General features: G+C 59.9%; 48 protein-coding genes, 6 tRNA genes and 1 pseudogene (2 of these 55 cut by a window edge). 20 read left to right on the plus strand and 35 right to left on the minus strand.

The genetic code is table 11. From position 1 onward, the window contains the following. Both RMV17_RS21690 and RMV17_RS21695 read right to left on the minus strand, forming a co-directional pair. Window positions 1-397, minus strand: partial view of a MotA/TolQ/ExbB proton channel family protein gene (locus RMV17_RS21690; RefSeq protein WP_007908216.1) — the 5' portion only. It extends 239 nt beyond the left edge of the window; only the first 397 of its 636 coding nucleotides appear in the window; it begins with the start codon at window positions 395-397; the stop codon falls past the left edge of the window. A gap of 101 nt (window positions 398-498) precedes the next feature. After that, complete coding sequence (locus RMV17_RS21695; protein WP_311882466.1) at window positions 499-2,733, minus strand: DNA internalization-related competence protein ComEC/Rec2; 2,235 nt, start codon at window positions 2,731-2,733, stop codon at window positions 499-501. 136 nt (window positions 2,734-2,869) lie between these two features. On the opposite strand from RMV17_RS21695, the gene RMV17_RS21700 reads away from it, so the two are divergent. Beyond that, window positions 2,870-3,388, plus strand: coding sequence for a DUF2062 domain-containing protein (locus tag RMV17_RS21700; protein WP_034155370.1), 519 nt, complete (start codon window positions 2,870-2,872; stop codon window positions 3,386-3,388). A gap of 147 nt (window positions 3,389-3,535) precedes the next feature. On the opposite strand, the gene RMV17_RS21705 is transcribed toward RMV17_RS21700, so the two are convergent. The 4 genes from RMV17_RS21705 to RMV17_RS21720 form a co-directional block, all read right to left on the minus strand. After that, window positions 3,536-4,315, minus strand: coding sequence for an ABC transporter permease (locus RMV17_RS21705; protein ID WP_008087860.1), 780 nt, complete (start codon window positions 4,313-4,315; stop codon window positions 3,536-3,538). After that, window positions 4,312-5,244 carry an ABC transporter ATP-binding protein gene (locus tag RMV17_RS21710; RefSeq protein ID WP_102900039.1) on the minus strand — a complete coding sequence of 311 codons (933 nt, stop codon included), beginning with the start codon at window positions 5,242-5,244 and terminating at the stop codon, window positions 4,312-4,314. Before RMV17_RS21710 ends, RMV17_RS21705 begins: the two co-directional genes overlap by 4 nt. A 123-nt stretch (window positions 5,245-5,367) precedes the next feature. After that, window positions 5,368-5,991, minus strand: a complete 624-nt coding sequence (locus RMV17_RS21715; protein WP_311882471.1) for a glutathione S-transferase — start codon at window positions 5,989-5,991, stop codon at window positions 5,368-5,370. Window positions 5,992-6,034: 43 nt separating this feature from the next. Further along, a complete protein-coding gene (locus tag RMV17_RS21720) occupies window positions 6,035-6,694 on the minus strand; it encodes a transglutaminase family protein (protein WP_311882473.1) in 660 nt (219 codons plus the stop codon). 249 nt (window positions 6,695-6,943) lie between these two features. On the opposite strand from RMV17_RS21720, the gene RMV17_RS21725 reads away from it, so the two are divergent. After that, window positions 6,944-9,391 (plus strand): acyl-CoA dehydrogenase, encoded by a 2,448-nt coding sequence (locus tag RMV17_RS21725; RefSeq protein WP_311882475.1) that lies wholly within the window; start codon window positions 6,944-6,946, stop codon window positions 9,389-9,391. Between the two features lie 74 nt (window positions 9,392-9,465). Further along, on the plus strand, window positions 9,466-9,873 hold the full coding sequence (locus RMV17_RS21730) for a PA2817 family protein (RefSeq protein ID WP_007967565.1): 408 nt from the start codon (window positions 9,466-9,468) through the stop codon (window positions 9,871-9,873). Between the two features lie 110 nt (window positions 9,874-9,983). Here the strand turns inward: RMV17_RS21730 and RMV17_RS21735 are convergent, their stop codons facing one another. Continuing rightward, window positions 9,984-10,982, minus strand: a complete 999-nt coding sequence (locus RMV17_RS21735) for a LysR family transcriptional regulator (RefSeq protein ID WP_108226336.1) — start codon at window positions 10,980-10,982, stop codon at window positions 9,984-9,986. A 90-nt stretch (window positions 10,983-11,072) separates the two neighbouring features. Here RMV17_RS21735 and RMV17_RS21740 point away from each other — a divergent pair, with 90 nt between their 5' ends. The 3 genes from RMV17_RS21740 to RMV17_RS21750 all read left to right on the plus strand — a co-directional run bounded on the left by RMV17_RS21740 (window position 11,073) and on the right by RMV17_RS21750 (window position 13,199). Continuing rightward, the gene (locus RMV17_RS21740; protein ID WP_311882478.1) at window positions 11,073-11,699 is read left to right on the plus strand and encodes an alanyl-tRNA editing protein; all 627 of its coding nucleotides are present in this window, start codon (window positions 11,073-11,075) and stop codon (window positions 11,697-11,699) included. Window positions 11,700-11,788: 89 nt separating this feature from the next. Further along, the gene (locus RMV17_RS21745) at window positions 11,789-12,559 is read left to right on the plus strand and encodes a 2OG-Fe(II) oxygenase (protein WP_034155377.1); all 771 of its coding nucleotides are present in this window, start codon (window positions 11,789-11,791) and stop codon (window positions 12,557-12,559) included. A 1-nt stretch (window position 12,560) separates the two neighbouring features. Next, window positions 12,561-13,199, plus strand: a complete 639-nt coding sequence (locus tag RMV17_RS21750) for a LysE family translocator (RefSeq protein ID WP_034155378.1) — start codon at window positions 12,561-12,563, stop codon at window positions 13,197-13,199. A 127-nt stretch (window positions 13,200-13,326) separates the two neighbouring features. On the opposite strand, the gene RMV17_RS21755 is transcribed toward RMV17_RS21750, so the two are convergent. The 6 genes from RMV17_RS21755 to RMV17_RS21780 form a co-directional block, all read right to left on the minus strand. Next, window positions 13,327-13,402, minus strand: a tRNA-Gly gene (locus tag RMV17_RS21755). Window positions 13,403-13,404: 2 nt separating this feature from the next. Next, window positions 13,405-13,480, minus strand: a tRNA-Glu gene (locus RMV17_RS21760). Between the two features lie 57 nt (window positions 13,481-13,537). Next, window positions 13,538-13,613, minus strand: a tRNA-Gly gene (locus tag RMV17_RS21765). A gap of 3 nt (window positions 13,614-13,616) precedes the next feature. Then, window positions 13,617-13,692 (minus strand) — tRNA-Glu (locus RMV17_RS21770). Between the two features lie 104 nt (window positions 13,693-13,796). Continuing rightward, a tRNA-Gly gene (locus RMV17_RS21775) sits at window positions 13,797-13,872 on the minus strand. A 2-nt stretch (window positions 13,873-13,874) separates the two neighbouring features. Beyond that, window positions 13,875-13,950, minus strand: a tRNA-Glu gene (locus RMV17_RS21780). 383 nt (window positions 13,951-14,333) lie between these two features. Between RMV17_RS21780 and RMV17_RS21785 the strand changes: the two genes are divergently transcribed. Beyond that, window positions 14,334-15,092, plus strand: coding sequence for a hypothetical protein (locus RMV17_RS21785; RefSeq protein WP_034155379.1), 759 nt, complete (start codon window positions 14,334-14,336; stop codon window positions 15,090-15,092). Between the two features lie 676 nt (window positions 15,093-15,768). On the opposite strand, the gene RMV17_RS30170 is transcribed toward RMV17_RS21785, so the two are convergent. The 4 genes and pseudogenes from RMV17_RS30170 to RMV17_RS21800 all read right to left on the minus strand — a co-directional run bounded on the left by RMV17_RS30170 (window position 15,769) and on the right by RMV17_RS21800 (window position 20,198). Continuing rightward, complete coding sequence (locus tag RMV17_RS30170; RefSeq protein WP_409373138.1) at window positions 15,769-16,650, minus strand: methyl-accepting chemotaxis protein; 882 nt, start codon at window positions 16,648-16,650, stop codon at window positions 15,769-15,771. A gap of 27 nt (window positions 16,651-16,677) precedes the next feature. Further along, window positions 16,678-17,952, minus strand: a pseudogene (locus tag RMV17_RS30175) (methyl-accepting chemotaxis protein); the annotation flags it as partial. Next, window positions 17,846-19,246: a PLP-dependent aminotransferase family protein gene (locus RMV17_RS21795; RefSeq protein ID WP_311882487.1), complete on the minus strand. Its 1,401-nt coding sequence runs from the start codon at window positions 19,244-19,246 to the stop codon at window positions 17,846-17,848. The pseudogene RMV17_RS30175 and the gene RMV17_RS21795, both read right to left, overlap by 107 nt. Before the next feature lie 190 nt (window positions 19,247-19,436). After that, on the minus strand, window positions 19,437-20,198 hold the full coding sequence (locus tag RMV17_RS21800; protein WP_311882489.1) for an SDR family oxidoreductase: 762 nt from the start codon (window positions 20,196-20,198) through the stop codon (window positions 19,437-19,439). A 103-nt stretch (window positions 20,199-20,301) separates the two neighbouring features. On the opposite strand from RMV17_RS21800, the gene RMV17_RS21805 reads away from it, so the two are divergent. Beyond that, window positions 20,302-20,439, plus strand: coding sequence for a hypothetical protein (locus RMV17_RS21805; protein WP_155294716.1), 138 nt, complete (start codon window positions 20,302-20,304; stop codon window positions 20,437-20,439). After that, on the plus strand, window positions 20,436-21,440 hold the full coding sequence (locus RMV17_RS21810) for an NADP-dependent oxidoreductase (RefSeq protein ID WP_034155383.1): 1,005 nt from the start codon (window positions 20,436-20,438) through the stop codon (window positions 21,438-21,440). The genes RMV17_RS21805 and RMV17_RS21810 overlap by 4 nt, the downstream gene beginning before the upstream one ends. Before the next feature lie 127 nt (window positions 21,441-21,567). On the opposite strand, the gene pyrF is transcribed toward RMV17_RS21810, so the two are convergent. Further along, window positions 21,568-22,266 carry an orotidine-5'-phosphate decarboxylase gene (pyrF, locus tag RMV17_RS21815; RefSeq protein WP_196251162.1) on the minus strand — a complete coding sequence of 233 codons (699 nt, stop codon included), beginning with the start codon at window positions 22,264-22,266 and terminating at the stop codon, window positions 21,568-21,570. Between the two features lie 284 nt (window positions 22,267-22,550). Here pyrF and RMV17_RS21820 point away from each other — a divergent pair, with 284 nt between their 5' ends. The 3 genes from RMV17_RS21820 to xopAW all read left to right on the plus strand — a co-directional run bounded on the left by RMV17_RS21820 (window position 22,551) and on the right by xopAW (window position 25,442). Beyond that, window positions 22,551-23,312: a response regulator gene (locus tag RMV17_RS21820; protein ID WP_371260451.1), complete on the plus strand. Its 762-nt coding sequence runs from the start codon at window positions 22,551-22,553 to the stop codon at window positions 23,310-23,312. Then, on the plus strand, window positions 23,312-24,352 hold the full coding sequence (locus tag RMV17_RS21825; RefSeq protein ID WP_034155386.1) for a HAMP domain-containing sensor histidine kinase: 1,041 nt from the start codon (window positions 23,312-23,314) through the stop codon (window positions 24,350-24,352). The genes RMV17_RS21820 and RMV17_RS21825 overlap by 1 nt, the downstream gene beginning before the upstream one ends. 235 nt (window positions 24,353-24,587) lie before the next feature. Then, a complete protein-coding gene (gene xopAW, locus RMV17_RS21830; protein WP_311882496.1) occupies window positions 24,588-25,442 on the plus strand; it encodes a XopAW family type III secretion system calcium-binding effector in 855 nt (284 codons plus the stop codon). Window positions 25,443-25,972: 530 nt separating this feature from the next. On the opposite strand, the gene RMV17_RS21835 is transcribed toward xopAW, so the two are convergent. The 5 genes from RMV17_RS21835 to RMV17_RS21855 all read right to left on the minus strand — a co-directional run bounded on the left by RMV17_RS21835 (window position 25,973) and on the right by RMV17_RS21855 (window position 31,360). Next, window positions 25,973-27,501, minus strand: a protein-coding gene (locus tag RMV17_RS21835) for an IS3 family transposase (protein ID WP_311887015.1) whose coding sequence is annotated in 2 segments (ribosomal slippage) — window positions 25,973-27,060 and window positions 27,060-27,501 — 1,530 coding nt in all. Because the reading frame shifts where the segments join, the coding sequence is not laid out codon by codon here. Window positions 27,502-27,658: 157 nt separating this feature from the next. Next, complete coding sequence (locus tag RMV17_RS21840) at window positions 27,659-28,711, minus strand: AI-2E family transporter (protein ID WP_034155825.1); 1,053 nt, start codon at window positions 28,709-28,711, stop codon at window positions 27,659-27,661. Between the two features lie 69 nt (window positions 28,712-28,780). Continuing rightward, window positions 28,781-29,587 carry a DUF4892 domain-containing protein gene (locus RMV17_RS21845; protein WP_034155824.1) on the minus strand — a complete coding sequence of 269 codons (807 nt, stop codon included), beginning with the start codon at window positions 29,585-29,587 and terminating at the stop codon, window positions 28,781-28,783. Between the two features lie 115 nt (window positions 29,588-29,702). Beyond that, on the minus strand, window positions 29,703-30,557 hold the full coding sequence (locus tag RMV17_RS21850; RefSeq protein ID WP_311882500.1) for an alpha/beta hydrolase: 855 nt from the start codon (window positions 30,555-30,557) through the stop codon (window positions 29,703-29,705). Next, window positions 30,554-31,360, minus strand: a complete 807-nt coding sequence (locus RMV17_RS21855; protein ID WP_034155822.1) for an alpha/beta fold hydrolase — start codon at window positions 31,358-31,360, stop codon at window positions 30,554-30,556. The genes RMV17_RS21850 and RMV17_RS21855 overlap by 4 nt, the downstream gene beginning before the upstream one ends. Window positions 31,361-31,578: 218 nt before the next feature. Here RMV17_RS21855 and RMV17_RS21860 point away from each other — a divergent pair, with 218 nt between their 5' ends. After that, a complete protein-coding gene (locus RMV17_RS21860) occupies window positions 31,579-34,557 on the plus strand; it encodes an RHS repeat-associated core domain-containing protein (protein ID WP_311882504.1) in 2,979 nt (992 codons plus the stop codon). A 1-nt stretch (window position 34,558) separates the two neighbouring features. Here the strand turns inward: RMV17_RS21860 and RMV17_RS21865 are convergent, their stop codons facing one another. The 5 genes from RMV17_RS21865 to RMV17_RS21885 form a co-directional block, all read right to left on the minus strand. Then, window positions 34,559-35,002: a hotdog fold thioesterase gene (locus RMV17_RS21865; protein WP_311882506.1), complete on the minus strand. Its 444-nt coding sequence runs from the start codon at window positions 35,000-35,002 to the stop codon at window positions 34,559-34,561. Window positions 35,003-35,033: 31 nt separating this feature from the next. Further along, on the minus strand, window positions 35,034-36,689 hold the full coding sequence (locus tag RMV17_RS21870) for an AMP-binding protein (protein ID WP_311882508.1): 1,656 nt from the start codon (window positions 36,687-36,689) through the stop codon (window positions 35,034-35,036). Between the two features lie 203 nt (window positions 36,690-36,892). Beyond that, on the minus strand, window positions 36,893-37,345 hold the full coding sequence (gene sixA / locus RMV17_RS21875) for a phosphohistidine phosphatase SixA (RefSeq protein ID WP_007917466.1): 453 nt from the start codon (window positions 37,343-37,345) through the stop codon (window positions 36,893-36,895). Further along, the gene (locus RMV17_RS21880; protein WP_008087808.1) at window positions 37,342-37,689 is read right to left on the minus strand and encodes a DUF4389 domain-containing protein; all 348 of its coding nucleotides are present in this window, start codon (window positions 37,687-37,689) and stop codon (window positions 37,342-37,344) included. Before RMV17_RS21880 ends, sixA begins: the two co-directional genes overlap by 4 nt. A gap of 21 nt (window positions 37,690-37,710) precedes the next feature. Then, window positions 37,711-38,736, minus strand: a complete 1,026-nt coding sequence (locus RMV17_RS21885; protein ID WP_095114424.1) for an NAD(P)H-dependent glycerol-3-phosphate dehydrogenase — start codon at window positions 38,734-38,736, stop codon at window positions 37,711-37,713. Window positions 38,737-38,932: 196 nt separating this feature from the next. Here RMV17_RS21885 and RMV17_RS21890 point away from each other — a divergent pair, with 196 nt between their 5' ends. The 6 genes from RMV17_RS21890 to RMV17_RS21915 all read left to right on the plus strand — a co-directional run bounded on the left by RMV17_RS21890 (window position 38,933) and on the right by RMV17_RS21915 (window position 46,466). Continuing rightward, window positions 38,933-41,056 carry a TonB-dependent receptor domain-containing protein gene (locus RMV17_RS21890; RefSeq protein ID WP_311882514.1) on the plus strand — a complete coding sequence of 708 codons (2,124 nt, stop codon included), beginning with the start codon at window positions 38,933-38,935 and terminating at the stop codon, window positions 41,054-41,056. A 1-nt stretch (window position 41,057) separates the two neighbouring features. After that, a complete protein-coding gene (locus tag RMV17_RS21895; RefSeq protein ID WP_108226350.1) occupies window positions 41,058-41,990 on the plus strand; it encodes an ABC transporter substrate-binding protein in 933 nt (310 codons plus the stop codon). Beyond that, a complete protein-coding gene (locus RMV17_RS21900) occupies window positions 41,987-43,891 on the plus strand; it encodes an ATP-binding protein (RefSeq protein ID WP_034155816.1) in 1,905 nt (634 codons plus the stop codon). Before RMV17_RS21895 ends, RMV17_RS21900 begins: the two co-directional genes overlap by 4 nt. A 247-nt stretch (window positions 43,892-44,138) precedes the next feature. After that, on the plus strand, window positions 44,139-44,654 hold the full coding sequence (gene fabA / locus RMV17_RS21905; RefSeq protein ID WP_003227150.1) for a 3-hydroxyacyl-[acyl-carrier-protein] dehydratase FabA: 516 nt from the start codon (window positions 44,139-44,141) through the stop codon (window positions 44,652-44,654). Between the two features lie 11 nt (window positions 44,655-44,665). Beyond that, window positions 44,666-45,886, plus strand: a complete 1,221-nt coding sequence (fabB, locus tag RMV17_RS21910) for a beta-ketoacyl-ACP synthase I (RefSeq protein WP_034155815.1) — start codon at window positions 44,666-44,668, stop codon at window positions 45,884-45,886. 391 nt (window positions 45,887-46,277) lie between these two features. Next, window positions 46,278-46,466, plus strand: coding sequence for a hypothetical protein (locus tag RMV17_RS21915; protein WP_034155814.1), 189 nt, complete (start codon window positions 46,278-46,280; stop codon window positions 46,464-46,466). A 69-nt stretch (window positions 46,467-46,535) separates the two neighbouring features. On the opposite strand, the gene RMV17_RS21920 is transcribed toward RMV17_RS21915, so the two are convergent. From RMV17_RS21920 to RMV17_RS21950, 7 genes are all read right to left on the minus strand, one after another. After that, window positions 46,536-47,078, minus strand: a complete 543-nt coding sequence (locus RMV17_RS21920) for a DUF2058 domain-containing protein (protein WP_016987455.1) — start codon at window positions 47,076-47,078, stop codon at window positions 46,536-46,538. 25 nt (window positions 47,079-47,103) lie between these two features. Then, entirely contained in the window at window positions 47,104-47,937 is an 834-nt protein-coding gene (mazG, locus tag RMV17_RS21925; protein ID WP_311887077.1) for a nucleoside triphosphate pyrophosphohydrolase, read from the minus strand. Between the two features lie 130 nt (window positions 47,938-48,067). Then, window positions 48,068-50,311: a GTP diphosphokinase gene (relA, locus tag RMV17_RS21930; RefSeq protein WP_016987453.1), complete on the minus strand. Its 2,244-nt coding sequence runs from the start codon at window positions 50,309-50,311 to the stop codon at window positions 48,068-48,070. Window positions 50,312-50,412: 101 nt separating this feature from the next. Next, a complete protein-coding gene (gene rlmD / locus RMV17_RS21935; protein ID WP_311882521.1) occupies window positions 50,413-51,789 on the minus strand; it encodes a 23S rRNA (uracil(1939)-C(5))-methyltransferase RlmD in 1,377 nt (458 codons plus the stop codon). Next, window positions 51,789-52,691, minus strand: a complete 903-nt coding sequence (gene cysM / locus RMV17_RS21940; protein ID WP_178087417.1) for a cysteine synthase CysM — start codon at window positions 52,689-52,691, stop codon at window positions 51,789-51,791. The genes rlmD and cysM overlap by 1 nt, the downstream gene beginning before the upstream one ends. A 449-nt stretch (window positions 52,692-53,140) precedes the next feature. Next, a complete protein-coding gene (locus tag RMV17_RS21945; RefSeq protein WP_311882523.1) occupies window positions 53,141-54,565 on the minus strand; it encodes a sensor histidine kinase in 1,425 nt (474 codons plus the stop codon). Next, complete coding sequence (locus RMV17_RS21950) at window positions 54,552-55,274, minus strand: response regulator transcription factor (RefSeq protein ID WP_108226356.1); 723 nt, start codon at window positions 55,272-55,274, stop codon at window positions 54,552-54,554. The genes RMV17_RS21945 and RMV17_RS21950 overlap by 14 nt, the downstream gene beginning before the upstream one ends. Window positions 55,275-55,493: 219 nt before the next feature. On the opposite strand from RMV17_RS21950, the gene RMV17_RS21955 reads away from it, so the two are divergent. Continuing rightward, window positions 55,494-57,671: the 5' portion of a response regulator gene (locus RMV17_RS21955; protein WP_311887078.1), read on the plus strand. 576 nt of this gene lie beyond the right edge of the window; the window shows 2,178 of its 2,754 coding nt (coding positions 1-2,178); the start codon lies at window positions 55,494-55,496; its stop codon lies off the right edge, out of view.

Below are 57,671 nucleotides of genomic sequence, written 5' to 3' on the forward strand. Positions count from 1 at the left end.
AAATGTCGATCATGCCTAACACGGTGCCCAGCAGACCGAGCAACGGCGACATGGCGGCAATCGTGCCTAGCGCGTTAACGTAGCGCTCGAGTTCGTGAATGACCCGGGCGGCGGCCTCTTCGATGCACTCTTTCATGATCTCGCGACCATGCTTGGAGTTGGCCAGACCGGCGGCGAGGATTTCCCCCAGCGGCGAATTGGCGCGCAACTCCTTGAGTTTTTCTTTATTGAGCTGCTTGTCCTTGATCCAGACCCAGACCTGGCCCAGCAGATGCTCGGGGGTGACGCGACTGGCGCGCAGGGTCCACAGGCGTTCGGCGACAATCGCCATGGCCGCGATGGAGCTCAGAATGATCGGCAACATCATCCAGCCGCCGGATTTGACCAATTCCCACACAGTGACAGTCCCCTCGAAAAAGTGCGCCACTTTACCATACCGATTGATGATTAAGACCCGCCGCCCCGACGACCGTGACGCCCCATTGCCCCACGTCCCGATCAGCGGGCCAGTGCGGGCGGATCACGCCAGAAACGCCGCTGATGACGCATCGTCCACGGCGCTTGGAAGCGACCCAGTTGTAGCTGAATGGCGCCCTGCTCGGCGCTGTCATAGATGCGCAGGCCTTGTTTGCGATAACGCGCCAGCACGGTCGGGTGTGGATGGCCGAAGGAATTGCCGTGGCCTCGGGAGATCAGCACGGACTCAGGCTTTAGCGCCTTGAGCAGCGCCATGGATGACGAACTGCGGCTGCCATGATGGGGCGCTTGCAGCCATTGCGTCGGCACGGCCAAAGGACTGTCGAGCAGAACGCGCTCGGCATGGACATCGATATCGCCGGTCAGCAGCAGTCGCTCGCCATTGGCCTCGATCTGCAACACGCAGGAGCGCTGGTTACTGTCCTGGGCGTCCGCCCACATCCACAGTTGAAAACGCACGCCGTCCCATTGCCATTGCTGGCCGCTCTCGCAGGCTTCAGCATTCAATTCAGCAGGTAGCCCCGGCGGATCGCCGCTGAGTACCCGCGCGACCGGCATACCCCGCGCAATCGCCAGCGCACCGCCGGCATGATCGGCGTCGGCGTGACTGAGCAGCATCAGATCGAGATTGTCCACGCTGAGTTTGCGCAAGGCCGGTAGCACCACGCGTTCACCGAGATCGAAATCGCCAAAACGCGGGCCGGCGTCGTAGAGCAGCGTGTGATGCCGGGTTCGGATCAGGATTGCCAGGCCCTGCCCGACATCGATCTGCCAAACATCGGCCAATCCCTCGTCCAATCGCTCGCGCGGCGGTACCACTAGAATCAGCAGCAACGGCCAGCCCAGTGGGCGCAGCGGCACGCCGCGGGGCAATAGCAACAGCAAGGCACCGAGACTGCCGAGAATCCACACCCAGCTCGATATCGACGGCGCTGTCCATGCAGGCCATTGCCCGGCAATCAGCGCCAGTGTGCGAAACAGCCAATCGATCAAGCCGCCGGCCAGCCACAGCAGTCCTTCGCCGACATACGGCACTGGCAGCAATAAAGTCCCGAGGAGTGCCGGCGGCAGCGCCACCAGACTGATCCAAGGCACCGCGAGCAAATTTGCCAGTGGCCCGCTCAAACTGATCGGCAGGTTCAGCGCAATCAGTACCGGGCATAAACCGATGGCAATCAACCACTGCGCCCGCGTCCAGGTTTGCCACCAACGCCACGCGCCCAGTCGACCGCCAAATGTGAAGATCAACACTGCAACAGCCGTAAAGGACAACCAGAAACCGGGGCGCAGACTGGCCAGCGGATCGAGCAAGAGCACCGCATTGAACGCCAGCAACAACGGCCACCACGCACCGAGATGAAGAAAGCGCAGGCGCCACAACAGCACCAGACCGACCATCACGCAGGCGCGCTGTACCGGCACGTCGAATCCGGCGAGCAGGCCATAACCGAGCGCCGCCGCAAATGCCAGACCACAGGCCCACGGCAGCCAGGGCCAGCGCAGCGGCCACAGGCCAAAACGGGCCAATCCGGCGACCAGCATGTACATCACCGCCGCCAGCAACCCGATGTGCTGACCGGAAATCACCAGCAAGTGCACGGTGCCGGTGTCCTGCAGAATCTGCCAATCCTCACGACTGAGTCCCGAACCGTCGCCCAGCACCAGCGCCGCCAGTGCGCCGCTTCGCCCCTGCGCATCCACGCTCAGCAAACGCTGACGAATACTGTCGCGCCAGGCCCAGCGCGCTTCGCTCAGACGTTGGCCGTCCTTGATCGTGCCGGTGGCGCCGATGCGTTGCGCCAGCAGCCACGCCTCATAATCGAAAGCGTCCGGATTGCGTAAACCAGCCGCACGCTTGAGTTTGACCGCCAATCGCCAACGCTCGCCGCTGTTGACCGGTGGCCCGCCGTACCAGGCAAGCCGCACCAGCGATGGCAGTTCTTCGTGACGCGAGCGCGCATCAGCCAGTTCGAAACGCACCACGCCGTCGCTGTTCTGCGGCAAACCGACGACCCGTCCTTCGAGCCAGCGGGTTTCGCCATCCAGTTCAGTCGGCAAACAATCATTCAACGCCCATTGCGCACCGACGCTGGCCCAAGTGAAACCCAACAGCAAAAACGCCAACGGATAGCTGCGAAACGGCAGCAACATCAAAGCCGCCACCGGCAGCAACAGCATCAACCAGACCGGCGGTAATGCCGGCATAAAAACCGGGGCCAGCAGACCGACTGCCAGCGCCATCATCCCTGTGCGCATAAGCCCGTCCTTGAGAGTCCCGTACTTAGGCATAGCGGGTGTCGGGCACGGACGTCGTCAACAATTGTCACAAAGTCTGAATGGGCGCTTCGTAGAATCCAGACATACTTGCCGCCTTAACCGACCGAGAAGCCTTATGCCCCGGCGCTTATTCAAACGTTACATGCCCGACCCGACGAGCATCAGGGAACACAAATCCTTACGCTTTCTCGGCAAGTTGCTGCATGACCCGAACCTCTGGCATCTCAATCGTCACTCGGTCGCCCGGGCGATGGCGGTCGGCCTGTTCGCCGCGTTCCTGCCGATTCCGGCGCAGATGCTGGTGGCCGCCGCTCTCGCCGTCACGGTGCGGGGGAACATGCCGATTGCGGTCAGTCTGGTGTGGCTGACCAACCCGATCACCATGCCGGCGGTGTTCTTCTGCACGTATCAGGCCGGCGCGTTTTTGATGGATGTGCCTGCCCGGCATCTGCCGGACGAGTTGACCTGGGAGTGGATCAGCGGCGAGTTGTCGACGTTGTGGCAGCCGTTTCTGCTCGGCTCGGTGGTGGTGGGACTGGTACTCGGCGCCCTCGCCTACTGCATTGTGATGATGTATTGGCGCTGGTGGGTGGCGCGGCAATGGGCGCGGCGCAAGAAAAACCGCATGCGCTGAATGCAAAACGGCCTCCGCAATGGGAGGCCGTTTTGATTTGTGGCGTCTGCATTCGCGAGCAAGCTCGCTCCCACACTGGATCTTTGTTGTGCCGAAGATCCCCTGTGGGAGCGAGCTTGCTCGCGAAGCAGTCGACTCGGTCTGGAATCAGGTCCGCATCCCGCGCCCACTCACCAGCAACCGCGCGCAACCGAGGTAGAGCACAACGGTCGCCACCAGCATAAAGGTGATCGCGATGCCGATCTTGATATCCGACACACCCAGAATGCCGTAACGGAAGGCGTTGACCATGTGCAGCACCGGGTTGGCCAGCGACACGGTCTGCCAGAACGGCGGCAGCAAGGTGATCGAATAAAACACCCCACCCAGGTACGTCAGCGGCGTCAGCACAAAGGTCGGGATGATCGAAATATCATCGAAGTTGCGCGCAAACACCGCGTTGATGAAGCCCAGCAGCGAGAAAATCGTCGCCGTCAGCACCACCACCAGAATGGTCACCCCGAGGTGATGCACCTGCAAATGGGTGAAGAACAGCGACAGAATCGTCACGATCACGCCGACCATCAGCCCACGCAACACGCCGCCAATGGTGAAGCCGATCAGAATCGTGTGCGGCGACACCGGCGACACCATCAGCTCTTCGATGGAGCGCTGGAACTTGCTGCCGAAGAAACTCGAGACCACGTTGCCGTAGGAGTTGGTGATCACCGACATCATGATCAGCCCCGGCACGATGTACTCCATGTAAGTGAAGCCACCCATGTCGCCGATTTGCCGACCGATCAGGTTACCGAAGATCACGAAGTACAGAACCATGGTGATCGCAGGCGGCAGCAGCGTCTGCGGCCAGATCCGCGTGAAGCGTTTGACCTCGCGGTAAACAATGGTTTGCAGGGCGACGAGGTTGGGACGGAATTCGGAACTCATACCGCCACCTTCGACAGATTTTTCTCCACCAGGGACACGAACAGCTCCTCGAGGCGATTGGTTTTGTTACGCAGGCTCAGCACTTCGATGTTCTGCTGTGCCAACTGGGTGAACAACGCCGTGATGCCCATGGATTTGTCGACCTGGACTTCCAGGGTGTGACCGTCGATCAACCGGGCGGGGTAGCCGAGCAATTGCGGCGCGGCGTGCAAGTCGTTTTTCAGGTCCAGCAAGAAGGTTTCCACGTGCAACTGGCCCAGCAGTTGTTTCATGCTGGTGTTCTCGACGATGGTGCCGTGGTCGATGATGCCGATGTTGCGGCACAACTGCTCAGCCTCCTCCAGATAATGCGTGGTGAGGATGATGGTGATGCCTTTCTGGTTCAGCTCGGTGAGGAACGTCCACATCGAGCGACGCAGTTCGATGTCGACGCCTGCGGTCGGTTCATCGAGGATCAAAAGACGCGGTTCATGCACCAGCGCACGGGCAATCATCAGACGCCGCTTCATACCACCGGACAACGAACGCGACGGCACATCGCGCTTGTCCCACAGGCCCAGTTGAGTGAGGTACTGCTCGGCGCGTTCCTTGGCGATCTTCGCCGGAATGCCGTAGTAACCGGCCTGAGTGACGACGATGTCGAAGGTCTTTTCAAACTGGTTGAAGTTGAATTCCTGCGGCACCACGCCGATCGAGCGCTTGAGCTGCGCAGGATTCTTGTCCAGGTCATGACCGAAGATATTCACCGTGCCGCTAGTCTTGTTGACCAGGGTCGAGAGAATGCCGATGGTCGTGGATTTGCCGGCACCGTTCGGGCCGAGCAAGGCGAAAAAGTCACCTTCGGCGACGTCCAGATCGATACCACTCAAGGCCTGGAACCCGTTGCCGTAGGTTTTGGTTAGCTGCCGGATGGACAGAGCGGAACTCATATCTGATTTACGCACCATTGAAGGAAAAAAGGAGACGGCGGCGAAGGGTCGAACCGCAGCGCAAGTGCGCAATGGTGCTTGCCGCCGCCGTACAAGTACAGTCAAGTGTGTCGATAGTAGGTATTAAGTCAACGCGGTCATGACGGCTTTCTGGTAGGCCGGACGCTGCTTCAGGCGCTCGTACCAGGCTTGGAGATGAGGTTGCGGGGCGCGTTCGATGGGCATCTCGAACCAGGCATAAATGAAACTGCCGAGCGGAATATCGCCCATGCCGATGTCTTGTCCGGAGAGATATGGCTGACTGGCCAAGGCCTGGTCGGCCATGCTCAGCAACTCATTGCATTCCTTGATCGCGGCGTTGATCGCGGCCCAGTCCTGTTTGTCCGCCGGTGTGCGCAACACGCCCCAGAACACCGTCCGGAAGGGACCGGCAAAACTCGACGTGGTCCAGTCCATCCACTTGTCAGCGATGGCGCGTGCTTGCGGATCCGCCGAATACCAATGGCTGTCGAGGGCATGTCTGGCCAGCAGATAGCGAACGATGGCGTTGGATTCCCAGAGTACAAAACCGTCGTCCTCAATCACCGGCACCCGCCCGTTCGGGTTCATCGCCCGGTACTCGGGTGTGTCGACCACGCCGAATGCGCCACCGGCATCGATCGCCTCGTAGGCCAGGCCGAGCTCTTCAGCAGCCCACAACGGCTTCCTGACATTCGATGAGTTTTTCCGTCCCCAAATCTTCAGCATGACCGCCTCTTTTCAAATGAGTGGGCAGGCAGCATACGCCGGATCAGGTACGGCTCAAATCACTCTGCATATCGCCCAGCAGTTGCGGCTGCAGATCAGTGAACAGATGCGGATAGCACTTTTGCAGATGTTCGAAGAAGAAGGTTTCCGGCACATCGGCGAATTGGCCGTGGTCGACCAAATACTCCATCAGTTGCGCGCCGTCACGGTTGAACGGGTGAAAAACGCTGTCGTTGATGCCGTCGAACTCCAGCGGCGCGACGTTGAACAACTCGCAAAGCTTCTGATTGAACGCCGGCGTGGCTTTGACCCAGCGTCCATTGAGGAACAGCTCGGTGTAACCGTGCATGGCGAACATGTCGCTCTTCAGCAATTCAAGCAGGCGCGGGGTCGACAGGTGATTGCGCACATCGGCCAGACCGATACGCGCCGGGATCCCGCAATGCCGCGCGCAACCGGCGAGCAGCGTGGCTTTGGGCACGCAATAACTCTCCCCCGTCGCCAATGCATAACTGCCACACAAGGTCTGCGGGTCTCGGCTGAAGGTGTAGGGGTTGTAGCGCACCGCCTCACGCACCGCGTAATAAAGATGGATCGCCTGCTCGAGCGGATCGCGGCTGGCGCCCCGATGTTGTTCGGCGAACTCCACCACCGCCGGGTGGTCACTATCGATGAAGCGGCCGGACCTCAGATACTCGTGCATGACGACAATCTCCTTGGGTAAGCCCCGAGTCTAGCGACAGCGTCAGCACAGAGATAACGACGTTTCGGCCAAACTTGGACGCAAAGACGCGGGATCAGCGAACGATTTCCCACACGTGTTGCCCACCGAACCTACGAAAACCATCCGGGGTTTCCCACGATTTCAATCACCTTGGTCTGACCACCCGGTTTTACAGATGCCGTCTAAGCTCTGGAGGGTCGATTTGCCTTGGTTCACGGAGGACTGAATATGCTGTTGTTGTGGATACTGGTTTTGATCGTTGGTGTGGCGTATCTCGCCCACCGGCGTACTGCCCCGCTGCCCGCGTTGGGCATCGTGGCCGTCTACCTGCTGGCGATGGGTATTTTCAGTCACGCGCCGGGCTGGTTGTTGCTGGTGTTCTGGGTGCTGCTGGCGGTGGTCGCTGCACCGTTGCTGCTGCCCGACCTGCGCCGCAAACATTTCACGGCGCCGCTGTTCAGCTGGTTCCAGAAAACCCTGCCGCCGATGTCGCAGACCGAACGCGACGCGATCGATGCCGGTACCGTCTGGTGGGATGGCGAGCTGTTCAGCGGTCGTCCGGACTGGGACAAACTGCTGGCCTATCCCAAGGCGCAACTGAGCGAAGAAGAACAGGCGTTCATTGACGGCCCGACCGAGGAACTCTGTGCCATGGTCACCGACTGGCAGATCGGCCAGTCGATGGACCTGCCGGCCGAAGCCTGGGCACATATCAAGGAACACGGTTTCTTCGCCCTGATCATCCCGAAAGAATTTGGCGGCAAAGGCTTTTCGGCTTACGCCCACTCACAGGTGGCGATGAAACTCGCTACCCGTAGCGGTGACCTCGCCTCCACCGTCATGGTGCCCAACTCCCTCGGCCCGGCCGAACTGCTGCTGCATTACGGCACCGACGAACAACGCAATCACTACCTGCCACGGCTGGCCCGTGGCGATGACATCCCGTGCTTCGCCCTCACCGGTCCGCTCGCCGGTTCCGATGCCGGAGCGATGCCCGACACCGGGATCATCTGCAAAGGCCAATGGGAAGGTCAGGAAGTCATCGGTCTGCGCCTGAACTGGGAAAAACGCTACATCACCCTCGGCCCGGTCGCTACCCTCCTCGGCCTGGCTTTCAAGGCCTACGACCCGGAACATCTGCTCGGTGACAAGGAAGACCTTGGCATCAGCCTCGCGCTGATTCCGACCGACACCGCAGGCGTGGAAATCGGCCGTCGTCACTTGCCACTGGGTGCAGCATTCATGAACGGCCCGAACTCGGGCAAAGACGTGTTTATCCCGCTGGACTTCCTCATTGGTGGTCAGGAAATGCTCGGCAAGGGCTGGATGATGCTGATGAACTGCCTGTCGGTCGGCCGTTCGATCTCGTTGCCGGCGGTCGGCACTGGCGCCGCCAAGTTCACCAGTCTGGTCACCGGTCAGTACGCGCAGATTCGTGAGCAGTTCAACGTGCCGCTATCGGCGTTCGAAGGTATTCAGGAGGCCATGGCGCGCATCGGCGGCAACGCGTGGATGATGGACGCGGCGCGGATGCTCACCGCCAACGCAGTGGACCTCGGCGAGAAACCGTCGGTGCTGTCGGCGATCCTCAAGTACCACCTCACCGAGCGCGGCCGCGAGTGCATCAGCCACGCCATGGATGTGCATGGCGGCAAGGCGATCATCATGGGCCCGAACAACTACCTCGGGCGCAGCTGGAACGGTGCACCGATCTTCATCACCGTGGAAGGTGCGAACATCCTGTCGCGCAACCTGATGATCTTCGGTCAGGGCGCGATTCGTTGCCATCCATTCGTGCTGAAGGAAATGGCTCTGGCCGGTCGCGAAGACAAGGATCAGGCCCTGAAAGAGTTCGATGGCCTGCTGCTCAAGCACATTGGTTTCGCCGTGAGCAATGCCGCCAGCACGCTGGTGTTGAACCTCGGTTTCGGCCACTTCGAACATGCGCCGGGCGACAAGATCAGCCAGGGTTATTTCCGCGCGCTCAACCGTCAGGCAGCGGCGTTCGCCATGCTCGCCGACTTCAGCATGATGCTGCTCGGCGGCGAGTTGAAACGTCGCGAACGCCTATCGGCACGCTTGGGTGATGTGCTGAGCAATCTGTATCTGGCCTCTGCCGCACTCAAGCGTTACCACGACCTGGATTCGCCGGCGTACATGGAACCGCTGTTCCGTTGGGCGATGGAAGAAAGCCTCGGCCAATCGGAACGGGCGCTGGATGAATTGCTGCGCAACTTCCCGAACAAAGTGTTTGGCTGTCTGTTGCGCGCCATCGTCTTCCCGTTTGGTCGTCGTCACAAAGGCCCGTCGGACAAACTCGGTGCCGAAGTGGCCGGCGTCATTGGTCGCGCCAAGGGCGATCCGGCGCTGGAAGAGCTGCTTGCCGGTTGCTATCGCCCGCAATCGGCAGATGATGCGGTCGGGGCATTGCAACACGCCAGCGATCTGCTGAATGCCGCGCAGCCGTTACACAAAAAACTGCACACCTCGCTGAAAAGCGGTCAGGTCAAACCGGTCGCGGGTGAACACGCCATCGATGCGGCGCTGGAGGCCGGGGTGTTGCAACCGGTGGAAGCGCAAAGCCTGCGCGATGCCGAAGCAGCGCGACGCAAGGTGATCGATGTCGATGATTTCGACAAAGAGGAGCTGGCGCTCGCAGAGGGCAAAGTGCGCTGATCCTGACAACCATGTCCAAGAGGGCGCAGGAGCTTTATACTCCCGCGCCCGTTTTGCTCTTGAGGACTTATCTCGTGTCCAACGTCGTTGCCGATCATCTTGTGTTGCTCGACCACCTGCGCAGTATCCTGGTCGCCGTAGGTGAGGCCGAACAGGTTCCCGAAGAAAGCCATGCCCTGTTCCTGGAGCGCTTCGACGAACTGTTGGCATCGCTGCCGATCGATCCGATCGAAAGCCAGTACCTGGGCCAGGACATCCTGACTCAAGTGATTACTCGTTATCCGCAAATCGCCCACCTGATCCCGCGCGATCTGCTGTGGTTCTTCGCCGGTGACTGCCTGCATTACTTGTCCGATGAAGAGATCGACCTTTATCAGGCACTGGAAGAGCGTCGCTACGAAGCCGAACAGAACGATGAACCGTTCGACTGGAACCAGGAAAAACAGCTGCTGGCGATGTCCGCTCAGGACAGCAAGCACTGATACAACTGGTTGGGTGAAGGTCAAAAGATCGCAGCCTTCGGCAGCTCCTACAGTGGACTCACGCAATCCTCTGTAGGAGCTGCCGCAGGCTGCGATCTTTTGTTTTTGCGCTACAACAACCCTTCACTTTCGGGCAATTCATACGCCATCGCCGCGTTGCTTTCCCCCACTGATTTGCCGGGCTTGCTCAAGGTCGGCTCTTTTTCCAGACACTCCACCAGATAGTCGATAAACACCCGCAACTTCGGTGGCAGATAGCGTGTGGGCGAGTGCAGCAACCACAATCCGCCGTGATAGGACGCGAGGAACGTCCAGTCCGGCAACACCTGCACCACCAACTTTTGCTCAAGCGCGTAACGGGCGGTGAAATACGGCAGGCTGCCGATGCCGATGTGCTGCAACACCGCGCCCAGCCGCACGCCGGTGTGATTGGCGGCATAGCGACCACGCACCCCTACCGTCACCGCCTTACTGCCCTTCTTGAATTTCCAGCGCGCATCGCTCGGGGTTTCCCCCAGATAAATACAACTGTGATTGAGCAAATCATGCGGGTGAGTCGGTGTGCCGTGCTCGGCCAGGTACTGCGGCGTGGCACAGAGCAAGTGGTCGATGGTCAGCAATTGCCGCCCGACCAGCCCGGCCGGTGGTCGATCCGTAATACGAATGGCCAGATCGACATGGTCGTCGATCAAATCGACCTGACGATCCTCCAGCAACAACTCGACATCGACCTTGGGATAACGCCGCAAAAACTCGGGCATGTGCGGATGAATCACGAAGCGCCCCACTGCTTTCGGCACGCTGACGCGCACCAGCCCCTCCGCTTCGTGAGTGAACTGGCCACTGATTTCCATCACCGACTTGGCTGCGCTGACCATTTCCTGGCAGCGCTTGAACACCTCCTCGCCGCCGTCACTCAAGCGCAGTTTGCGCGTGGTGCGCTGCAAGAGCCGCGTGGCCAAGGCTTTTTCCAGCCGCGAAATACTGCGGCTCACCGCTGAGGGCGATGAACCCAATTGCCGAGCCGCTTCAGAGAAGCTGCCGGTCTCCACGACCTTGACGAAAATCGCCATTTCACCGAGCAACGGTAGCGGCAGATTGATGCTCACAGCGCACAAGTCCTTTGATGTTTGAACGGATTATCACGTTATTGCACGATTCATATAATAAAAACAGAAACTTTAATAAGGGCATGGAATATGACGCTTCGCCTCTTTTTCCATAGTGATGACCTCAAGGCTAATGTGGAAGTCCTCGACTGCACGCCCCAAGAGAACGAATTCGCCGTGGTCTTGCGCGCCACGCTGTTTCACCCGCAGGGCGGTGGTCAGCCGTGCGATACCGGCTGGATCGGCGAAAGCCAGGTACTGCGTGTGGTGCAGGAACCAGACCGGATCATTCATTTTGTTGACCGGCCGGTGGCGCTCGGCATGACCTGTATCCGCATCGACGAACAGCGCCGAAACTTCAATACGCGGATGCATTCAGCCGGCCACTTGATCGGACATTTCGTGCAGGCGCTGGGCTGGATACCGATCAAGGCACATCACTGGCCGGATGAAGGTCGAGTGCAATTCAAACCCGGCGATGCCGCGCAGGAAGTCGACGTCGAGACCGTTCAAACCGGTATCGAGCAGTGGATCGAGTCCGACCTGCCGCGCCTGACCTCGCTGCGCGAAGGTGCGCGGGAAATCGGTTTTGGTGAACTGCCCGCCTACGGCTGCGGTGGCACCCATGTACGCAGCCTGAAGGATCTGGGCACAGTCACGATCGCGTCCCTTTCGCAGAAGAAGGGCACGCTGTCCGTCCACTACAACGTGGATTGAGCATTTCGGACGCTGCCTCGCGCAACGTCCGACGCCGGGGAACCGCATTCGCAGGTTCCGTTGACTATCGATAGATGGACCTAAAAAAAATGATGCTAGACGTCGAGCGTCTCGATGAGACGTGCATAAAAAAACTGGCCAACGAAGAAGTCCTCGCCATCCGCGTCAAAGGCTTTTTGCCTGAGCCGCTGGCCGTTCAGATTGGCGACAAGATTCTCGCTCCAGGCTTTGAGGGCTACATCAACGCACCGAGTATCGGTCGCATCGGCATGGCTTTCTACGAGGCGGAAAACCAGCCGCTGCTGATCGAGGACTACTTCGAACGCGCCACCAGCAACATCGCTGAACTGCGTAATCGCTGCGCGCCCTACTCTTCACCGATCGACACCTTGCGCTGCATGCTCGACGAGTCCTGGCCGGCGGGCGCACACCTGGAAAACCTCTACGGCCGGAAAATGTATGTCGGCCTTTCGCGCGTGGTGAAACCCGGCGTGTGCTTCCTCGCCCATCACGACATCTTCGCCAAGGACGCCCCGGACAGCTTCCAGGCCCGCAGTCTGGAGGCGCAGTTCGCCTGCAACGTCTATCTGAACATGCCGACCGAGGGCGGTGCCCTGCAGATGTGGGACGACGACATCAGCCCGGATCAATTCGATGAAATGCGTGGCGACAGTTATGGCATCGAACCGGCGCTGCTCGGCCCTCCAGCACTCGAAGTGAGACCGCAACCCGGCGATTTCATCATGTTCAATTCGCGTCGTATGCACTCGGTGACCCCGGGTGTGGCCGATCCGCGTTTGAGCCTTTCCTTTTTTGTCGGCTATCGCGGCAATGCTTCACCCCTGACCTACTGGAGCTGAGATGTATTCGAATTATCTGGGCGAGTTTCTGGCGCTGGCAACCATTCACTTTCTGGCCGTGGTGGCTCCCGGCCCGGACTTCGCGGTCACTATTCGCCAAAGCGTACGATTCGGCCGACTGGTGGGGATCTGCACGGCGCTGGGGATCGGCGCGGGGATTTCCGTGCACGTGCTCTACACACTGCTGGGGGTCGGGGCGTTGATGCACACCACCCCGTGGTTGCTGACCGTGGCCAAAGTGGTTGGCGGTGCTTACATCCTGTATTTGGGTGTCAGCCTGTTGCGCAGCAAACCCAAATCGGCCATTGAAGGTGAGAAAACCAGCGAGGAACCGGTGGTTGAACAAACGCTGTTCAAAGCATTCAGTACCGGTTTTCTGACCAATGCGACCAACCCCAAGGCCACGCTGTTTTTCCTGGCCATTTTCACAACGATCATCAGCGCCGAAACACCTCTGCAAATCCAGGCGTTCTATGGTTTGTGGATGTGTTTTGTAAACGCGCTTTGGTTCGTGATCGTGGCGCTGTTTTTCTCAAGCAACAAAGTACGCCTGCTGTTCATGCGCATGGGGCATTGGTTCGAGCGCACCATGGGTGTGGTGCTGATCCTGTTTGCCGGTCGCTTGATGCTGTCGTGGTAAGCAGTCGCAAAAACGCAAAAAAGGCCCGCCGAATCACTTCGGCGGGCCTTTTCTTTTATGCCCGATGACACGACCACAAATCGCGCATACAAAAACGCCGCTCTGTTGAGCGGCGTTTTTGTGAATATGGAGCGGGAAACGAGACTCGAACTCGCGACCCCGACCTTGGCAAGGTCGTGCTCTACCAACTGAGCTATTCCCGCAATGGCGTCCCCTAGGGGACTCGAACCCCTGTTACCGCCGTGAAAGGGCGGTGTCCTAGGCCACTAGACGAAGGGGACACAGGCTACAACTTTCACTAATAAAAACGCCGCTCACTGAGCGGCGTTTTTAGAATTTGGAGCGGGAAACGAGACTCGAACTCGCGACCCCGACCTTGGCAAGGTCGTGCTCTACCAACTGAGCTATTCCCGCAAATGGCGTCCCCTAGGGGACTCGAACCCCTGTTACCGCCGTGAAAGGGCGGTGTCCTAGGCCACTAGACGAAGGGGACACGCTACCCGGAACACATGGTGTGTGTTTCGGTGTCCAGATCCTTGCCCGAAGACTTGGTTCTGGTTTCACTCAGCACCGCCCGAAAGCGCTACTGTTTAAAATTGGAGCGGGAAACGAGACTCGAACTCGCGACCCCGACCTTGGCAAGGTCGTGCTCTACCAACTGAGCTATTCCCGCATTGGCGTCCCCTAGGGGACTCGAACCCCTGTTACCGCCGTGAAAGGGCGGTGTCCTAGGCCACTAGACGAAGGGGACACACTACAACATTCACTCCCTGCCGCGCTTCGCTGTGTGCTTTACGCTGCAAGTGGCGCGCATTCTATGGATGGATTGAGAGGTCGTCAACCCCTTGATATAAATTTATTTAAATCAATGACTTCGACCTGCTTTACGGCAGCAATCAGGCTTTTCCGTCGCCCGACGATTGACGCCTATATTCCGCCACTCGCCAAGACGCTATAGTCCACCCACAGTGATGGCAATCTGCACCCGCAGAGCCAGCATTCATATAAGCAGCGTGCGGCCGATACAGATTGAACCTGCCGATCCAACTCGTCGAGCGGCGCTAGGCGGCTAAATGCCCAGCCACTACACTCGCATGCGAACCCTATAAAGAGGTCTTACCGGTGACACCACTCATGATCACCCTGCTAGTCATAGCCGGGATCGCAATTCTGATCGCCATTGGCTACATGAACCATGTGGTGGAAAACAACAAACTGGAGAAGGCCCGCACCAAGGTCGAACTCAACGACCGCCTGCGTCGCTGCGGCGAACTGACCGAAACCTTCCCGGGCCAGTTCATGACCCCGGCACTCAAGCTGCTGCTGACCCGTCTGGAGCTGAACGTCTGCCAGCGCCTGCTGAACCTGGAAAAAACCAGCGTCACTACCAAAGCGCGCATCACCGAACTCAGCGCCCTGGTCGCCCAAGGTGAATCGATCCCGGTCAACAACCCACCGGCGCCGATCCTGACCGAAGCCAAAGCCAAAGACGTGCGCTTCCTGCTCGAAGCCCTCCACGGCCAAATCACCCGCGCCGCCCACGATGGTTTCCTGCCACCAAACGAAGCCAAGCACTGGATCCGCGAAGTCCGCCACATTCTGGTGCTGCTGCACATCGAATTCTTCAACAACCTCGGCCAACAGTCCCTGCAACAAAACCAGCCCGGCCAGGCCCGCCTCGCCTTCGAACGCGGCGTGCAATACCTGCGCAAACAGCAGGATCCGCAGATCTACGCAGAACAACTGCAATACCTGGAAAAACTCCTGGCTCGCGCCAACGCCCAGGTCATGGACAAGATTGCACCGGTTGAAGGTGAAGAGAACCAACTGACCGCCGGCCTGAAAGATGTAGAGGCCGATGCCGACTGGAAGAAGAAAGTGATTTACGACTGATTGCAGTTGTTGCGAGAGAAGCCACCGAAAGGTGGCTTTTTTGTGGGCTCGCAGGAGTGAATCCGATACAAAACCGGTGAATGTGAGGAGGCCTTCGCGAGCAAGCTCGCTCCCACAGTTTTGAATGAGTGTATTCAGATAGAGATTGGCCGGCTGTCAGGTCGCCATCGCTGGCAAGCCAGCTCCCACAGGGTTTAAGTACATCCGGCAGAGATGAGCTGGCTGCAAGACCGCGATCGCGAGCAGGCTCACTCCTACAGAAAAGCAAAAGCAACGCCCACCTCACAACCGCATCTGCTTCTCACCACTCAACAGGATGAGCGTTAGCTCGGCTGCAGCTCTTGATCTTGATCCACGGGCGACGTCGGAAGGCTGAGTGGAGGGATTGATCCGGGTGTGGGAGCGCAGCGACCGTTTGGCGCAGCCAAACACAGCGAGAGGAGGTGCAGCGAAGCAAACCGTAGGCGCTGCGCCCGGATCGATCCCGGAGCGAAGGAACCCCGAGCCCCAGCGAGCGGGCCGTACGTCGGAGCAAGCGTTTTTGGTTACTTTTGAGGCGTTTGTCAAAAGTGACCCGCCGTAAGGGCGGAACCGCCAGCCGCAACACCCGAAGCAACGGATATTCCCCCAAACCACCCACAACATGGTCGGCCCAAAGGCCGCCAAGCCCAAAGCGTCAAAGCCGAAAATGCCCAACCATCCCACGCAACTCCCCCCCCAACTGCGCCAGCTCAACACTCGAAGCCGCATTCCCGCGCATCGCGATCGACGACTGATCCGCACTCGCGCGAATACTCGTCACACTGCGATTGATCTCCTCCGCCACCGAACTCTGCTCCTCGGCCGCCGCCGCAATCTGCTGATTCATCTGCTGAATCAACGACACCGCCGCCGCAATACTCCCCAGCGCACTCTCGGTCTGCAACGCATCACTGACCGCCAGCTTCACCAACTCCCCGCTGCTCTGAATCTGCTGCACCGAGGAATGCGCCGCCGAGCGCAGAGCACTGACCAGCCGTTCAATTTCCTCAGTCGATTGCTGCGTGCGCCGCGCCAGTGCGCGCACCTCATCGGCCACCACCGCAAAGCCCCTGCCCTGCTCACCGGCCCGGGCCGCCTCGATCGCGGCATTCAGCGCCAGTAAATTGGTTTGCTCAGCGACGCTTTTGATCACCCCCAGCACCGTGCCGATATTCTGGATTTCCGCACTGAGGCTTTCGATGCTCGAACTGGCCGACGTCGCCGAATCAGCTAATTGCTCGATCCGCGCCATGCTCTGGCGCACCACCTGCTGACCACTCTCGACCTTGTCATCCGCCGTCTGCGCGGCCAGCGCCGCCTCTTCAGCATTGCGCGCCACGTCATGCACAGTAGCGGTCATCTGGTTCATCGCCGTGGCAACCTGCTCGGTTTCTTCCTTCTGGCTGTTGACCTCAAGGTTGGTCTGTTCAGTGACCGCCGACAACGATTGCGCTGAACTGGCCAGTTGCTCGATCCCCGCCTGCAAACCACTGACGATCGTGCTCAGACCCGCGCCCATCTGTTGCATCGCCAGCATCAACTGACCGATCTCGTCGCGACGGGTCACCTCCACAGTCGCACTCAAGTCGCCGGCGGCAATCTGTTGCGCGACCTGAATCACGCTGCGCAATGGCGCGACGATAAGTCGGGTGATCAGCCACGCGGCAAGCAATCCCACCAACAAAGCCAGTGCCGATGAACCAACGATCAACAGCGAGTTTTTCTTCAGTTCCACCTGCATCGCGCCATCTTCAGCGACATAAGCCTGATTCACGCGCTCGACCACTTCATTCGCGCGCTGGTGCAATTGCTCGTAGACGGTTTTTTCCTGCGCGAGCAATCCGGTGTACTCGGCCAATTTGTCGTTGAAACCGGCGATGTGCCCCGACACCTCATTGAGCACGGTCAGATACCCCTCGTCCTTGACCGTGGTTTTCAGTTCTTCGGCCTGCGCCTGGGCCTGTGCGGCCTGTTCGATATTGCCCTTGCCAGCACTGTCGGCATCGCCCTTGCGGCTTTGATCGAGGCGAATCCGAGCTTCGTTCATCGCTTGCAGCATCAAGCGCGAAACCTGACTGACCTGACTGGCCTGCTCGATGAACTGCGCGCCGTCCTTGCCCTCAGTGTCCTTCAAGGTATACGCGCCGTCATCGGCGAGCCCGGCCTGCAATACGTCAAGATTGTTGGCCACACTGGACACCGACCAACTGGCCATTTCCAGCGCGAGGTCCTTGGTCTGAGTCAACGACACAAACTCGTCGAACGCCTTGCGATAAGCGCCGAGCGACTGCTGCACATCATTCATGACCGGCACATTGGCCGCCGACTGCGCTTTGAGCTGATCAGCCAGAGCAACCAGTTCGTCGACGCCCTTACGCAGGGCATCGGCCGTCTTCGGATCGCCCCGCAACGCATATTCCTGCTCGAGCAGGCGCACTTTGAGCAGGCCACTGTTAAGCGAGGACATCTGTTTCAGACCATCGAAACGCTGACTGATGGTTTGCAGGGACCACACGCCGATGGCCGCCACCAGCGCGGTCAGCAGCAAAACCAGCACAAACCCGATACCCAGTTTTTTCGCCATACCGAGGTTGGCAAAACGTCCTTGCATGGCCGAAATCATTGCGCGTAGTCCCCTGCCATTGTCAGTAGAGCGAAGAGTCGCAACGGCCATCCACCGGCACAAGTCTCTGGCGTCGGAATAATGGCAAAAAGCTACGCCCGCGTCGTTTTCAGAACGCTTGAGGTCGATCCGAACCGGTGTGGCGAAAAAACTGCCGGGCGCGTGGATCACACGCGTAGGCAACGTTGATGCGCAGCCAATCACCCGGCTCGCCATTGGGGCTGAATGCATCAGGCGCTGACAGCAACACGCCGCAGCGTTGAGCCTGCCGACGCACCCGAATCTGATCAGTCATGCGCGAGCGCGCCCAGATGAACAAGCCACCCGCAGGCTTGCCGAAAACCTCCCAATCGGCGTCCTCCAACGCCTGCAACGCGGCCGCGCGATCGGCATTCAGGCGTTGACGCTGGCGCTGCACCAGTTTGCGGTAAGCGCCGCTGACCATCAGGCTGGCCAGCACGGCCTCGGTAAACCTCGAAGCGCCCAGGCCGCTGATCATTTTGACCTGCGCCAGCCGCCTGACAATTTCGCTGTCGGCGAAGACGAACCCGACCCGCAAGGCACTGCTCAGCGTCTTGGAAAAACTGCCCACGTAAATGACTCGCCCCTCATCATCCAGAGCCGCCAGGCGCGTGCCGTTGCCGGTGTGCAAATCTGCGTAGACATCGTCTTCGATCACGCGCAAATCGTAGGTCTTGCTCAGTTGCAGGATGCGTTGCGCTACGCTCGGCGACAGGCAACTGCCGGTGGGGTTGTGATGATGGCTGTTGATGAACAATGCGCCGGGGCGAAACTGTTGCAGCAACGCCTCCAGCGCTTCGATATCCGGCCCGTTCGGGGTTCGGCGCACCTCGAGCATGTGCACGCCATGCAGGCGCAGGAGATCGAACAGCGGCGCGTACCCCGGCGTTTCGACCACCACGCAGTCTCCGGCCTTGAGCAAGGTGCGCACGATCAGATCAAGCGCATGGCTGGCACCGCAGGTACTCAGCAGTTGAGAACTGCGGGCCTCGATACTGAACAGCTTCAGGCGTTTGACGATCTGCTCGCGCAACGCCGGAAGCCCCAAGGGCGTGCTGTAGTTGAACAGGCTGGCCATGTCGGTACGCGCTACCTCGCGCAGGGCATAACTGAGGTCGTCAGGCTCGCGCCAGCTTTGCGGCAGTCCGCCCGCGCCAAGCTTCAAGCCACCCGCGGCCTCGCAGACGGCATCGCACCAGGCAAACCGGCCTTCGAATGGCGCCAGTTCATCCTCTGCGCCGAGTGTCGACGGCGAGGCGGCGACACTGAACCCGGTGCCTTGGCATGAGCTCAGAACGCCCTGCGATACCAGCCGTTCACACGCTTCGACCACACTCGACTGACTGAGCAGATTGCCCCGGGCGATTTGCCGCACGGACGGCAAACGGGTGGCCGGCGGTACGCCACTTTGCAGGATCCACTCGGTCAGTCCGTCAACAATCTGCTGCACGACCGGCACCATTGCCTGTCGATCAATTCTCAATTCCATGAGCAAGCAAACTCCTGTCCGTTTTGCTGGCGGCAGTAAATCACAGCCGCGCCGGACAGGCTGTGCGACAACGCCGCCAAAAGCGACCGTTCTAACCGTTTGATACACATTGTTTAAGGGACTTCACGGAACTGACCGTGCCCTACAAAAAAGCCCGCAACGAATGCGGGCTGTTTTTAATGCGCTTTTTTCAGAATGCGGTGACGCCGCCGTCGACTGCCAGCGAGTGGCCGGTGGTGAATGCTGCACCGTCGCTGCACAGGTACAACACGGCACTGGCGATTTCTTCGACTTTGCCGATGCGCCCCACCGGGTGCATGGCGTTGGCAAACTCGCCTTTCTTCGGATCGGCCTCATAAGCGCGGCGGAACATGTCGGTATCGATCACCGCCGGACACACAGCGTTGACGCGGATTTTCTTCTTCGCGTATTCGATGGCTGCCGATTTGGTCAGACCGATCACCGCGTGCTTCGACGCCGCGTAGATGCTCATCTTCGGTGCCGCGCCGAGTCCCGCCACCGAGGCGGTATTGACGATCGCCCCGCCACCCTGCGCCAGCAACAGTGGCAGTTGATACTTCATGCATAGCCAGACGCCTTTGACGTTGACGCCCATGATTGCGTCGAACTCATCCATCGAGCCTTCGGCCAGTTTGCCTTTTTCAATTTCGATGCCGGCATTGTTGAAGGCATAGTCCAGACGGCCGTAGGTATTGATGACCTCGTCCATCAGATTTTTCACTTCGCTTTCGACGGTCACGTTGCAGCGCACGAAGGTCGCTTCGCCGCCGGCTGTACGAATCAGCGCCACCGTGCCCTCGCCCCCTGCCACGTCCAGGTCGGCGACCACCACTTTCAGGCCTTCGGCGGCGAACGCCTGAGCGGTCGCACGGCCGATGCCGTTGGCCGCGCCAGTGACTACAGCAACCTGACCGGAAAACGTCATGCTCATTGTTATGTCCTCAAAGGGCTAGATGCAGGGGATTTGTAGAACGGCAGCATAGCCACTGAGGTCTGCCGAGCGTCAGCACTATCCAATGGCTGTTTATGTACCCATGCGTCGCAGTGATAAAACCGGCCGGGTGATCATCACTGCACTGGATCGGCGTGCATTCGCCGCGTCAGCCAACCTTGCGCCAATGCTGTCGAGGGTCTATCAACAAGGCTTCATTCCGTTCGAGTGCCTGCCATGACCAACCAGACCAATCGCCAGTTCCTGCTCGCCAAACGCCCGGTGGGTGCGGCTACCCGCGAGACCTTCACCTATCAGGAAGTACCGGTCGGCGAACCGGCGGCGGGCCAGATTCTGGTCAAGAACGAATACCTGTCCCTCGACCCGGCCATGCGTGGCTGGATGAACGAAGGCAAATCCTACATCCCGCCCGTCGGTATCGGTGAGGTCATGCGCGCACTGGGCGTAGGCAAAGTCATCGCCTCGAACAATCCAGGGTTTGCCGTCGGGGACTACGTCAACGGTGCCATTGGCGTGCAGGATTATTTCCTCGGCGAGCCAAGAGGTTTTTACAAAGTCGATCCGAAGCTCGCGCCGTTGCCGGTGTATTTGTCAGCGCTGGGCATGACCGGCATGACCGCCTACTTCGCCCTGCTCGATGTCGGCGCACCGAAGGCTGGTGACACCGTGGTGTTGTCCGGCGCAGCGGGCGCGGTGGGCAGCATTGCCGGGCAGATTGCCAAGATCAAAGGCTGCCGCGTGGTCGGCATTGCCGGCGGCGCCGACAAGTGCAAATTCCTCATCGATGAACTGGGCTTTGACGGTGCCATCGACTACAAATCCGAAGATGTCGTGGCCGGACTTAAACGCGAATGCCCGAAAGGCGTGGACGTGTATTTCGATAACGTTGGCGGCGACATCCTCGATGCCGTGCTCAGCCGTTTGAACATGAAGGCGCGCGTGGTGATCTGCGGCGCGATCAGCCAGTACAACAACAAAGAAGCGGTCAAAGGCCCGGCCAACTACCTGTCGCTACTGGTCAATCGTGCACGGATGGAAGGTTTTGTGGTGATGGACTACGCCGCGCAATACGCCAGTGCGGCGCAGGAAATGGCCGGCTGGATGGCCAAGGGGCAACTCAAGAGCAAAGAAGACATCGTCGAAGGTCTGGAGACCTTTCCGGAGACGCTGATGAAATTGTTCAGCGGCGAGAACTTTGGCAAGTTGGTGTTGAAGGTTTAAGGCCAGCACAAAAACCAATGTGGGAGCGAGCCTGCTCGCGAAAGCGGTGGGTCAGTTGGCAATGATGTCGACTGACACTCCCTCTTCGCGAGCAGGCTCGCTCCCACATTTGGATCTCAAGTGATGCTTAGGCGATTTCAGCGACAACCGAAGCCAACGCCTTGGCCGGATCCGCCGCCTGGCTGATCGGACGGCCGATCACCAGATAATCGGAACCGGCATCCAGCGCCTGACGCGGGGTCAGAATGCGGCGCTGATCGTCCTGCGCGCTGCCCGCCGGACGAATCCCCGGGGTCACCAGTTGCAGCGACGGGTGTGCGGTTTTCAGTGCCGAGGCTTCCAGCGCCGAGCACACCAGACCATCCATGCCAGCCTTCTCGGCCAATGCAGCCAGACGCAGAACCTGCTCTTGCGGCTCGATATCCAGACCGATACCGGCCAGATCTTCACGCTCCATCGAGGTCAGCACGGTCACGCCGATCAGCAACGGCTGCGGGCCGCTGCGCTTGTCCAGCTCTTCACGGCAAGCGGCCATCATGCGCAGACCACCGGAGCAATGCACGTTGACCATCCACACGCCCATCTCGGCAGCGGCTTTCACGGCCATCGCGGTGGTGTTGGGAATGTCATGGAATTTCAGGTCGAGGAATACTTCAAAACCCTTGTCACGCAGGGTGCCGACAATTTCTGCGGCGCAACTGGTGAACAGTTCCTTGCCCACTTTGACCCGGCACAGTTTCGGGTCCAACTGGTCGGCCAGCTTCAGTGCGGCGTCACGGGTGGGGAAATCCAGGGCGACGATGATAGGAGTCTGGCAGGCGGACATGAATGGGCTCTCAGGCAGGTCGAAATCGGCGCGCATTGTAGCGGAACCGGCGGCGGCGCGGCACCCGATGATCGGTAAATCATCGCGTCGACCGTGATCAGCATAGCGCTCGCTGCTATTGTGTCGACTCCGATACACAACCGACACGCCAGCAACAAGCACCCGCGCTAGCCTCGCCAGCCGCAACACGTCCTTACATCAGCACTTCCCGCCTAACGGCCGGACGCCTATGCTGAAACCACCACCTCGCAGCCCATCTTTTGTGGTTGGCGGCCTACTGGCAGATGAACAGCCCCATGCACAACACCCAAACGACCGTGACGGATGAGCAAAAAGACGACAAGCGCTGGAGCATTCGTGCGCTGATCGTCGACGATGATGTGCCGATCCGCGAGCTGATGATCGATTACCTCGCCCGCTTCAATATCCACGCCAGCGGCGTCACCGACGGTGCGGCGATGCGTCAGGCGATGCAGGCCGAGCATTTCGATGTCGTCGTGCTGGACCTGATGCTGCCCGGCGAAGACGGCTTGTCGCTGTGCCGCTGGCTGCGCGCCGAATCGGACATCCCGATCCTGATGCTCACCGCCCGTTGCGAACCGACCGACCGCATCATCGGCCTGGAACTGGGCGCCGATGACTACATGGCCAAACCGTTCGAGCCACGCGAACTGGTCGCACGAATTCAGACCATCCTGCGCCGGGTGCGTGATGATCGTACCGAACAACGGGCCAACATCCGTTTCGACAACTGGCGCTTGAACAGCGTGCTGCGTCAGTTGATCGCCGACGATGGTCTCGTAGTGCCGCTGTCCAACGCCGAATTCCGCTTGCTGTGGGTGTTTATCGAACGTCCGCGCCGGGTACTCAGCCGCGAGCAACTGCTCGATGCTGCCCGTGGCCGCTCGATCGAAGCCTTCGACCGCAGCATCGATTTGCTGGTGTCGCGTCTGCGGCAAAAACTCGGTGACGACCCGAAAGCCCCGCAGTTGATCAAAACCGTGCGCGGTGAGGGTTATCTGTTCGACGCGCGAGACATCGGTTGATGCGGGCGCGCTTCGACACGCTGTTCGGCCGCCTGTTTGGCGTGCTGTTCGTGGCGATCGTCCTCGCGCACCTGCTGGCTTTCACCTGGTTCCATCTCTACGGCCCTCCGCCACCGCCGCCGGAGTTTTCCCAAGGCGCCGAGCGACAACCCTCACAGGACCCGCGTTATCCGCCACGGCCACCGCGTCCGTGGTTCGGTGGCCCGGTGGTGCCGCTGACCTTTCAGTTCATCACGCTGATGATCGCGGCGTGGTACGGCGCCAAGCTGCTGAGTCGCCCGATCCAGCGCCTGAGCGACGCCGCCGAACGCCTCAGCGAAGACCTCGACAGCCCGCCGCTCGACGAGTCCGGCCCGCGCGAAGCACGACAAGCCGCGTATACCTTCAACCTGATGCAACAGCGCATTCGCGAACAGGTGCAGCAGCGCGCGCGGATGCTGGGCGCGGTTTCCCATGATCTGCGCACACCGTTGTCACGTCTGAAACTGCGCCTGGAAAACATCAGCGATGAAAAGCTGCAAGGCCAGATGCGCCAGGATCTGGACGACATGATCGGCATGCTCGACGCCACGCTCACCTACCTGCACGAACAGCGCACCAGCGAAGCGTTGCAGTTGATGGATGTGCAGGCATTGGTCGAGTCGCTGTGTGAAAACGCTCAGGACCAAGGCGCCGACGTGCAAGTCAGCGGCCATTGCGCACCGCTGCCGGTACAACCCATGGCACTGCGTTCGTGCATCAACAACCTCATGGACAATGCCCTGCGTTACGCCGGCCAGGCACGCATCGAATTGCAGGATCAGCGCGAGCAACTGCTGATCCGCGTGATCGACCACGGCCCGGGGATTGCCGAGGACAAGCGTGAAGCGGTATTTGAGCCGTTTTATCGGCTGGAAGGCTCGCGCAATCGCAACTCCGGCGGTGTGGGGCTGGGGATGACCATTGCCCGGGAGGCGGCGCTGCGTCTGGGTGGCCAGCTCAACCTCGAAGAAACCCCCGGCGGCGGCCTTACCGCCATCATTCGCCTCCCTCGCCCCTGAGAACACCACCGACTCAGTGTGGGAGCGAGCCTGCTCGCGAAGGCGTCATCTGATCCAACATCTTTTTTGGATGTACCGGCCTCTTCGCGAGCAGGCTCGCTCCCACAGGGTTTGGCGGTGTTCATTCTGCCGTGTGTACCGTCCGGTACAAACCCCACATACCCCCGATAACTTGCGCCCTGACGCTGCATAAGCCGGTACACCCACCGGTTTTCCATTCCAGGGAGTGAGTCCGATGATCGGTAGCGTCAGCAACTACACGAGCTATACCAGCACCAGCAACACCACCACGCAAAACGCCCGCAGCCAGCAACTGCAAAAAGAACTGTTCGCCAAACTCGACAGCAACGGCGACGGCGCGGTGGATCAGGACGAACTGAAAAGCGCCCTGCCGCAGAAGAACGACGACGGCCTGCTGGTCAACCTGAGCAAACAGTTCGGCGATCTGGACAGCGACGCCAGCGGCAACCTCAGCGCCGAAGAAATGACCGCCATGGCGCCGCCCCCGCCACCACACGATCAAGCACCGGACACCGACCTCGCCGACGCCCTGATCAGCGCCCTCGACACCGATGGCGACGGCGCCATCAGCAGCGACGAACTGAGCAGCGGCCTGACCAGCGCCGGCAACAGCGCCGACAGCAATGAACTTTTCTCCGCACTCGACAAGAACAAGGACGGCACCGTCAGCCAGGACGAACTCACCGCCAGCCTGACCCCACCGCCGCCTCCGCCACCACAAATCGACAGCGACGAACTGTTCAGCCAACTTGACGCCGATGGCGACGGCAGCGTGATCGCGACAGAACTCAGCAGCGCACTGCAAACCAGCGACAGCGCGACTTCAACCACCAGCACTGACACCAGTGCCGCGCTGCTCAAGGTTCTCGATAGCGACAGCAGCGGCGGTGTCAGCAGCGACGAGCTGAAAGCGGCTTTACAGGCAGGGCGAGAACGACCGGACGAAGAACAGACCGCTTCGACCCAGAGCACCACTGAAGCGCTGAACCGCATGATTGCCAATTTGAGCAAGCAGTACTCGCTGGAGAAGACGGCGTCGGTGGGCAAGTATTTGAATGTAGCGACTTGAGTCGACGCCATTATTCGCCGCGGAAAATCAAAAGCCCCTCACCCTAACCCTCTCCCAGAGGGAGAGGGGACTGACCGCGGTGTTTGGGGGAGATACGCCGACGTGAAATACCGCGTCGAACGCAGGCTTTGAAAAGCACACAAATCGGCTCCCTCTCCTTCGGGAGAGGGCTGGGCGGGCGGCGTTCCGATGAGGGGCAAATCCACCACAAAACAGAAGCCGAACACTTGCTCTTCACCACTCAACAGGATGAGCGTTAGCTCGGCTGCAGCTCTTGATCTGTAGGGCGACGTCGGAAGGCTGAGTGGAGGGATTGATCCGGGCGTGGGAGCGCAGCGACCGTTTGGCGAAGCCAAACACAGCGAGAGGAGGTGCAGCGAAGCAAACCGTAGGCGCTGCGCCCGGATCGATCCCGCAGCGAAGGAACCCCGAGCCCCAGCGAGCGGGCCGCACGTAGGAGCAAGCCCTTTTGGTTACTTTTGGGGCGTTCGGTACGTGTCAAGGTACCTGTCGCCTTGGTCCTACAACTGCTAGCCCATTACGCCCTTAATTTCAGGGCGTTCTGGGTTTAAATAAACTGCGTCTGCCAGTTTCCAGTTTCGTGTTCGAGTACTCCAGCGGCTTGGATTAGCTTCCCTGGCATCCTCATAAAGCTCTGTTCTAGCTTGTAATAGGGCGGTTGCTTTGCCCTCGTGCCGTTGGTTTGGCGTGACGTATTTCAAGGCGCTGTGGCGGTGATCTTCGTTGTACCACTCGATGAACGTCTGCACCCAAAGCCTTGCATCAGTGACCGTATCAAATGGTTGATCGGGCCAAAGCGGGCAGTACTTTGCAGTGCGAAAAAGTGCTTCGGCGTAAGCGTTGTCATTGCTCACTCTTGGCCGGCTAAAAGAAGGTTCTACACCCAGCGCGACCATGCTTTCACGCAACAAAGAACCTCTCATCACGTGTCCATTATCTGAGTGCAACACCAGCGGACGACCTGCAGTATGTTCCCGTAAACATCCCTTTGTGAGCAGTTCACAGGCGTGTTCGGCGCTCTCCACCTCGTGGACTTCATTGGCGACCAGTTTGCGGCTGTAGACGTCCTTGACCATGTACCAGTAGAAAAAACGGCCCTTCACTGTGCTCGGCAACCAGGTGATGTCCCAGCACCACACCTGATTGGGGCCATCAGCGCGATGCGTCGTCAGTACTCTGCGTTTTGGGGCTTTGGCCCGGCCGCGACGGACGTTTTGATTGACGGCTTTCAACACACGATAAAACGTCGACTCCGAAGCCAGATAAATGCCTTCATCGGCCAGCTTAGGCACGATTTGGTGTGGGGTCAGGCTGGCGTAGCCAGCCTGATTGGCAGCATCCAGCACCGCTTGACGCTCCGTATCACTGAGCTTGTTAGCCGGAGCTGCACGTTGAGCCAACTGTCGTCCGTCACACGACGAGTGTTGCCAGCGTTGAACTGTGCGCAGGCTCAGACCCAGTTCATTGCAAGCGCGGTATCGACGAGCGCCATTCAGCACTGCGTCGGCAATCAACTTCATGGCTTGCGTACGATCAGAGGCGTTGATCAGTCTTCCTTGTCCTTGCCCCAGATCGCATTGGCTTTTTTTCTGAGCTCCAGCAACGCCACCGCCTCTGCACGACTGGCATCAGACTGAATCAGTTGGCGCTCAAGTATTTTGATGCGCCGTTGCTCGGCCGTTTTTGAAGTTCGAGAGGAGAGATCAACAACGGGATTAGCGTTTTGGCATGCCACTCGCCACTGTTGGATTTGCTCAGGGTAAATGCCTTTGATTCGGCAATATTGAGAGATCTCGACCTCGCTCAACGGCGCGGTTTCCATGACGGCATTGAATTTATCGGCGCTAGACCATTGGTCACTGGTCTTGCCGTTTCCCGGAACAATTAAGCCTTTGTCTCTAGCCATTTGTCTCCAGTTTCGCAGTGACTGTGGCGTGAGATTGAGTGCAGAGGCAAGTTCCGCCACTGATCGATTGAGTGGCGGCATCATTTGCAGAACGACCCAATCTTTGAAGTCGTTGTCGTAGCGTTTGCCCATTTTGGACATGGTTATGCACCTTCGCCCTCTTGAGTAGTTGAGTCAATCAACAAGGGCGACAGGTAGCCTGACACGGAGGGCGTTTGCCAAAAGTGACCCGCCGTAAGGGCGGAACCTTAATCAGCAACACCCGCAGCAACGGATATACCCACAAAAATCAGCGTCGCTCTTCAACCCGCCCCTGACTCTTACTCCAATCCGTCAACAAACTATAAGCCACCGCCAACAACGTAGGCCCGATAAACAACCCGATAAACCCAAACGCAATCAACCCGCCAAACACCCCAAGCAACACAATCACCAACGGCAAATTCCCCCCGCGGCTGATCAGATACGGCTTGAGCACGTTGTCCACGCCACTGATGATGAACGTCCCCCAGATCCCGAGAAACACCGCCATCCCGTACTCACCCTTCCACGCCAGCCAGGCCGTCGCCGGCACCCACACCAACGGCGGCCCCATCGGAATCAGACTCAACAGGAAGGTAACGATCCCGAGCACCAATGCCCCCGGCACCCCGGCAATCAAAAACCCGATCAACGCCAGAACCGCCTGCGCCGCCGCCGTGCCGATCACCCCGTTGACCACCCGCTGCACCGTACCCGCCACCAACTCGATGTAATACCCGGCACGATCCCCGATCAAGCGCTCCAGCAGACTGTGCACAAACGCCGCCAGCCGAGGCCCGTCACGATAGAAAAAGAACACAAAGACAATGCTCAACGTCAGCTCGAGAATCCCGCCGCCGATCTGCGCACTGCGCGCCAGCAGCCAGTTGCCGACCTGGCCCAGATAAGGTTTGATCGACACCATCAGCGCGGCGCCCTGCTGATCGATGCTGTTCCACAATCCGACCAGGCGCTCGCCCACGAACGGCACCGTCCCCAGCCACACCGGCGCTTCCGGCAGACCATCGACCTGCACATCCTTGATGAACGCCGTGGCATCACGCACATGATCCCCCACGTTGAACCCCAGCCAGACCAGCGGCGCGGCCACCAGCAACATCCAGCCCAGCGTCAGAATCCCCGCAGCTAGCGACTCACGGCCATTGAGCCAACGGGTCAACAGGCGCATCAGCGGCCAGCTGGCAAACGCCAGCACCGCGCCCCAGAACAGCGCCGACCAGAACGGCGCCATCACCCACAGGCTGGCACCAAACAACACCAGCAGCAGGATCTGCACCAGCAGGCGATCATTATTGAGCATGTGAGGTCTCGAAAAAGTCAGTCAGGCAAAGAGTAGGCGAACACACGACTCGTGCTCGCCAAAAACAGCTTAACGCAACAGATCGATGCGCAGGCCAGAGCCTTCGACACTGCCGGTTTCCATGCGTGCTGCCCGCACACCCTGATTGATCAGCGCCTGGCGCCAGGCTTCGGCTTTGGGCCCTGACACCGTCACGCGTAACGTCGTATCGAGGTTAAGGCCACGGGAAATCAGGCGTAGCCAGGTGTCATCCGGCTCATTCACGCGATCAGGAAAATCCAGTTCACCGGTACTTTTGAGCTGACGCAACAGCGTCGCCGAGGTCGGCAGCAACTCGCCCAGCGGTGCAACCGCCTCGAACTGTTCGACATGCAGATAGGCTTTGCGATTGCCGCGAGTGATGCTGTAAAGCGCCACCAGCGTGTTGTCGCGCGGTGCCGCCAGCCTCAACAGCAGGTAGGCCTGCTGCTCGTCGGCACCATACAGTTTGGCATTACCAAACACCTCGTTGGCCCACAGGCTGCTTTCCCCGCAATCACGCGCCTGACACCAGAACAGCAATTCGGCGTCCTGTTTTTGCAGGGCTTCGCGAGCAGCGGTAAAGGCTTCGGTGGCGGAGTGTTCGGGCGGCAATTCGTAGGTCACCGAAGTGGTCTGGCCACGGGCGGTGACCTGGCCGTCGAAACGCAGTTGCCCGCTGATCTTGCGGATCGAACCCAGCGGATAGATCCGCTCAAGCTCCACGGGCGGGCGGTAGTCGACGATCTGTGCATCGGCCAGACGCGGCACGATCTGCAGATCCTGACTGCCCGGCACATCGGCGGCGAACGAAACGGTACTGAAACAGCACAGTGCCAACAGACTGAGTGACCGCATAGTCAGGCTCATCGGATCGGCATGACTGGGTAATTCGAGGTCGCAGCGGTGTAGAAATCCATCGTGGTTGTCTCCCATTTCAACCCGCCCAGCCTCGACAGTTGCCCGCAGCAAGTCAAGGAATGGCGAAGAACCGATTGAAACAGTCTGCGACAAGATCCGCCCCGGCCTCATCGTTCAAGTGCAAATGGTGCCCGCCCGCCAACTGTTCCCGGCTAAAGGGTAGACGCTCCAGCAACTCGGGATGTTTGGCCAGCATGCCGTCAGCCGCGACCACCAGATGCGCAGGGCAACTGACTCGAAGCGCGAAAGCCATCGCCTGCTCCTGGGTCAGACGCAGCGGCGATGGCAAGGTCAGGCGATTGTCGGTGCGCCAGGTGTAACCGCCCGGCACCGGCATCAACCCACGTTGAGCCAACAATTCGGCGGCCTCTCGACTGACCGCCACCAGCCCCTTCATCCGCGCTTCGATGGCGCGGTCGAGGGTGTTGTAAACCGGTTTGCACTTTTCCCGCAGATCCAGTTGCGCTTGCAGGGCCATGCCCATGCGCTCGGCCGCATTTTCGCCTTTGTCTGTAGGCGGAATCACACCGTCGATCAATGCCAGATGACTGATGCGCTCCGGCAACGACCCCGCCAGTACCAGCGAAACAATCGCGCCCATCGAATGCCCAAGCAGGCCGAAACGTTTCCAGCCCAGTTGCTCGGCGACTTGCAGCACGTCATGGGCGTAATCCCACAGCGCATAACCTGCGCCGTTTGGTCGATGCCCGGAATACCCGTGGCCAGCCATGTCCAACGCGATGATGCGCAAGCCTTTGAGCTTCGGCGCCAAACGGGCAAAGCTGTTGGCGTTGTCGAGCCAGCCATGCAGGGCGATGACCGGCACACCGTCCTCAGGACCGAACAAATGCGCTGCCAGCTCGATATGCGGCAGGCTCAGGCGCACTTCTTCGAAGGTCGGGCTCATACGCAATCCTTGTCCTGGCGGTTTTCCCAGCGGGTGAACAGCGTCTTCAGCAGACGTGCGGTGTCCTGCGGCCGTTCGAGTGGAAACATGTGGCCACCGGGCATGCTCAGCGCTTCGCCTTGGGCCAGGCGTGAAACGAAACGGGTGTGATGGCGCATGACCACACGGCTCTTGTGCCCGCGCACCACTGCCAGCGGCACCTGCAATTGTCGGGTACGACCGGGGCTGGTGTGCGGCACGCCGCGATAAATGCTGATCTCGGTGGCCGGGTCAAAGCGCAGGCGCAGCTTGTCGCCGACCTGGTGCAAACCATGTTGCAGGTAGGCATCGAAGCATTCCGGATCGAAACCACGGAACAGTGTCTTGCCGGCGAAATAGCTACGTGCGCTGGCGAGATCGGCGAACTCTTCGCGCCGCCCCAACGTACGCCCGGCCGGGGTCAGTCTGTCGATGAAGCCAAAACGCTTGGCCGCACGAATCACCCATTGATCAGTGCGAGTCAGCACGGGCGAATCAAGCATCACCACACCGCGATACAGCTCCGGGCAACGCAACGCCGCATGCAGATGCAATACACCGCCAAACGAATGGCCAACGCCCCACACCGGTTGATCCTGCTGCTGCAAATGGTGGATCAACTCGTCGACGAGGTTGTACCAGTTGTCATCCGCAGGGAAACGCGGGTCATGGGCGTGCTGCTCCAGATGCGCAACCCGGTACTCGGGCGCCAGCGCCGCGAACAACTTGCCATAGGTGCCCGAGGGGAACCCGTTGGCGTGGGCGAAAAAGATTGGTTGCGACATACGGGCAAATCCATGAGCGGGAAACGTGGCGTTGATTGTCCGCAAGACCGAGTCCGGCAGCAATGACCGTAACTGCCAGGAATGATGACAGTCGCGCCACGGCTATACCTTATCCACCGCCATGAATGTGCAGATGTCAACTGTCAGTTCTGTCAGTTGACAGGTATTGCGCGCGGCCAGATAAGAAACTCATCCTCACTGACCCGATTGCTGACCCCATGACGCACGCTCAGACACCATCCACTCAAGCGTTCGACCCGCGCGGACTAATACTGCGCAGCGTGCGTTATCACCGTCGCGACAGCACCTCGGCACCTGAGGGTTACATCACTCAACAGACTCATGATGCAGCCGGTCGTACAGTACGCCATCGCGACCCCAGGCTCTTCCTTGAGGACATGCCTGCGAACCAACGCAATGTATTCAGTCTGTCGAACGCCTTGCTCCTGAATGAAAATACTGACGCCGGCTGGCGTTTGAGCCTGTACGCAGAAGACGGCATTTACCTTGAAGGCTGGGATCAGAAGCGCAACCACAGCCGTACTCAGCATGACGCCCTGCGCCGCCCGAGTGCCACGTATGAACAATCAGAGGGTGAACCCGAACACTGCACCGAACGCTTCACTTACTTTGCAGGCGCGGCTGATGACGGCCATAACCGATACGGCCGATTGATTCGGCATGACGATACGGCAGGCACCCTGCAAGTCTCTGATTTCGCGATGAACGGCCAGCCTCTGCATTTGCATCGAACCTTCTGCGTCGATCCTGGATGGACGGTCAACTGGCCGGAATCAGAAGCCGATCGCGATATATTTCTGGAAGAGCACCCCGCGACGACCCAGTTCAACTACAACGCCGTCGGTGAACAGATTACCCAGACAGATGCAATCGGCAACCAGCAAACACTGGTGCAAGACCTGGCAGGCCAATTGAAGGAAACTCGCCTGAGACTGGCGACGGAAGACGACAATCAGGTATTGGTCAGCGATATCCGCTACAACGCATTTGGCCACATGGAAAAACAGCGGGCCGGCAATGGCGTGGTATCCAACGCGACCTTCAGCCTTGAAGATGGCCGACTGCAACATCTTGGCTGTCGTACAAGCGAGGGGACAATCCTGCAGGACCTGACCTATGACTATGACGCTGTCGGCAATATCACCCGTCTCACCGATAACGCGGCAGCGGTCATGCATCACCGTAATCAACGCATCGAAGCGGTCTGCCACTACCGCTACGACAGTCTCTCACGCTTGATCGAAGCCAGTGGTCGGCAGATCCGCAACGCTCCCGGTGGCCCACTGCTGCCGACATTCGCCTCCCCCGCCGACCCGGGCCAACTGGAAAACTACACGCGAGACTACACTTATGATCCCGCCGGAAATCTGCTGTTGGTGGAGCATCGAGCCGCCAGCGGCAACCGCACCGAACGTACGGTTGTCGCCAACTCCAGTAATCGTAGCCTGCCGGTAACATCCACCGGCCACATCCCTGAAGAAAAGGAAATTGCCGCCGCCTACGATGCCAATGGCAACCGCAGGTTTCTCCAGGAGGGACAAACACTGCAATGGAATCGACGCAACGGCTTGCAGCGGGTCGATCACGTAGTTCGGGAAGATGGACCGAATGATAGCGACTGCTATGTGTATGACAGAGGCGGACAACGCCTGCGCAAGATCTGTCGGACTTACACCGACACGGTACAACGGCTCAATGAAACCCGTTACCTGCCAGGTCTGGAAATTCGCATCACCGCGGATCAGTGCGTCCATGTCCTCACGATCAAGGCCGGTCGTGCGACGGTGCAGGTGTTGCACTTTGAAAAACCGCCTCCGCACGGCATGCCTCAGGATCAGCAACGTTACAGTTTCAGCGATCACTTGAACTCCGGCACCCTGGAACTGGATGCGCAGGCACAGCTAATTTCTCGGGAAGAATACTACCCGTTCGGGGCAACCTGCTGGTGGGCGGGGCGCAGCGAAGTTGAAGCGAACTACAAAACCCTGCGTTATTCGGGTAAAGAACGCGATGCGACGGCATTGTATTACTACGGTTTTCGCTACTACGCACCGTGGCTTCAGCGCTGGATGAGTGCGGATCCGCTTGGCGTACAGGACGGGTTGAATCTGTTTGCCATGGTGCACGGCAACCCTGTCGGATACGTGGATTTTCAGGGACTGGTCACCGTCAGAGAAGGAACCGGCGCGGCGCTCGCTACCTTTGTCCGGGATGGGGTGAGTGCGTTGGCTGGAAACGCGATACGATACTTTGCAGCCCAAGGGTTGACACAGTGGGCATCCGATTCGGACGCGCATCCAGATCCCGGGATAAACCTGGGATTGACCATCGCAGGCGCCACCACTGGCGCAGTGGCTGGGGGTGCCATGGGTATTGGTGCAGGCAGTCGCATTGCAAGCAGTCGTAATCATGGGCGCACGGCCCAGATCATCATGGCCGCAATCTTTGGCATCGCGGGTGCGTCAGCGGGAGCGGCCGCCCCTCTTTATGCCTATTGGAACGACCCGCAGACCTTGAACCTCACAGCCATCAGTATCCTTTCCAGCGTGCCGGGAGGCATGACCAGGGAAACAGGCCAACGTGCGCTCGCCAACGTAGGCCCCAGCGTCACAATCGCGCCTTCGGCCACTACCACAGGCATGCGCATGGCTTTCTACGGCGCAGTGCTTTTCGCTGATGGCGCGCTCGGGTCCAACCTCCCGGCCAGCCTGGAAATCTCTGCAAGTGCAGTCGTCGAAGGCCTGGACGGGGTGTCCATCACTACGATCAATGCATTACGCGGAGGTAACTACCGCAGTCCGGACCACCCGGCCCTTACTCTACCGAACACTGCTGAATGGTTGTACGGCATATTGACGCGCACCGCCGGCTCGACGTTGACCGCCTCGTTGACATTGCTTGCCGGGCCTCTGACAAACGCGATTGACAACCCCAACCTGCGCTCGGCCACTGTTGCCAGCCTGGCAACGCCCACCGAGGCACGAACCTACCTGGGACAACATGTACAGCGCGGCGCTTTTGAGCTGGCAAGGGCCGATGATTCCAGTTTCATTCTCGACCGTTTCACTCCATCGAACAGCGAGATAAGGAATACACCCGCTGGCAACCATCACCCTGAGTCATACGAGTTGCCCAACCTGCGCGTAATCAGCATGCAAACGCACAACGCTTTTTGACTCATTGTGAGGGAGGTGTCTGCCCCAACGGCACCACCGCCATGGTCAGCCGCGACACACAACTGGCCTTACCCTCATCGCTGGTCAAACGGATATCCCACACATGGGTGGTGCGGCCAATGTGAATCGGCCTGGCCACCGCCGTCACCCGGCCACTGCGCAAGCCGCGCAAGTGGTTGGCGTTGATCTCAAGCCCCACGCAGTAGAACTTGCTGGCATCGATGCATAGATAACTGGCCATCGAACCTACGGATTCCGCCAGCACCACCGATGCACCGCCATGCAACAAACCGTAGGGCTGATGGGTGCGATGGTCGATGACCATGCTCGCGGTCAGCGAGTCTTCGTCGAACGCTTCGAAGCGGATGTCCAGCACTTCGCCGATGGTGTTTTTCTGGATTGCGTTCAACTGCTCGATGTTCGGAGTGGTACGCCACAAGCTCATCGCAGACTTCCTTTGTTGTTTTAGTGGTCGCTCAATCCTGCCACAGCACCGCCTCGTTGCGCTCGCTCCATTCTTCGAAACGCGCGCCATAGGTGTCTTCGATGACGTTGCGCTTGATCTTCAACGTCGGCGTGAGAAAGCCGTTTTCCACCGCCCAACTGTCCTTGACCACCACCAGCCGGCGCAGGCGTTCATGCTTGTCGAGCACGGCGTTGACCTCTTCCAGGAGTTTTTCCAGGCTCGAATGCAGGCTCGCCCGGCCCTCTTCCTGATTGACGCTCGACAGCACACACAACCCCAGCGGCGCACTCAAACCGTCTCCCACCACGCACACCTGTTCGATCCGTGAATGCACGGCCAAACGGTTCTCGATCGGCGCCGGGGCGACGTATTTGCCTTTGCTGGTCTTGAAGATTTCCTTGAGTCGGCCGGTCAGGCGCAAGCGCCCCTCGGCATCCTGTTCGCCCTTGTCGCCAGTGCGCAGGAAGCCGTCCTCGGTCAGGGTTTCTGCGGTTTTCAGCGGTTCCTTGAAGTAACCGAGCATGTTCGCCTGACTGCGTACCTGCACCTCGCCCGACTCATCGATACGCACCTCGACATCCGGGCACGGCTTGCCGATCCAGCCCTGCTTGTATTGCCCCGGCAGGCAGATGTGCGAGTAGCCGCAGCTCTCGGTCATGCCGTAGACCTCCAATACATCGAGGCCGAGTTTCTGATACCAGGCAAGCAAGGTCTGCGGCACCGGCGCGGCACCGGACAGCGCTACGCGCAAGGCATCCAACCCCAACCCCGCCAACACTTTGTGCCCGACCCGCTTGCCAATGAACGGCAGACCGAGAAGAAAATCCAGACGCTTCGCCGGGATCTTGCTGTACACGCCCATCTGGAATTTGGTCCAGATGCGCGGCACACCGAACATCGCGGTCGGCCGCGCTCGCTGCAAGTCAGTGATAAAGGTTTCCAGGCTCTCGGCGAAGAACACCGTTTGCCCGGTATAAATCGACGCCAGTTCCACGAACATGCGCTCGGCGACGTGGCACAGCGGCAAGTACGAGAGCAATCGATCGTTCTCGTTAAGCCCGAACAGTTGCGTGCCGCGCGTCGTGGCGAAACCGAGATTGGCGAAACTGTGCATGACACCTTTGGGCAGGCCAGTGGTGCCGGAGGTGTAGATGATCGTCGCCAGTTGCTCGGCCGCCGGACGTGGATCGTCCTGAATCGGCGAACTGCGCTGCAAGTCCGCCCAGCTGAAATCGAAATCCCCGGGGGGGTGCAATGGCAGGCTGATGGTCGGCAGATCCGCCGGCACGCCTTTGGACATGCCCGGCCAGTCGTCGAGTTTGCCAATGAAGGCCAGGACGCTTTCCGAGTGATTGAGTACTTGCGCGACGGAGTCGGCGGTGAGGTTGGGATAAAGCGGAACGGAGACGTGCCCGGCCATCCAGATCGCCAGGTCGGCGATGATCCAGTGCGCGCAGTTTTTCGAGATCAGGGCGATGTGACTGCCTTGCGGCAACTCGCGAGCACGCAGCCAGTGCGCGGCGCAGCGGGCTTGATGGCCGACGTCGGCCCAGCTCAGCGTCTCGACCTGCCCGCCACCGATGGGCTGCACCAGAAAGCGCTGGCGCGGGTGCCGGGCTTCACGCTCGTAAAACACGTCCAGCGGCAAACGGAAGGCGGCAGACATGCGACTCGCTCCTGTTTTTTGGGTCTGGAGCAAGCGTAGTCAACCAAGCAAGTGCTTGGTTGGAAAATTCAAACAAATAATTTCATGGGTTGGCAGAAACCAATGTGGGAGCGAGCTTGCTCGCGAATGCAGTGTGTCAGACACATAAAGGGTGAATGACACGCCGCTTTCGCGAGCAGGCTCGCTCCCACAAGGGATCAGCGTTACGGATGCTTGAGGCTGTTGAGGGTCATCGAGCCGATCAGCAGCTCAGGGCTTTCCAGCTCAGCCAGGCCGGCGGTGCTGACCTTCTCCGGCGGATACCCGGCGCCATGCTGCAAGTAACTCAGCAGATTGCCCACCAACGGGTTGTGGCTGACCAGCAGCACATTGCTGACCGACACCAATTGATCGGTCACCTTGTCCGGATCAACCTCCGGCGTCAGCCACTCGACCGTACGAATCTCCGGCTCGAAACCCAGCGCCTCACGGACAATCTGCGCGGTCTGTTGCGCACGCAAATAAGGGCTGGCGTAGATCGCCGTCAGCGGCTGGCCGATCAAACGGGCGGCGCTGCTCAAGGCTTCTTTACGACCGTGCTCGGTCAGTTCCCGTTCGGAGTCGGGGCACGAGCCGTAAGGCACGGCCTCGCCGTGACGCAATACCCAGAGTTTCATAGCTTGGGTTCCTCATCTCGGACCGGATGTGGCGCCGGGGCAACGGCGTGTGGCGCTTCACCTTCCGGGGTACGCGGCGTTGGCCAGTCGGCGAACGGCCAGGGTTTCTGGTCGCTGTGAAAACTGCCGAAGCGGCCGATCTGCGCCAGGAACTGGCTCAGGCTGTCGCCGAAGTTCATCAGGCTGGCGCTCGGGGCGCCATAGATCAAACGATAGATCAGTTGCACCAGCACCACCGCGCCGAGGATGAACTGCGCCACTTGCCAGACCAGCACGTAGACGATCATCCACAGCACGCGCAGGAGGATGGATTCGTACTTGGCTTCGGTTTTCGGATCGTTCATGGCTTGCTACTCCCGGCTCACTCAGTTGAAACCACTGGTGGAAATAAAGTCGACGTCGGTTTTCGGCTCGGCCCGCATCAGTAGACCGATCACCTGCTCCAGCGTGCGTCCTTCAAAGAGGATCGCATGCAGCCCGGCGACCAGCGGCATGTACACGCCGACTTCCTGGGACTTGGCCTTGAGCACCTTCAAGGTGTTGACGCCTTCAGCGACTTCACCGAGGCGTGACACTGCTTCGTCGAGGCTCAAGCCCTGACCCAGCGCGAAACCGACTTGATAGTTGCGGCTCTTCGGCGACGAACAAGTCACGATCAGATCGCCGACACCGGCCAGACCGAGGAAGGTCATGGGATTAGCGCCCTGATTCACCGCAAAGCGGGTCATCTCGGCCAGTGCGCGGGTGATCAGCATGCTCTTGGTGTTCTCGCCCATCTCCAGCGCCACCGCCATGCCGGCGATGATTGCGTAGACGTTCTTCAACGCCCCGCCCAGTTCGACACCGAAACGGTCGGCGCTGGCGTAAACGCGGAAAGTGCGACCGTGCAGCGCGGCTTGCACGGCTTTACAGAGTTCTTCGTCTTCGCTGGCGACCACGGTGGCGGTCAGTGCGTGTTCGGCAATTTCCCGCGCGAGGTTCGGCCCGGACAGCACGCCGATGCGCGCTTGCGGGGCGATCTCTTCGAGAATCTGGCTCATCAGTTTGAAGGTCTGGGCTTCGATGCCTTTGGTCAGGCTGACCAGCATCTTGCCGCTCAACCGCTCGGCGTGGGCGGCGAGTACCGTGCGCAATGCGCTGGACGGCAGCGCGACAAAACACAAATCACAGGCGTCGAGGGTTGCCTGCAGGTCGGTGACCGCAGTCACGCCCGGCAGAATCTTGATGCCTTTGAGGTAACGCGGGTTTTCGCGATTGACCCGGATGGCCTCGGCCTGCTCGGGGTCTCGCATCCACTGCCGGACTTGATGGCCGTTCTCGGCCAGTAGATTGGCCACGGCGGTACCAAAACTTCCGCCTCCCAGGACCGCAATCGGGCGCTGTTCAGTCATATGCAATCCGTTAATCCATACCAGTGGCGATGCCGGCATTATACGGGGCGACCCGGTCGCGGCCAGCCCCTGCGTCAATTACCGACACTTGTAGGAAGAAGACCAATAAAACCGAGGAAAATGCCTGCAACGTGACTGGAAAAGTCGCTGCCCTCGGTTAACATGCGCGCCAATTCTTCGCTATCAAGGTTGTGTCGTGTCTTTTGGCTCTGCGTCCCCGCGTTCGTCCGTCTTACTGGCGCTGCTGTTCAGCCCGTTCGTGCTGGCCGACGACCTGTTCATGGACAACGAAGCACTGCCGCAGGTGCTGACGGCCACGCGCCTGAAACAGACGCCGGCGGAAGTACCGGGGAGCATGACCGTACTCGACAGCGAACTGATCAACGCCAGCGGCGCCCGCGACATCAGCGAACTGCTGCGGCTGGTGCCGGGGATGATGGTCGGCAACATCAGCGGCAATCAGGCGGCAGTCAATTACCATGGCACCAACGCCACCGAAGCGCGGCGCATGCAGGTGTTGATCGACGGCCGCTCGGTGTACCGCGCCGGTTTGTCGACAGTGGACTGGAGCGATATTCCGGTGGCAATGGAAGACGTCGAGCGCATCGAAGTCTTTCGCGGCCCGAACACCGTCAGTTATGGCGCCAACGCGCTGATGGCGGTGGTCAACATCATCACCCGCCACCCGGCGGACAGCCACGGCACGCGGCTGAAGTACACCCGTGGCCAGCGCGGCATCAATGACTTTTATGCCAGCCAGGGCACCGGCTGGAATGGCGGTGACTTGCGCTTGTCGTTGTCCGGACAGGAGGACGACGGTTTCGACAGCGACCGCAGCGGCGCCGATTACCGCGACAGCCGTCGCTTGAACCGTTTCAGTCTCGCCGTCAGCCATGCCCTCAGCGACAACCAGAGCCTCGACTGGCAGGTCAACGCCAAGGACGGCAGCAACCAACGGCCCTACACCTACCATCCGGTGTTCTCCGGGATTACTGCCGCCGGGAACAATTCCGACGTGGTCGCCAAGGATTACGCCGGTTCGGTGCGCTGGAACCTCGACATCAACCCGGAACACAGCCTTTATATACAAGGCTCGGCGCAACACTGGGATCGCCAGCAAACCTGGCGCGCCTGCGATGCCGAGGTGTCGTTCAGTCCCGAGCTGACACAACTGTGGCAACTCAACCCGAATTACACCGAACGCCTGGCGCGCAACATCACCCGCTTCACCGGCCCCGGCGCTGCGCCCGGCACCCCGCAGGAAATGGCCCTGGCCAATCAGGTGCTCGAGCAATGGCGTAACGGCGCCAGCCGCACCCTGTGCGGCGACATCGACCAGAGCGCCCGCGAATCGCGCTACGACCTCGAATTGCAGGACACCCTCAGCCTGTCCGACAGCCTGCGTCTGGTCAGCGGCATGAACTATCGTTACGACCGCGCCGACTCCGAGACCTACTTCAACGGCACGCTGGACGACACCACGTGGCGCGCGTTCGGCCAACTGGAATGGCGTGCCACTGAACACTGGTTGTTGCAGGGCGGTGCGATGTTTGAAGACACGCAACTGATCGGCAGTTCGCTGACCCCGCGATTTGCCGTCAACTACTTGATCAATCCGCGTCACGGTTTGCGCGCGGTGTACTCGGAAGCGATCCGCTCGCCGGACATGTTCGAGAACAATGTGAACTGGAGCTATCAGGTCAGCAACCTGCGACCCTCCGCCTACGGCCAGTCGTCGGCGCGTTACTTCGTAAAGACGCGTGGGCCGGGCGATCTCGATCAGGAACACATGCGCTCACGGGAGCTGGGTTACAACGGCTATTTCGCCGAGCTCGGTCTGGCCCTCGACGTGAAGCTGTTCTACGACGAGATCACCGGGATGATCAGCGAGCCACTGCGTAATAACCAATACATCGCGAGCAACGCTAACAGCTCGCGGTTTCGTGGCACGGAAACCCAGCTCGACTGGCGCGTAAGCCTCGCCGACCGGTTGCGCTTCACTTACGCCTTCGTCGATGCCGAAGCGAGCAATCCGCTGGATCAACAATTCACCTCAAGCAATAGCGGTTCGGCCGGTTGGCTGCGCGATTGGGGCCATGGCTGGAACAGCGCCCTCTTCTATTACGGCGACAACGCGCTCAATGGCTATCGCTTCGAACGGGTCGACACGCGCATCGCCAAACGCATCCCGCTGGGCAAGGCCCAATTGCAACTGGCCGGCGTGCTGCAACAGCGCCTCGACCATGAGCCGACCACCTTCGTCGATAATAATTACGACGAGCGCCGAGTGATGTACTTCAGTGCCGAGCTGGAGTTCTAGGATGCGCTACGGGCCGTCACGGAAGATGCCAACCCTTGGCCACTGGCTGGCCGGGGTGTGTCTGTTTCTGACCGCATGGTTGCATGGCGTGGCGGTGCAGGCCGCCGATATTCTCTTGACCGGTGCCGAGGAAAGCCCCGGGGTGCAAGCGTTCGTGCAGGCACTCAGCGAATTGCGCCCGACCGACAACGTGCGTTTCCAGCCGCTGGCCAGTCTGCCGGCACCGGGCAAACTGCCCGCCAGTCTGCGCCTGATTCTGCTCGATCTGCCGAGCCTCGACTGGCGCCTGCAAGAACCCCAGGGCCCGGCAACACTGGTGCTGCGCATCAGTCGCCTGCAAGCTCGCCAGCGGCTCGGCAGTGCGCAACCGGCGCACCTGAGTCTGCTCTGGAGTGACCCGCCGCTGAGCCGACAGTTGCAGTTGATCCGGCGCATCCTGCCCCAGGCCCGGCGGATCGGCGTGCTGTTTGACCAGCACAGCGAATTCCTCCTCAAGGAACTGAAGCTCGCCGCCGAACCGATGAACCTGCAAATCGTCAGCCAGCGTTGGGACAACACTCACGACAGTCGCCCGCTGCAAACCGTACTGAAAAACAGCGACGTTTTGCTGGGGCTGGACGATCCCGATCTGTACAACCCGAAAACCGCGAAAAACCTGCTGCTCAGCAGTTACTCAAGGCAAGTCGCGCTGGTCGGCCCCAACGTAGCGTTCGTCCGTGCGGGCAGCCTGGCCAGCAGTTACAGCGATCAGAACGACTGGCTGGCCGTGCTCGATCATTTGCTCGACCAACCCTCGGCGAGTTGGCCACGAACGCTCTATCCCGCGCGTTTTAAAGTCTCAAGTAATGCGCAGGTCGCTCGTTCACTCGGTATCGAACCGTTGAATGAAGCGTCTGTCGCCAGCACGCTGGCTGAAGGAGAACACCGCCCATGAGTTTCCGTCGCCGTTGGGACATCAATACCCGCACCCAGCTGATCAGCCTGGGCCCGGCGTTGTTGCTGACCCTTTTGTTGATCAGCTTCTTCACCTTCGTGCGCATTCAGGATTTGCGTCAGGAGCTGAACCACACCGGCCAATTGATCGCCAACCAACTGGCACCCGCCACCGAATACGGGGTGATTTCCGGTAACAACGAAGTGCTGGAAAGCCTGCTCAAAGCCACACTGGCCACGCCCAACGTGCGTTTTCTTGAAGTGCAGGACAGCGCCAACCGGATTCTGGTCTACGTCGAGCAACCGGCGGCAGCTCACAGTCGGCCGCATCAGGTCGAAGTGTTTCAGGCACCGGTACGCTTGCAACGCATCGCCCTGCACAACGATTTCTTCCAGGACGGCAAAGTCAGCAATGGCGCGACCAACGAGGACTACCTGGGCCGGGTGATCGTCGGTCTGTCCAACGATGCCTTCAGCCAGCGCCAGCAGGAAATCCTGCTCAAGGCCGGGATTCTCGCGCTGTTCGCCCTGCTGTTTACCTTTGTCCTGGCGCGGCGTCTGGCCGGTAGCCTGTCACAGCCGATTCGCGACATCGGCGACGCGGTCAAGGCCATTCAGGACGGCGACTATAAAACACCACTGCCGATCGTCGATGACACCGAACTGGGCGCACTGTCGCAGCACATCAACAACCTCGCCCAGGCGCTGGAACAGGCCAGCCGTGAGCAGCATCAAGCCATGGCACAACTGATCCAGACCCGCGAGGAAGCGGAAAAGGCCAACAACGCCAAGTCCGACTTTCTGGCGATGATGAGCCATGAACTGCGCACGCCCATGAACGGTGTGCTGGGCATGCTGCAATTGCTGGAAACCACCGAGATGACCGAGGAGCAGGTCGAATACGCCGCCCTCGCCTCGGAGTCCACCGAACACCTGCTGAAAGTCATCAACGACATTCTCGACTTCTCGCGCATCGAACGTTCCGAGCTGGAGCTGGAGCACATCCCGTTCAACCTCGCCGAACTGATCGGCGCCTGCGCCCAGTCTTTCCAGCACAGCGCGGTACAGCGCGGTCTGGCGCTGAATCTGCGGATCCCGGACGACATGCGCGGTTTGCAGGTGCAGGGCGATCCGACGCGGATCCGGCAGATTCTGGTCAATCTGGTCGGCAACGCGCTGAAATTCACCGAGCAAGGTCGGGTCAGCATCGAGGCGCAGTGGCAGTCGCTGGATCACGAACTGCTGTGGTTCACCTGTTCGGTGCGCGACAGCGGCATCGGTATTTCTTCTGAAAGTCTGGAGTTGATGTTCAACGCTTTCCAGCAGGCCGACAGTTCGATTTCTCGACGTTACGGCGGCACCGGCCTCGGTCTGCCGATCGCCCGTACGCTGGCCGAACGCATGGGCGGCACCTTGCGCGCGCAGAGCGAGGAAGGTCGAGGTTCGGTATTCACCCTGGAAATTCCGCTGGCACTCTATAAGCAGGCGCTGCCGCCACTGGTCGCGCCGCGCGCACTGAACGGCAAAGAGCATGGTGAAGGGCGCAATGTCCTGCTGGTCGAAGACAATCCGGTGAACCAGACTGTTATTGAAGCGATGCTGCGCAGTCTGGGCTTTACTGTCAGTGTCGCCACCGATGGTGCGCAGGCCGTGCGCAGTGCCGAGGGCAGCGACTTCGAAGTGATTCTGATGGATTGCCGTTTGCCGATCATCGATGGCTACGAAGCGACCCGGCAGATCCGGCTGCTGCCCGGACGCAGTGAGGTGCCGATCATCGCGCTGACCGCCAACGCGTTGCAGGGCGACCGTGAAACCTGCCTGTCGGCGGGCATGAACGATTATTTGGCGAAGCCGTTCAAACGTAATGATCTGCAGCAGATTCTGCAGCGCTGGGTGTCGTAGTGTGGGCCTTTCGACCATCTGCGACTGGCGTGAAAAGCGAAAGTGCGGCAGTCTTAGGCACCCGAACGAGCCTCAAAAGGGGCTTGAATAAAAATTTCAGTGCACAAGTGTACATTCATGTCCTTGGTGCTGTGACTTTCACCACAACGCAATAGTCTATGAGTAGGCTGCCGGTTCGAGGCATGAACGCTTCGAACGGTCGGGAAGATTTGCCCCACCTGCCGCATGGGATTATTGAGGAGCTCGCATGACCAAACAAAACGCCTTTACTCGGGAAGATCTGCTGCGCTGCAGTCGCGGTGAGCTGTTCGGCCCAGGTAACGCGCAACTGCCCGCCCCGAACATGCTGATGGTTGATCGCATCACCCTGATCAGCGAAGAAGGCGGCAAGTACGGCAAAGGTGAATTGGTCGCCGAGCTGGATATCAACCCTGACCTGTGGTTCTTCGCGTGCCACTTCGAAGGCGATCCGGTGATGCCGGGCTGCCTGGGTCTGGATGCCATGTGGCAACTGGTCGGTTTCTTCCTGGGCTGGCAAGGCCTGCCGGGCCGTGGCCGTGCGCTGGGTTCGGGCGAAGTGAAGTTCTTCGGTCAGGTGCTGCCGACCGCCAAGAAAGTCACCTACAACATTCATATCAAACGCGTCCTCAAGGGCAAGCTGAACCTGGCCATTGCCGATGGTTCGGTGACTGTCGACGGTCGCGAAATCTACACCGCCGAAGGCCTTCGCGTCGGCGTGTTCACCTCCACTGACAACTTCTAAGGGTTATTCGCATGCGCCGCGTCGTTATCACTGGTCTGGGCATCGTTTCGTGCCTGGGCAATGACAAAGAGACCGTCTCCGCTAACCTGCGTGCAAGCCGCCCTGGCATCCGGTTCAACCCGGAATATGCTGAAATGGGTCTGCGTAGCCAGGTTTCCGGCTCCATTGACCTCAACCTTGAAGAACTGATCGATCGCAAGATCTATCGCTTCGTCGGCCACGCAGCGGCTTACGCCTACCTGGCCATGAAAGACGCTATCGCTGACTCCGGCCTGACCGAAGAGCAAGTGTCCAACCCGCGTACCGGCCTGGTGGCTGGCTCCGGTGGTGCTTCCACGCTGAACCAGATGGAAGCGCTGGACATCCTGCGCGAGAAAGGCGTGAAGCGCGTTGGCCCATACCGTGTAACGCGGACCATGAGCAGCACCGTTTCCGCTTGCCTGGCCACGCCATTCAAGATCAAAGGCCTGAACTACTCCATCGCTTCTGCCTGCGCCACCAGTGCTCACTGCATCGGTACGGCCATGGAGCAGATCCAGATGGGCAAGCAGGACATCGTGTTCGCCGGTGGCGGTGAAGAAGAGCACTGGAGCCAGTCGTTCCTGTTCGACGCGATGGGCGCTCTGTCCAGCAAGCGTAACGACACCCCGGAACAAGCTTCCCGTGCCTACGACGCCGACCGTGACGGTTTCGTCATCGCTGGCGGTGGCGGCATGGTCGTGGTTGAAGAGCTGGAACACGCTCTGGCCCGTGGCGCCAAGATCTACGCCGAAATCGTTGGCTACGGCGCAACGTCCGACGGCTACGACATGGTTGCCCCGAGTGGCGAAGGCGCGATCCGCTGCATGCAGATGGCGATGTCCACCGTTGATACGCCGATCGACTACCTGAACACCCACGGCACTTCGACTCCGGTCGGCGACGTTGCGGAAATGAAAGGTGTGCGTGAAGTGTTCGGCGACAAGGCACCGGCGATCAGCTCGACCAAGAGCCTGTCCGGTCACTCCCTGGGCGCCGCCGGCGTTCACGAAGCGATCTACTGCATGCTGATGATGGAAGGCAACTTCATTGCCGGTTCCGCCAACATCGACGAGCTGGACCCAGAAGTGGCCGATCTGCCGGTGCTGACCAAGACCCGCGAAAACGCCACCATCAACACCGTGATGAGCAACAGCTTCGGCTTCGGCGGCACCAACGCCACGCTGGTACTGAAGCGCTGGGAAGGCAAGTAATTCCCCCCGCTTGAGCCACACATGAAAACGCCCCGACTGGTTCGGGGCGTTTTTTTTCGTCTGTAGAAAATAGCAGGTACACCGCAAAACCCTGTGGGAGCGAGCCTGCTCGCGAATGCGATATTCCAGTCACCCTATCGTCGTCTGACCCACCGAATTCGCGAGCAGGCTCGCTCCCACAATGGGTTTCGGCGCTTCTGAAAATGAAACTTCTGTCATGAAACTTTGCCCCCTGCGACTGAATGTCGCGGTTTGTGCGGGCTGTAGCACTGTTGCAAAAAACGCAACAACACCTTGCGTAAATCAGCCGTTTACTTAGCAAGCTAACAAATCATATAAAAGAGTCCTGCACACGCCTTGCTGCAGATAACTTGAGATTTGGAGCTAGCAGATGACTGTAAAAGTAACTGAACGCGACGATTCACACATGTCCCACGAAGGCGTAGCCGCCGGTATCCGCATCTGGGATGTGCATCAACAAGACTTGCTGGTCGGCATGTTCCACAACGAGATCGATGCCCACAACTACAAGGCCGAACTCGAAGTGCAAGAGCAACAACGCGAAGCCCGTTCCTCCTGATTCAACCACAGCATTGAAAACGACAAACCCCGCAAAAGCGGGGTTTGTCGTTGTTACAGCTTTATCGATTTACCACATCAGATCATCAGGGATCTGATACGCCGCGTACGGATCGTCCTCGGTGCTGACTTCTTCGGTCTGCACGTTGAGCTGGACGATGCGCTGTGGATCGCGCTCCTGGATCTTCAGGGCCGCTTCACGCGGGATCACTTCGTAGCCGCCGGCATGGTGAACGATCGCCAGCGAACCGCTGCTGAGCTTGTTGCGCATCAGCGTGTTGACCGAGATGCGCTTGACCTTCTTGTCGTCGACGAAGTTGTAGTAGTCCTCGGTGGTCAGCTTCGGCAGACGCGAGACTTCGATCAATTGCTTGACCTGTGCTGCACGCGCCTTGGCCTCGGCCTTCTCTTTCTGCTGACGGTTCAGCTCCTGGTCGCGCTTGACCTTCTCGGCCATGGCTTCCTGGGCGGCACGCTGCTGCGAGTCATCCAGTTCGATCTGGCCCTTGTGCGCCAGACGCTGCTGCTTCTGCTTGTCCTTGCTGACCTGCTTGGCCTGCTTTTGGTTGACCAGTCCTGCTTTGAGCAACTGGTCGCGAAGGGAAATACTCATGGTGCTTACTCACTTGGGCAGTGGCTCAGCCGCAGCCGGGCAAATTCTTTTCCTGACGTTTGGCTTCACCCCACAGGGCGTCCAACTCTTCGAGGGTGCAATCTTCTATGGGACGGTGGGTGTCGCGCAATGCCTGTTCGATAAATCGGAAACGTCTTTCAAACTTGCCGTTGGCGCCACGCAATGCCGTTTCCGGGTCGACTTTCAAATGCCGGGCCAGATTGACCACGGAAAACAGCAGGTCGCCGATCTCGTCAGCCACGGCGACGGGATCGTTTTCGGCCATGGCTTCGAGGACTTCATCGAGTTCCTCGCGGACCTTGTCGAGCACCGGCAAGGCGTCCGGCCAGTCGAAACCGACCTGTCCTGCGCGCTTCTGCAACTTGGCTGAACGCGACAAGGCCGGCAGCGTCGCCGGCACATCGTCGAGCAGTGACAGTTGCTCAGGCGCGGCGGACTTCTCGGCGCGTTCCTCGGCCTTGATCTCTTCCCAGCGCTGCTTGACCTGTTCTTCGCTCAAGCGCGGAACATCCAGCGGCGCGTACAGATCACCAGTCGGAAACACGTGGGGATGACGACGGATCAGCTTGCGGGTAATGCTGTCGATCACCCCGGCAAAATCGAAACGCCCTTCTTCCTTGGCCAACTGGCTGTAATAAACCACTTGGAACAGCAAGTCGCCCAGCTCGCCCTGCAGATGATCGAAGTCGCCGCGTTCGATGGCGTCGGCCACTTCGTAAGCTTCTTCGAGGGTGTGCGGAACGATGGTCGCGTAGGTTTGCTTGATGTCCCACGGGCAACCGTACTGCGGATCGCGCAGACGGTTCATCAGGTGGAGCAGGTCTTCAAGGCTGTACATCATTTAGCTGTCTCACCACAAAACCCTGTGGGAGCTGGCTTGCCAGCGATGCGGGCACCTCGGTGTTTCAGGACAATCGAGGTGATGCAATCGCTGGCAAGCCAGCTCCCACAGTTGATCGGATTGGTCATCAAGGGGTACGGTTACGCCGCGTTTCGATGATGTTCGGCAACTGCGAAATCCGCCCGAGCAACCGCCCCAGCGCATCCAGACCCGGGATCTCGATGGTCAGCGACATCAGCGCGGTGTTGTCCTCTTTGTTCGAGCGGGTGTTGACCGCCAGCACGTTGATACGCTCGTTGAGCAGCACCTGCGAGACGTCACGCAGCAGACCGGAGCGGTCGTAGGCACGGATGACGATGTCCACCGGATAGGTGAGCACCGGCACCGGGCCCCAGCTGACTTGAATGATCCGCTCCGGCTCACGCCCGCCCAGTTGCAGCACCGAGGCGCAGTCCTGACGGTGAATGCTGACGCCACGGCCCTGGGTGATGTAACCGACGATCGCATCGCCAGGCAGCGGCTGGCAGCAGCCGGCCATCTGCGTCATCAGGTTGCCGACGCCCTGGATCTGAATGTCGCCACGCTTGCCCGGCTTGTAACCGGTGGCTTTGCGTGGAATCAGCTCCAGTTGCTCGTTGCCGCGTTCCGGCTCGACCAGTTGCTGCGCGAGGTTGACCAGTTGCGCCAGACGCAAGTCGCCGGCACCGAGGGCGGCGAACATGTCTTCGGCGGTTTTCATGTTGGCCTTGTCGGCCAGCTTGTCGAAGTCCACCGCGGGCAGGCCGAGGCGTGTCAGTTCGCGTTCGATCAGGGTTTTACCGGCGGCAACGTTCTGGTCGCGCGCCTGCAGTTTGAACCAGTGAACGATCTTCGCCCGCGCCCGCGAGGTCGTGACGTAACCAAGGTTGGAGTTAAGCCAGTCGCGGCTCGGCGTGCCGTGCTTGCTGGTGATGATCTCGACCTGCTCACCGGTCTGCAGGCTGTAGTTGAGCGGCACGATGCGCCCGTTGATCTTCGCGCCACGGCAGTTGTGGCCGATCTCGGTGTGCACGCGGTAAGCGAAGTCCAGCGGCGTCGCGCCTTTCGGCAAGTCGATGGCGTGACCGTCCGGAGTGAAGATGTACACCCGGTCCGGCTCGATATCGACGCGCAGCTGTTCGGCCAGACCACCGATATCGCCCAGCTCTTCGTGCCACTCGAGGACCTGACGTAGCCAGGAGATTTTCTCTTCGTAGTGGTTCGAGCCGGATTTGACATCGGTGCCCTTGTAGCGCCAGTGCGCACAGACACCGAGCTCGGCCTCTTCGTGCATCGAGTGCGTACGAATCTGCACCTCGAGCACTTTACCCTCAGGGCCGATCACCGCCGTGTGCAGCGAGCGGTAGCCGTTCTCTTTCGGGTTGGCGATGTAGTCGTCGAACTCTTTCGGGATGTGCCGCCACAAAGTGTGGACGATGCCCAGCGCGGTGTAGCAGTCGCGCATTTCCGGCACCAGCACACGTACCGCACGCACGTCGTAGATCTGGCTGAATTCCAGCCCCTTGCGCTGCATTTTGCGCCAGATCGAATAGATGTGTTTGGCCCGGCCGCTGATGTCGGCATCGACGCCGGTGGCCTGCAATTCATCCTTGAGCTGGGTCATCACATCGGCGATGAAACGCTCACGGTCCAGCCGTCGCTCATGGAGCAACTTGGCGATCTGCTTGTATTGATCCGGCTCGAGATAACGGAAGGACAAGTCCTCCAGTTCCCATTTGATATGACCGATGCCGAGGCGGTGCGCGAGCGGCGCATAGATGTCGAAAACTTCGCGGGCGACGCGGTTACGCTTTTCGTCGTCAGCGGTTTTCACTGCACGAATGGCGCAGGTCCGTTCGGCCAGTTTGATCAGCGCGACGCGAACGTCGTCGACCATGGCGACGAGCATCTTGCGCAGGTTTTCCACCTGCCCTTGCGTGCCCATGACCATCGACTGACGCGGGCTGAGACTGGCACTGATGGCGGCCATGCGCTGCACACCGTCGATCAGCTTGGCCACCACCGGACCGAAGCGCTGGCCGATGGCCGCGAGTTCGATCTGGCCCTCGCGTACGCCGCGATACAGGACCGCCGCGACCAGCGAATCCTGATCGAGCTTGAGGTCGGCGAGAATCTCGGCGATTTCCAGGCCCGTACTGAAACTGCCGGAGCCTTCGGCCCACAGATTCTTCTTGGCATTGGACTGTTGTTCGGCCTCGCGAGCGAACTCGCAGGCTTCCTTCAAGGCTTCGCGATCCAGTGCCAGATCGACACTGACCGCGTGATCGAGCCAAGCCTCGAGATTGATACTGCCGTCAGTGTTGATCGGCTGGTGTGCTCTCACCTGTACCATCTTGCTTTACCTTCCCTACGACGCAGATTCAATGCGTCAAATCGCTGATCCTTGTTGCCCGTTCGCGCTCGCGGGGCTAAAGCGAGCGCTGTGCGGACAGATCAGACGGATTCAGACGAGCCATCCTGGCTCGCTTCAAATAACGCCATGGCCTCGACATGTGCCGTCTGAGGAAACATATCGAGAATCCCGGCACGTTTTAACCGGTAGCCCTGCTTGATCAATTCGACCGTGTCGCGCGCCAGAGTTGCAGGGTTGCACGACACATACACCAACCGTTTGGCACCCAGGGTCGCCAACTTGCGAACCACCTCGAAAGCACCGTCACGCGGTGGGTCCAAGAGTACCGCAGAAAAGCCGTTTCCGATCCACTGGGCATCGGTCAAAGGCTGGGATAAATCGGCTTGAAAAAACTTTGTGTTATGCAAATTGTTACTAGCCGCGTTGGCTTCCGCGCGATCGACCATCGTCTGCACGCCTTCCACCGCAACGACTTCGCGCACGGTTTTGGCCAGTGGCAAGGCGAAGTTGCCCAAGCCGCAGAACAGATCCAGCACACGCTCGTCGCTGCCGGGTTTCAGCCAGTCCAGCGCTTGCGCGACCATGGCTTCGTTGACGCCGGCATTGACCTGAATGAAGTCACCCGGTCGGTACGCCAGATCCAGATCCCACTGCTCCAGGCGATAACCCAGCGACTGGGTGGCATCGACCGGTTGCGGCTCGCCTTCGCCATGCAGCCACAATTGCGCTTCATGGAACTGGCAGAATTCTTTGAGAATCGTCAGGTCCGCTTCGGACAACGGCGCCATATGCCGCAGCAACACCGCCAGAGACGAGCCGCTGAACAACTCGACATGCCCCAGCGCCTGCGGTTTGCTCAAACGACGGAGCATCTCCGGCAAACGGGTCATGATCGGTTGCAAGGGCTGTACCAGCACCGGGCATTCGCTGATGGCGACAATGTCCTGGCTGCCAGCGGCACGGAAACCCACTTCGAGTTTCTTCGCTTTCATGTCCCAGCGCACGGCGATGCGGGCGCGACGGCGATAGCCGAATTCGGGACCGGTCAGCGGCGCTGCCCACTCTTCAGGTTCGACACCGGCGACACGCGACAATTGCTCGGCGAGCATGCGCTGTTTCAGGGCAAGCTGTTCGCCGTGGGGCAAATGCTGGACGCTGCAACCGCCGCAACGGCCGGCGTGCTGACACGGTGCCGGGCGACGCAATTCGCTGGCCTTGAACACGCGCTCGGTGCGCGCTTCGACCACTTTGCCGTGAGCGCCAAGCACCCGCGCTTCGACCTCTTCACCGGCGAGGGCGCCGAGGACGAACCAGGTTTTGCCTTCGAAAAAAGCGATACCGCGACCGTCATTGGCCAGGCGTTCGATGCTCAAACGCTGCTTTTTGCCGGTCGGGATTTGCACGGCCTTGCTGCCGCCGGTGGGCTGGAAGCGCAGGCCTCTCTCGTGCTTGGCCATCAGTTGGGCGCGTCGAAAATGCCGGTCGACAGGTAACGGTCGCCACGGTCGCAGATGATCGCGACGATCACCGCGTTTTCAACTTCTTTGGACAGGCGCAGCATCGCTGCCACCGCACCACCCGAGGACACGCCGCAGAAGATACCTTCTTCGCGGGCCAGACGACGGGTCACGTCCTCGGCTTCGCTTTGCGCCATGTCGACGATGCGATCAACGCGATCAGCCTGATAGATCTTCGGCAGGTATTCCTGCGGCCAGCGGCGAATACCGGGAATGGCCGAGCCTTCCATCGGTTGCAGACCGACGATCTGCACCTTGTCGCTCTGCTCTTTCAAGTAGCGCGACACGCCCATGATGGTGCCGGTGGTGCCCATCGAACTGACGAAATGGGTGATGGTGCCCTGGGTCTGACGCCAGATTTCCGGACCGGTGGTGGTGTAGTGCGCCTCAGGATTGTCGCCATTGGCGAACTGATCGAGCACCTTGCCACGGCCTTCGGCCTCCATGCGCTGCGCAAGATCGCGGGCGCCTTCCATGCCCTCTTCCTGGCTGACCAGAATCAGCTCGGCACCGTACGCGGTCATCGCCGCTTTACGTTCGGCGCTGGAGTTGTCGGGCATGATCAGGATCATCTTGTAACCCTTGATCGCAGCGGCCATGGCCAGCGCGATCCCGGTGTTGCCCGAGGTCGCTTCGATCAGCGTATCGCCGGCCTGGATCTGCCCGCGCAACTCGGCGCGAGTGATCATCGACAACGCCGGACGGTCCTTGACCGAACCCGCCGGGTTATTCCCTTCGAGCTTGAGCAATAGGGTGTTGCTGGTAGCGCCGGGCAGGCGCTGCAAACGCACCAGCGGCGTGTTGCCGACGCAATCGGCGATGGTTGGGTACTGCAGGGTCATGGCGTATTCGCAATCCAGACGTGCGGGGGCGCCTATCATACCGGCAAACCCGCGCAGGCCATATCACGCAAAGTGCGGTGCTTATGGTTTATGGGAATAAGCAGCAATAGTCTCACCACTGGTGAGACTTTTACGTCGGGTCATCTTTGTTTGCGGCGATGCGAATGGCCTCATCGCTGGCAAGCCAGCTCCCACAGTGGTTAGTGTTGCGCCATCAATTATGTCAGCAGTGCTGACACTCTCTTGTCCTGTTCCACTATCTGGGGGTGAAACATATTCCCTGTGGGATGGGAGTAAGCAATAAAAGTCGCACCAGTGGTGCGACTTTTACGTCGGGTCATCTTTGTTTGCGGCGATGCGAATGGCCTCATCGCTGGCAAGCCAGCTCCCACAGTGACCCGTGTTGCTCTATTAATAGTGTCAGCAGTGCTGACACTGTCTTGTATTGCTCAAACAATCTGCGGGTGAAACACATTCCCTGTGGGAGCTGGCTTGCCAGCGATAGCGTCAGTCGGCGCAACACCGTCATCCGCCAGCAACCGCAAATTCAGCCGCAACCCCGCCCTGCCATTCTCCGCCCAAATCCTTCCGCCCTGACGCTGCACGGCATTGCGCGCGATGCTCAGCCCCAAGCCAAAACCGCCGTCCCCAGGGCGCGAGCCATCGAGGCGGGTGAACGGTGAGAAGATCCGTTCCAGATCCCCTTCCGCCACCCCGCCGCCCTGATCTTCCAGCCACAGGTGCCAGTAATCACACTCGCGCCGTCCATCAAGACGCACGATCCCACCCGCCGGCGAATGCCGAATCGCGTTGCGCAAAATGTTCTCCAGCGCCTGCGCCAGCGTATTCAGGTTGCCGCGCACCCAGCATGAGGACTCGACCGAACACTGCAATTGCAGACTCGGCCAGCCGCTTTCATAACAGGCATTGTCGGTGAGCATTTCCCACAGGGCCTGGATCTGAATCGCCTCGTCGGGCAATGGCGAGCGCTCGGTATCGAGCCAAGCCAGTTGCAGGGTGTCTTCGACCAAGCGTTGCATGCCGTCGACTTCGCGACCGATACGTTCGCGTAGCTGCACCAAGTCTTGCTCGCTTTCACTGGCCACGCGCAATCGGCTCAACGGCGTACGCAACTCGTGGGACAAATCACGGAGCAATTGCTGTTGCAGGGCGACGGTCGATTGCAGACGCTCGGACATGGAGTCGAACGCCCGCGCCAGCTCGCCGAGTTCATCCGGGCGCTGGGTGATGCCGCTCGACAACCGCACATTCAATTGATCGGCGCGCCAGGCGTTGGCCTGTTCACGCAGGTTGTTCAGCGGCACCACCAGCAACCGATACAGGCCGACGCACAGCAATAAAGTGAACAGACCAGGAATCACGCCGTTGGTGATGACGCGCCAGAACAGCCGATATTTACCCGGCAGAAATCGCTCGGGCAATTCGATCACCAGACTGCCGGCGGCGGGCTCTTGAGGGAATGGAATACGTAACCACGGCCGGCCTTTCTTGTGGATCGGCCAGTCGAGACCGCGCAAGAAGGTCAAGTGCTGGATTTCCTGTTCATTCAGCGGATCACTGCTCAACGACTGCAAATTGCCGCCGATGACGCCAACCCAACTGGCTTCGCGCAATTCCATGCTCTGCAACCAGTCATCGACCCCGCTGCGGCCGCCGTGCTGCCACGCCTGTTCCGCTTGCGCGGCGTAACGCGTCAGGGTGCCCCGCGCTTCGTCGGAGAGGAACTGGTTGCGCTCCTCCATATAACGGCCCCACGACCAGCTCAGCCAGATCATCAGCAGACAAAATGCGACCAGCAGAAACGCCAGTTTCCAGAACAGTGAATGCCGCCCCGGCAGTTCAGAGCGTTTCATCAGCGGCGCTCAACACGTAACCCTTGCCCCACACGGTGCGCACTTCACGCTCGGTGTAACCGATGGCTTTCAGTTTGCGACGGATCTGGCTGATGTGCATGTCGAGGCTGCGGTCGTGGGCCGCGTAGCCGCGTTGCAAAACGTGCTGATAAAGGAAGGCTTTGCTCAGTACTTCCTCGTCATTGCGATTGAGGGTTTCGAGCAAACGGAACTCGCTGCGGGTCAGCCCGGCGGCTTGCTCGCGGAAAAACACATCGCACCGTTCATCGTCGAACCGCAGCGTGCCGGCCACCACTGGCGCCGCCAGCAACGCCGGGCGCCGATCCAGCGCGACCCGGCGCAAAATCGCTTCGATGCGCACATGCAACTCGGCCATGCTGAACGGTTTGGGCAAATAATCGTCGGCGCCCAGACGAAAACCACTGATGCGATCCGCCTCAGCGCCGAGGGCCGACATCAGCAACACCGGCGTCGAATGGCTCTGGCGCAATTGCGTCAACACATTCAAGCCGTCCATGCCCGGCAACAGAATATCCATCAGCACCACGTCGAACGGTTGGCGCGTGGCGATGCTCAGGCCTTCCTGGCCGTTCTGGCACCAGGTCACCTGAAAGCCGCTGCGGCCCAGATGTTCATGAACATAGGCACCGAGCACCGGATCGTCTTCGATGGAGAGAATGCGTGGCTGGCCAGCGGAAACAGGAGTCATGAGTATCTGCAAGTAATTCTCAGTTGAGAGTGATTATTCAAGATTGCCGGAGATCGGGCAACTCAAGGTTGGCCCAACCGACAAATGAACACCGCCACCCTGCCCTAACACGAGTGCATTTTTCCGAAGATTGCCCGCGAGCAAATCGCTACACTGCGCCCATGCCGCGTGCCGGATGCACGCATGAGTCAACAGATCAGCGGGATGCAGGAGATAGGCGTGCTCAAGAAACTGGGAATCAAAGGTCGCGTGTTGTTGCTGACCTTGTTGCCGACCAGCCTGATGGCACTGGTGCTCGGTGGTTATTTCACCTGGACGCAGCAGTCCGACTTGCAGAGCCAATTGATGCAGCGCGGCGAAATGATCGCCGAGCAACTGGCGCCGCTGGTGGCACCTGCCATGGGCCACGGCAACAGCGAGTTGCTGGAGCGCATCGCCACTCAGTCCCTTGAACAACCGGACGTGCGCGCGGTGACCTTCCTTGCCCCGGATCGCTCGCCGCTGGCGCATGCTGGCCCGACCATGCTCAATCAGCCGCCGAGCGGCGACAGCGCGCATTTGCAACGGCGCAGCGGCAATGACGCGACGCGTTACCTGATGCCAGTGTTCGGCAAACATCGCAATCTCGCCGGCGAACTGATCCCGCAAGAATCCGACCGACTGCTCGGCTGGGTCGAATTGGAGCTGTCGCACAACGGCATGCTGCTGCGCGGTTATCGCAGCCTGTTTGCCAGTCTGTTGCTGATTGTCGCCGGCCTGGCGGGCGCGGCACTGCTGGCGTTGCGCATGGGCCGCACCATCAACCGTCCGCTGAGCCAGATCAAACAAGCCGTCGCACAACTCAAGGACGGCCACCTGGAAACGCGTTTGCCGCCGCTCGGCAGTCAGGAGCTGGACGAACTGGCCTCAGGCATCAACCGCATGGCCGGCACCCTGCAGAACGCCCGCGAAGAACTGCAACACAGTGTCGATCAGGCCACCGAAGACGTGCGCCAGAACCTGGAAACCATCGAGATCCAGAACATCGAACTGGATCTGGCGCGCAAAGAAGCGCTGGAGGCCAGCCGGATCAAATCCGAATTCCTCGCCAACATGAGCCACGAAATCCGCACGCCGCTCAACGGCATTCTAGGTTTCACGCATTTGTTGCAGAAAAGCGAACTGACCCCGCGCCAGCTCGATTATCTGGGCACCATCGAAAAATCCGCCGACAGCCTGCTGGGGATCATCAACGAGATCCTCGACTTCTCGAAAATCGAGGCCGGCAAACTGGTGCTCGACCATATTCCGTTCAACCTGCGCGACCTGTTGCAGGACACCCTGACCATCCTCGCCCCCGCCGCGCACGCCAAGCAGCTGGAACTGGTCAGTCTGGTCTATCGCGACACGCCGCTGTCGCTGGTCGGTGACCCGCTGCGTCTGAAGCAGATCCTCACCAACCTGGTCAGCAACGCCATCAAGTTCACCCGCGAAGGCACCATCGTCGCCCGGGCGATGCTTGAAGATGAACACGAAGACAGCGTGCAACTGCGCATCAGCATTCAGGACACCGGCATCGGCCTGTCGAATCAGGACGTGCGCGCGTTGTTCCAGGCGTTCAGTCAGGCCGACAACTCGCTGTCGCGGCAACCGGGCGGCACGGGTCTGGGGCTGGTGATTTCCAAGCGCCTGATCGAACAGATGGGCGGCGAAATCGGCGTTGACAGCACACCGGGCGAAGGCTCGGAATTCTGGATCAGCCTGAGCCTGCCCAAGACCCGCGACGACGCCGAAGACTTGCCGGCCGCGCCGTTGCTCGGGCGCCGCGTCGCGGTGCTGGAAAATCACGAACTGGCGCGTCAGGCCTTGCAGCACCAACTGGAAGACTGTGGCCTCGATGTCACCCCGTTCAATACCCTCGAAACCTTGACCAACGGCGTCACCGGCGCGCACCAGACTGATCAGGCGATTGATCTGGCGGTCATCGGCATCACCAGCAACGACATGCTGCCCGAGCGATTGAACCAGCACATCTGGGACCTCGAACACCTCGGCTGCAAAGTGCTGGTGCTATGCCCGACCACCGAGCAGACGCTGTTCCATTTGTCGGTGCCGAACCCGCACAGCCAACTGCAAGCGAAACCAGCCTGCACGCGCAAATTGCGCCGCGCCCTGGCCGATCTGGTCAATCCGCGCCAGCCCCGCAATGAGCCGGGCGAACCACTGTCGAGCCGCGCGCCGAAAGTACTCTGTGTCGACGACAACCCGGCCAACCTGCTGCTGGTGCAAACCCTGCTCGAAGACATGGGCGCCAAGGTGCTCGCGGTGGAAAGCGGCTACGCGGCGGTCAAAGCCGTACAGAGCGAGTCCTTCGATCTGGTGCTGATGGACGTGCAGATGCCGGGCATGGACGGCCGT

The sequence above is a fragment of the Pseudomonas sp. VD-NE ins genome, assembly GCF_031882575.1.
GTDB classification, from domain to species: Bacteria; Pseudomonadota; Gammaproteobacteria; order Pseudomonadales; family Pseudomonadaceae; genus Aquipseudomonas; species Aquipseudomonas fluorescens_BZ.

Excerpts from the sequence above, each read along its gene's own strand:
- RMV17_RS21695 (WP_311882466.1), bottom strand. The coding sequence starts at position 2,733 with ATGCGCACAGGGATGATGGCGCTGGCAGTCGGTCTGCTGGCCCCGGTT.
- RMV17_RS21700 (WP_034155370.1), top strand. The coding sequence starts at position 2,870 with ATGCCCCGGCGCTTATTCAAACGTTACATGCCCGACCCGACGAGCATC.
- RMV17_RS21705 (WP_008087860.1), bottom strand. The coding sequence starts at position 4,315 with ATGAGTTCCGAATTCCGTCCCAACCTCGTCGCCCTGCAAACCATTGTT.
- RMV17_RS21710 (WP_102900039.1), bottom strand. The coding sequence starts at position 5,244 with ATGAGTTCCGCTCTGTCCATCCGGCAGCTAACCAAAACCTACGGCAAC.
- RMV17_RS21715 (WP_311882471.1), bottom strand. The coding sequence starts at position 5,991 with ATGCTGAAGATTTGGGGACGGAAAAACTCATCGAATGTCAGGAAGCCG.
- RMV17_RS21720 (WP_311882473.1), bottom strand. The coding sequence starts at position 6,694 with ATGCACGAGTATCTGAGGTCCGGCCGCTTCATCGATAGTGACCACCCG.
- RMV17_RS21725 (WP_311882475.1), top strand. The coding sequence starts at position 6,944 with ATGCTGTTGTTGTGGATACTGGTTTTGATCGTTGGTGTGGCGTATCTC.
- RMV17_RS21740 (WP_311882478.1), top strand. The coding sequence starts at position 11,073 with ATGACGCTTCGCCTCTTTTTCCATAGTGATGACCTCAAGGCTAATGTG.
- RMV17_RS21745 (WP_034155377.1), top strand. The coding sequence starts at position 11,789 with ATGATGCTAGACGTCGAGCGTCTCGATGAGACGTGCATAAAAAAACTG.
- RMV17_RS21750 (WP_034155378.1), top strand. The coding sequence starts at position 12,561 with ATGTATTCGAATTATCTGGGCGAGTTTCTGGCGCTGGCAACCATTCAC.
- RMV17_RS21785 (WP_034155379.1), top strand. The coding sequence starts at position 14,334 with ATGATCACCCTGCTAGTCATAGCCGGGATCGCAATTCTGATCGCCATT.
- RMV17_RS30170 (WP_409373138.1), bottom strand. The coding sequence starts at position 16,650 with ATGCTGGCGATGCAACAGATGGGCGCGGGTCTGAGCACGATCGTCAGT.
- RMV17_RS21795 (WP_311882487.1), bottom strand. The coding sequence starts at position 19,246 with ATGGAATTGAGAATTGATCGACAGGCAATGGTGCCGGTCGTGCAGCAG.
- RMV17_RS21800 (WP_311882489.1), bottom strand. The coding sequence starts at position 20,198 with ATGAGCATGACGTTTTCCGGTCAGGTTGCTGTAGTCACTGGCGCGGCC.
- RMV17_RS21805 (WP_155294716.1), top strand. The coding sequence starts at position 20,302 with ATGCGTCGCAGTGATAAAACCGGCCGGGTGATCATCACTGCACTGGAT.
- RMV17_RS21810 (WP_034155383.1), top strand. The coding sequence starts at position 20,436 with ATGACCAACCAGACCAATCGCCAGTTCCTGCTCGCCAAACGCCCGGTG.
- pyrF (WP_196251162.1), bottom strand. The coding sequence starts at position 22,266 with ATGTCCGCCTGCCAGACTCCTATCATCGTCGCCCTGGATTTCCCCACC.
- RMV17_RS21820 (WP_371260451.1), top strand. The coding sequence starts at position 22,551 with ATGAACAGCCCCATGCACAACACCCAAACGACCGTGACGGATGAGCAA.
- RMV17_RS21825 (WP_034155386.1), top strand. The coding sequence starts at position 23,312 with ATGCGGGCGCGCTTCGACACGCTGTTCGGCCGCCTGTTTGGCGTGCTG.
- xopAW (WP_311882496.1), top strand. The coding sequence starts at position 24,588 with ATGATCGGTAGCGTCAGCAACTACACGAGCTATACCAGCACCAGCAAC.
- RMV17_RS21840 (WP_034155825.1), bottom strand. The coding sequence starts at position 28,711 with ATGCTCAATAATGATCGCCTGCTGGTGCAGATCCTGCTGCTGGTGTTG.
- RMV17_RS21845 (WP_034155824.1), bottom strand. The coding sequence starts at position 29,587 with ATGCGGTCACTCAGTCTGTTGGCACTGTGCTGTTTCAGTACCGTTTCG.
- RMV17_RS21850 (WP_311882500.1), bottom strand. The coding sequence starts at position 30,557 with ATGAGCCCGACCTTCGAAGAAGTGCGCCTGAGCCTGCCGCATATCGAG.
- RMV17_RS21855 (WP_034155822.1), bottom strand. The coding sequence starts at position 31,360 with ATGTCGCAACCAATCTTTTTCGCCCACGCCAACGGGTTCCCCTCGGGC.
- RMV17_RS21860 (WP_311882504.1), top strand. The coding sequence starts at position 31,579 with ATGACGCACGCTCAGACACCATCCACTCAAGCGTTCGACCCGCGCGGA.
- RMV17_RS21865 (WP_311882506.1), bottom strand. The coding sequence starts at position 35,002 with ATGAGCTTGTGGCGTACCACTCCGAACATCGAGCAGTTGAACGCAATC.
- RMV17_RS21870 (WP_311882508.1), bottom strand. The coding sequence starts at position 36,689 with ATGTCTGCCGCCTTCCGTTTGCCGCTGGACGTGTTTTACGAGCGTGAA.
- sixA (WP_007917466.1), bottom strand. The coding sequence starts at position 37,345 with ATGAAACTCTGGGTATTGCGTCACGGCGAGGCCGTGCCTTACGGCTCG.
- RMV17_RS21880 (WP_008087808.1), bottom strand. The coding sequence starts at position 37,689 with ATGAACGATCCGAAAACCGAAGCCAAGTACGAATCCATCCTCCTGCGC.
- RMV17_RS21885 (WP_095114424.1), bottom strand. The coding sequence starts at position 38,736 with ATGACTGAACAGCGCCCGATTGCGGTCCTGGGAGGCGGAAGTTTTGGT.
- RMV17_RS21895 (WP_108226350.1), top strand. The coding sequence starts at position 41,058 with ATGCGCTACGGGCCGTCACGGAAGATGCCAACCCTTGGCCACTGGCTG.
- RMV17_RS21900 (WP_034155816.1), top strand. The coding sequence starts at position 41,987 with ATGAGTTTCCGTCGCCGTTGGGACATCAATACCCGCACCCAGCTGATC.
- fabA (WP_003227150.1), top strand. The coding sequence starts at position 44,139 with ATGACCAAACAAAACGCCTTTACTCGGGAAGATCTGCTGCGCTGCAGT.
- fabB (WP_034155815.1), top strand. The coding sequence starts at position 44,666 with ATGCGCCGCGTCGTTATCACTGGTCTGGGCATCGTTTCGTGCCTGGGC.
- RMV17_RS21915 (WP_034155814.1), top strand. The coding sequence starts at position 46,278 with ATGACTGTAAAAGTAACTGAACGCGACGATTCACACATGTCCCACGAA.
- RMV17_RS21920 (WP_016987455.1), bottom strand. The coding sequence starts at position 47,078 with ATGAGTATTTCCCTTCGCGACCAGTTGCTCAAAGCAGGACTGGTCAAC.
- mazG (WP_311887077.1), bottom strand. The coding sequence starts at position 47,937 with ATGTACAGCCTTGAAGACCTGCTCCACCTGATGAACCGTCTGCGCGAT.
- relA (WP_016987453.1), bottom strand. The coding sequence starts at position 50,311 with ATGGTACAGGTGAGAGCACACCAGCCGATCAACACTGACGGCAGTATC.
- rlmD (WP_311882521.1), bottom strand. The coding sequence starts at position 51,789 with ATGGCCAAGCACGAGAGAGGCCTGCGCTTCCAGCCCACCGGCGGCAGC.
- cysM (WP_178087417.1), bottom strand. The coding sequence starts at position 52,691 with ATGACCCTGCAGTACCCAACCATCGCCGATTGCGTCGGCAACACGCCG.
- RMV17_RS21945 (WP_311882523.1), bottom strand. The coding sequence starts at position 54,565 with ATGAAACGCTCTGAACTGCCGGGGCGGCATTCACTGTTCTGGAAACTG.
- RMV17_RS21950 (WP_108226356.1), bottom strand. The coding sequence starts at position 55,274 with ATGACTCCTGTTTCCGCTGGCCAGCCACGCATTCTCTCCATCGAAGAC.